42 protein-coding genes, 1 other RNA gene and 2 pseudogenes (2 of these 45 running past the window's edge) are annotated in these 57,671 nt (G+C 65.6%); 12 read left to right on the top strand and 33 right to left on the bottom strand.

All coding sequences use genetic code 11. The annotated features are described in order from the left end of the window. The 7 genes in view from Y887_RS02830 to Y887_RS02800 are tightly spaced (at most 22 nt apart) and all read right to left on the bottom strand, a layout consistent with a single transcriptional unit that may run on beyond the window. Window positions 1-654, bottom strand: partial view of an ATP-binding protein gene (locus tag Y887_RS02830; RefSeq protein WP_046962913.1) — the beginning only. 708 nt of this gene lie to the left of the window's left edge; 654 of the gene's 1,362 nt are visible here — the first part of the coding sequence; it begins with the start codon at window positions 652-654; its stop codon lies off the left edge, out of view. Window positions 655-671: 17 nt separating this feature from the next. After that, entirely contained in the window at window positions 672-1,361 is a 690-nt protein-coding gene (locus Y887_RS02825) for a response regulator transcription factor (RefSeq protein ID WP_046962894.1), read from the bottom strand. A gap of 22 nt (window positions 1,362-1,383) precedes the next feature. Continuing rightward, window positions 1,384-2,046, bottom strand: coding sequence for a hypothetical protein (locus Y887_RS02820; RefSeq protein ID WP_046962893.1), 663 nt, complete (start codon window positions 2,044-2,046; stop codon window positions 1,384-1,386). Then, window positions 2,033-2,866, bottom strand: a complete 834-nt coding sequence (locus Y887_RS02815) for an SDR family oxidoreductase (RefSeq protein ID WP_046962892.1) — start codon at window positions 2,864-2,866, stop codon at window positions 2,033-2,035. The genes Y887_RS02820 and Y887_RS02815 overlap by 14 nt, the downstream gene beginning before the upstream one ends. Then, the gene (locus Y887_RS02810; RefSeq protein WP_046962891.1) at window positions 2,866-3,540 is read right to left on the bottom strand and encodes an iron-containing redox enzyme family protein; all 675 of its coding nucleotides are present in this window, start codon (window positions 3,538-3,540) and stop codon (window positions 2,866-2,868) included. The genes Y887_RS02815 and Y887_RS02810 overlap by 1 nt, the downstream gene beginning before the upstream one ends. Next, window positions 3,537-5,033 (bottom strand): AMP-binding protein, encoded by a 1,497-nt coding sequence (locus Y887_RS02805; protein ID WP_046962890.1) that lies wholly within the window; start codon window positions 5,031-5,033, stop codon window positions 3,537-3,539. The genes Y887_RS02810 and Y887_RS02805 overlap by 4 nt, the downstream gene beginning before the upstream one ends. Beyond that, window positions 5,030-5,713, bottom strand: a complete 684-nt coding sequence (locus tag Y887_RS02800) for a thermostable hemolysin (RefSeq protein WP_104612017.1) — start codon at window positions 5,711-5,713, stop codon at window positions 5,030-5,032. The genes Y887_RS02805 and Y887_RS02800 overlap by 4 nt, the downstream gene beginning before the upstream one ends. Before the next feature lie 142 nt (window positions 5,714-5,855). On the opposite strand from Y887_RS02800, the pseudogene Y887_RS02795 reads away from it, so the two are divergent. The 5 genes and pseudogenes from Y887_RS02795 to Y887_RS02775 all read left to right on the top strand — a co-directional run bounded on the left by Y887_RS02795 (window position 5,856) and on the right by Y887_RS02775 (window position 13,975). After that, window positions 5,856-7,813: pseudogene (locus tag Y887_RS02795) on the top strand (acetyl-CoA hydrolase/transferase C-terminal domain-containing protein). A gap of 134 nt (window positions 7,814-7,947) precedes the next feature. Further along, window positions 7,948-9,123, top strand: coding sequence for a phosphatidylinositol-specific phospholipase C1-like protein (locus Y887_RS02790; protein WP_104612015.1), 1,176 nt, complete (start codon window positions 7,948-7,950; stop codon window positions 9,121-9,123). A 130-nt stretch (window positions 9,124-9,253) separates the two neighbouring features. Continuing rightward, on the top strand, window positions 9,254-11,968 hold the full coding sequence (locus tag Y887_RS02785; RefSeq protein ID WP_046962889.1) for a TonB-dependent receptor: 2,715 nt from the start codon (window positions 9,254-9,256) through the stop codon (window positions 11,966-11,968). A gap of 298 nt (window positions 11,969-12,266) precedes the next feature. Then, complete coding sequence (locus Y887_RS02780) at window positions 12,267-13,253, top strand: L,D-transpeptidase family protein (protein WP_046962888.1); 987 nt, start codon at window positions 12,267-12,269, stop codon at window positions 13,251-13,253. A gap of 2 nt (window positions 13,254-13,255) precedes the next feature. Beyond that, window positions 13,256-13,975, top strand: coding sequence for a M23 family metallopeptidase (locus Y887_RS02775; RefSeq protein WP_046962887.1), 720 nt, complete (start codon window positions 13,256-13,258; stop codon window positions 13,973-13,975). A 114-nt stretch (window positions 13,976-14,089) separates the two neighbouring features. On the opposite strand, the gene Y887_RS02770 is transcribed toward Y887_RS02775, so the two are convergent. Then, window positions 14,090-14,854: an SDR family NAD(P)-dependent oxidoreductase gene (locus Y887_RS02770; protein WP_046962886.1), complete on the bottom strand. Its 765-nt coding sequence runs from the start codon at window positions 14,852-14,854 to the stop codon at window positions 14,090-14,092. Between the two features lie 34 nt (window positions 14,855-14,888). On the opposite strand from Y887_RS02770, the gene Y887_RS02765 reads away from it, so the two are divergent. Then, window positions 14,889-15,866, top strand: coding sequence for a LysR family transcriptional regulator (locus tag Y887_RS02765; protein ID WP_046962885.1), 978 nt, complete (start codon window positions 14,889-14,891; stop codon window positions 15,864-15,866). A gap of 242 nt (window positions 15,867-16,108) precedes the next feature. Here the strand turns inward: Y887_RS02765 and fhuE are convergent, their stop codons facing one another. Next, window positions 16,109-18,292 (bottom strand): ferric-rhodotorulic acid/ferric-coprogen receptor FhuE, encoded by a 2,184-nt coding sequence (gene fhuE / locus Y887_RS02760; RefSeq protein ID WP_046962884.1) that lies wholly within the window; start codon window positions 18,290-18,292, stop codon window positions 16,109-16,111. Between the two features lie 392 nt (window positions 18,293-18,684). Here fhuE and Y887_RS02755 point away from each other — a divergent pair, with 392 nt between their 5' ends. Continuing rightward, the gene (locus tag Y887_RS02755; RefSeq protein WP_046962883.1) at window positions 18,685-19,677 is read left to right on the top strand and encodes an alpha/beta fold hydrolase; all 993 of its coding nucleotides are present in this window, start codon (window positions 18,685-18,687) and stop codon (window positions 19,675-19,677) included. A gap of 106 nt (window positions 19,678-19,783) precedes the next feature. On the opposite strand, the gene tkt is transcribed toward Y887_RS02755, so the two are convergent. The 13 genes and pseudogenes from tkt to Y887_RS02690 all read right to left on the bottom strand — a co-directional run bounded on the left by tkt (window position 19,784) and on the right by Y887_RS02690 (window position 36,915). Further along, entirely contained in the window at window positions 19,784-21,784 is a 2,001-nt protein-coding gene (tkt, locus tag Y887_RS02750) for a transketolase (protein ID WP_046962882.1), read from the bottom strand. Window positions 21,785-22,234: 450 nt separating this feature from the next. Continuing rightward, entirely contained in the window at window positions 22,235-23,515 is a 1,281-nt protein-coding gene (locus Y887_RS02745) for a dicarboxylate/amino acid:cation symporter (protein WP_104612013.1), read from the bottom strand. 1,056 nt (window positions 23,516-24,571) lie between these two features. Next, window positions 24,572-26,332 carry a BatD family protein gene (locus Y887_RS02740; RefSeq protein ID WP_046962880.1) on the bottom strand — a complete coding sequence of 587 codons (1,761 nt, stop codon included), beginning with the start codon at window positions 26,330-26,332 and terminating at the stop codon, window positions 24,572-24,574. Then, complete coding sequence (locus tag Y887_RS02735) at window positions 26,329-28,158, bottom strand: VWA domain-containing protein (RefSeq protein WP_046962910.1); 1,830 nt, start codon at window positions 28,156-28,158, stop codon at window positions 26,329-26,331. The genes Y887_RS02740 and Y887_RS02735 overlap by 4 nt, the downstream gene beginning before the upstream one ends. Then, window positions 28,155-29,162, bottom strand: coding sequence for a vWA domain-containing protein (locus Y887_RS02730; protein ID WP_046962879.1), 1,008 nt, complete (start codon window positions 29,160-29,162; stop codon window positions 28,155-28,157). Before Y887_RS02730 ends, Y887_RS02735 begins: the two co-directional genes overlap by 4 nt. Further along, window positions 29,159-29,620: a DUF4381 domain-containing protein gene (locus tag Y887_RS02725; protein ID WP_046962878.1), complete on the bottom strand. Its 462-nt coding sequence runs from the start codon at window positions 29,618-29,620 to the stop codon at window positions 29,159-29,161. Before Y887_RS02725 ends, Y887_RS02730 begins: the two co-directional genes overlap by 4 nt. Window positions 29,621-29,622: 2 nt before the next feature. Beyond that, a complete protein-coding gene (locus Y887_RS02720; protein WP_046962909.1) occupies window positions 29,623-30,585 on the bottom strand; it encodes a DUF58 domain-containing protein in 963 nt (320 codons plus the stop codon). 22 nt (window positions 30,586-30,607) lie between these two features. After that, a complete protein-coding gene (locus Y887_RS02715) occupies window positions 30,608-31,627 on the bottom strand; it encodes an AAA family ATPase (RefSeq protein WP_005995826.1) in 1,020 nt (339 codons plus the stop codon). Between the two features lie 283 nt (window positions 31,628-31,910). Further along, window positions 31,911-33,860, bottom strand: coding sequence for a type IV pilus secretin PilQ (locus Y887_RS02710; RefSeq protein ID WP_046962877.1), 1,950 nt, complete (start codon window positions 33,858-33,860; stop codon window positions 31,911-31,913). A 19-nt stretch (window positions 33,861-33,879) separates the two neighbouring features. Continuing rightward, on the bottom strand, window positions 33,880-34,413 hold the full coding sequence (locus Y887_RS02705) for a pilus assembly protein PilP (RefSeq protein WP_046962876.1): 534 nt from the start codon (window positions 34,411-34,413) through the stop codon (window positions 33,880-33,882). Then, window positions 34,410-35,075: pseudogene (locus Y887_RS02700) on the bottom strand (type IV pilus inner membrane component PilO). Before Y887_RS02700 ends, Y887_RS02705 begins: the two are co-directional and overlap by 4 nt. After that, window positions 35,072-35,857, bottom strand: a complete 786-nt coding sequence (locus tag Y887_RS02695) for a PilN domain-containing protein (protein ID WP_046962875.1) — start codon at window positions 35,855-35,857, stop codon at window positions 35,072-35,074. Before Y887_RS02695 ends, Y887_RS02700 begins: the two are co-directional and overlap by 4 nt. Then, window positions 35,857-36,915: a pilus assembly protein PilM gene (locus Y887_RS02690; RefSeq protein WP_039423791.1), complete on the bottom strand. Its 1,059-nt coding sequence runs from the start codon at window positions 36,913-36,915 to the stop codon at window positions 35,857-35,859. Before Y887_RS02690 ends, Y887_RS02695 begins: the two co-directional genes overlap by 1 nt. A 215-nt stretch (window positions 36,916-37,130) precedes the next feature. On the opposite strand from Y887_RS02690, the gene Y887_RS02685 reads away from it, so the two are divergent. The 3 genes from Y887_RS02685 (at window position 37,131) to Y887_RS02675 (ending at window position 41,782) form a co-directional block, all read left to right on the top strand. Next, a complete protein-coding gene (locus Y887_RS02685) occupies window positions 37,131-39,560 on the top strand; it encodes a penicillin-binding protein 1A (RefSeq protein ID WP_046962874.1) in 2,430 nt (809 codons plus the stop codon). Window positions 39,561-40,124: 564 nt separating this feature from the next. Beyond that, window positions 40,125-40,784 (top strand): hypothetical protein, encoded by a 660-nt coding sequence (locus Y887_RS02680; RefSeq protein ID WP_046962873.1) that lies wholly within the window; start codon window positions 40,125-40,127, stop codon window positions 40,782-40,784. Window positions 40,785-40,966: 182 nt separating this feature from the next. Then, on the top strand, window positions 40,967-41,782 hold the full coding sequence (locus Y887_RS02675) for a DMP19 family protein (protein ID WP_046962872.1): 816 nt from the start codon (window positions 40,967-40,969) through the stop codon (window positions 41,780-41,782). 222 nt (window positions 41,783-42,004) lie between these two features. On the opposite strand, the gene Y887_RS02670 is transcribed toward Y887_RS02675, so the two are convergent. The 11 genes from Y887_RS02670 to kdgD all read right to left on the bottom strand — a co-directional run bounded on the left by Y887_RS02670 (window position 42,005) and on the right by kdgD (window position 56,313). Then, window positions 42,005-43,294, bottom strand: a complete 1,290-nt coding sequence (locus Y887_RS02670) for a citrate synthase (RefSeq protein ID WP_039409911.1) — start codon at window positions 43,292-43,294, stop codon at window positions 42,005-42,007. Between the two features lie 230 nt (window positions 43,295-43,524). Beyond that, window positions 43,525-43,767, bottom strand: coding sequence for a type B 50S ribosomal protein L31 (locus Y887_RS02665; RefSeq protein ID WP_010364531.1), 243 nt, complete (start codon window positions 43,765-43,767; stop codon window positions 43,525-43,527). 71 nt (window positions 43,768-43,838) lie between these two features. After that, window positions 43,839-44,777, bottom strand: coding sequence for a nucleoside hydrolase (locus Y887_RS02660; RefSeq protein WP_046962871.1), 939 nt, complete (start codon window positions 44,775-44,777; stop codon window positions 43,839-43,841). 145 nt (window positions 44,778-44,922) lie between these two features. Next, window positions 44,923-47,067 carry an ATP-dependent DNA helicase RecG gene (gene recG, locus Y887_RS02655; protein WP_046962870.1) on the bottom strand — a complete coding sequence of 715 codons (2,145 nt, stop codon included), beginning with the start codon at window positions 47,065-47,067 and terminating at the stop codon, window positions 44,923-44,925. Between the two features lie 39 nt (window positions 47,068-47,106). Further along, window positions 47,107-47,487, bottom strand: coding sequence for a RidA family protein (locus Y887_RS02650; protein WP_007967636.1), 381 nt, complete (start codon window positions 47,485-47,487; stop codon window positions 47,107-47,109). A 532-nt stretch (window positions 47,488-48,019) separates the two neighbouring features. Beyond that, window positions 48,020-49,561 carry a galactarate dehydratase gene (garD, locus tag Y887_RS02645; RefSeq protein ID WP_046962869.1) on the bottom strand — a complete coding sequence of 514 codons (1,542 nt, stop codon included), beginning with the start codon at window positions 49,559-49,561 and terminating at the stop codon, window positions 48,020-48,022. Between the two features lie 35 nt (window positions 49,562-49,596). Next, window positions 49,597-50,868 (bottom strand): OprD family porin, encoded by a 1,272-nt coding sequence (locus Y887_RS02640; protein ID WP_046962868.1) that lies wholly within the window; start codon window positions 50,866-50,868, stop codon window positions 49,597-49,599. Window positions 50,869-50,944: 76 nt separating this feature from the next. Further along, window positions 50,945-52,300: a glucarate dehydratase gene (gudD, locus tag Y887_RS02635; protein WP_046962867.1), complete on the bottom strand. Its 1,356-nt coding sequence runs from the start codon at window positions 52,298-52,300 to the stop codon at window positions 50,945-50,947. Window positions 52,301-52,319: 19 nt separating this feature from the next. Further along, on the bottom strand, window positions 52,320-53,699 hold the full coding sequence (locus Y887_RS02630; protein ID WP_046962866.1) for an MFS transporter: 1,380 nt from the start codon (window positions 53,697-53,699) through the stop codon (window positions 52,320-52,322). Between the two features lie 116 nt (window positions 53,700-53,815). Then, the gene (locus tag Y887_RS02625) at window positions 53,816-55,396 is read right to left on the bottom strand and encodes an aldehyde dehydrogenase (NADP(+)) (RefSeq protein WP_046962865.1); all 1,581 of its coding nucleotides are present in this window, start codon (window positions 55,394-55,396) and stop codon (window positions 53,816-53,818) included. After that, complete coding sequence (gene kdgD, locus Y887_RS02620) at window positions 55,396-56,313, bottom strand: 5-dehydro-4-deoxyglucarate dehydratase (protein WP_046962864.1); 918 nt, start codon at window positions 56,311-56,313, stop codon at window positions 55,396-55,398. The genes Y887_RS02625 and kdgD overlap by 1 nt, the downstream gene beginning before the upstream one ends. 296 nt (window positions 56,314-56,609) lie before the next feature. On the opposite strand from kdgD, the gene Y887_RS02615 reads away from it, so the two are divergent. Then, window positions 56,610-57,479 (top strand): LysR family transcriptional regulator, encoded by an 870-nt coding sequence (locus Y887_RS02615; protein ID WP_046962863.1) that lies wholly within the window; start codon window positions 56,610-56,612, stop codon window positions 57,477-57,479. Window positions 57,480-57,610: 131 nt separating this feature from the next. Beyond that, window positions 57,611-57,671: non-coding RNA, sX9 sRNA (locus Y887_RS18535), on the top strand; it runs 16 nt beyond the window's last position.

The raw sequence follows: 57,671 nt of genomic DNA, 5'->3' as shown, positions 1-57,671 counted from the left end.
TACCAGGCCATGCACTTCGCGCGGCATGTGCTGCGGCTGCAGCGGCTGCAGACGCTTCGGGTCGCGTTCGCCGATCTCGTCGGAGACCCGCACCAGCGAGCGCGTGGCCCAGTTCACCACGGCCCAGATCAACAGCGCCATCAACGGCAACGCCATCAGCAACGGCAACAAGGTGCCCAGCGCAATGTCTTCGGCAAGCTCTTCGCGGATGTCGGCGCGTTCGGCCGACTGAAACCAGCGCCCGCCCGGCGAGTGCAAGGTAAACGTACGCCACTGCCCATCGTGCAGTCGCACGTCTGCATAGCCGGCACGCAGCGGCGCCAACGGTTGCGCCGGCGCACTGTCCGAGCGCAACAGCAACGCGCCGCCGGCATTGCGCACCTGAAACGCCAGTTTGGTTTCGTAGGCATGGCCGTCCTTGAACGCCAGCGCTTCGCCCACGCCCTGCGCCTGCCCGTGCCATCCACGGATCACGATCGGCTCGCCCTGCGGCAGATCGCCCAAGGGCTCGTCCACCAACGACACCAGCACGCGCACCGATTGCACCAGGCGCGCATCGAACATTTCGCCAGCTTCCTGCAGCCCGGCGCGATAACTGAAACCGGCTGCAGCCAACATCAGCAACGACAAAACGCCGAGCAAGGCCAGCAACAGAACGCGACGGATGGAATTCATTGCGGCGGTACGGCGGCGGCCTGGGCGGCCTGCTCGTCGAGCGCGTAACCGATGCCGCGCACGGTACGGATCAGCGCCGGTGACAGCTTGCGGCGCAGCTGATGCACATGCACGTCCACTGCATTGCTGGCGACGTCCTCGTCCCATCCGTAGAGATGTTGCTGGATGCGTTCGCGTCCGATCGGCCGACCGTGCTGCTCCATCAACAGCCACAGCAGGGCAAATTCACGCCGGGTCAGATCCAGATCGCGGCCCTGCCAACGCACCGACATGCCGGCCGGATCCAGCCGCAGCGCGCCAGCCTGCAAGGTCGGTTGCGCACGCCCGGCCGCACGTCGCAGCAGCGCCCGCGTGCGCGCCAGCAGCTCGTTGATGTCGAAGGGCTTGCCGAGGTAATCGTCGGCGCCCACATCCAGGCCCAGCGCGCGATCGGCGGCGCGCTCGCGGGCGCTGAGCACCAGGATCGGCGTGTCCAGCGCACGGGCGCGGGCGGTGCGAATGACCTCGATCCCATCCATGCGCGGCAAGCCCAGGTCCAGGATCACCAGATCCAGGGTGTCTTCCTGCAGGGCCATCAACGCACTGACCCCGTCATGTACCCAGTCCACCGCATAGGCAGCGCGCCGCAAGGCGGTGCGGATGCCTTCGCCCAACGAAAGATCGTCTTCGACCAACAAGATGCGCATGTGAGCCAGTCTGTGAGGCGGCTCAGTGCTTGGCAAGCTGCGCGCGCACATCTGCCAGTTTGGCGGCCAGCTCCTTGCGGCGGCCGGTATCGGCCAGTTGTCGGCCTGGCCGTGGCGGTGCGGCAGCGGCTTTCTCGAAGGCCTTTGCGGCACCGGCCCAGTCCTTCTGGTCGCGCAGAAAATCCCCGACGAAATAATTGCTGTCGAGTCCGTCAGGATCGATTGCCAGACCCTGGTACAGCAAGGTGCGCGCCTTGGCGTCGTCGCCGAATCCGATCGGCCAGCCAGGCACCTGGTAATACAGCGCTCCCAGACTGGTGTAGGCCGCGCCATCGAGCGCACGCGGTGCACGCTTGATCGCCTCCTCGAAATCCGTCCGCGCGAGTTTGACCTGCGCCAATGCGCCCAGCCCGCCCTTTTCGCCGGCCAGACTGGAGCGCACGATGCCGTCCCAGATCAGGGCATCGGCATCGTCCGGCAAGGCATGCCGTACCTGCCCGGCCTGCTGCGCGAGCGCTTCCAGCGCCGCAACCCGCTCCGATTTTGGAGTTTGGTAGGCGATCACCGCCCAACGATCCTGCAGCTGCGCCACCTGCGGCGCCGGACCGGCCGCCCAACTGGCGCCAGCGATTCCCCACATCGCCAGTGCAGACAAAACACGCAGCCGACAGTCATTGCGATTCATGCGAAAGCTCCTGTGTGGCAACCACGCTGCCGGGCCGCGCATGGCGGCGGATGAGGGGAAGTTGTTTGCGCAACGCACGATCCACCACTTCGGGCAGCAGACCGTTGAGCCGGGCAAACAGTTTTTCCGGCCAGCCCAACTGCCGACGCGCATCCCCACGCACGATGGACTGCACCAGCGCTGCAGCGACGTCCTCCGCCCGGTCCACCGCCGTACCCAAGGCCACGTTGAGCGCATCGACTGCGGCGGGATTGAAGCCGGTCGCGGTGGCGCGCGGCGCCAGATACTGAAAGCGCACCTGCGCATCTGCGTGTTCGCGGGCCAAGGCTTCGAACAACCCGCGCAAGCCGAATTTGCTCGCGCTATATCCGGCGAAACCGGCAAACCCGATGCTGCCGAACGTGGAGCCGACCGCCACCATCGCCGCCTCCGGCTGGCGCAGGAAGATGGGCAGCACGGCCTGCACCAGCAGCATGGGCACGGTGAGGTTCACATGCACCAGCGCCTCCAGGCTGTGCGGATCCTGCTCCTGCAACAGCCCGAAGTGACCCTGCGCATGTGCAAGGACCAGCACCGACGGTGCCGGTTGCAGCGCGTGTACCCGCGTCAGCAACACCGCACGGCCCGCTGCGCTGGCGAGGTCGGCTGCTACCGGTAGCACGCGCCCGGCCGGCTGCGCGTCGGCAAGCCGCTGCAAGGTCGCTGGCGTGCGCCCTACCGCCACCACGGTCGCGCCTGCCGCCACCAACTGCGCGCACAAGGCGCTGCCGATGCCGCCACTGGCGCCGGTGAGGATCACGCACCTGCCCCGAAGATCCATCACGCCGCCTCCGCCAGACGCACGCCATCGGCGCGCAAGGTGCGAAACAGGTCGCCATACAACACGTAGAAGCGCTTGGCCGCATACACGACCGCTTGCTGATCGAGCGGGTCGTCGAGGCGGTTCATCAGGCCTTCGAAAAAACCGGCGTGCTCGATGTCCAGATCGCCATGCGAGAGCAGGTAGCTGAAGGCGTTGCGCGGCAATTCCAGCGACTGCGCAATCTGATTGGCCGCGCGCGTGGCCAATGCCACGCTGGTGCCTTCCAGCACCAGCACCATGCCGAAGAAACCGACCGGATTGCCGCGCTGGATGGTGTCGTAGGCGTAGCTGACCATCAGTTCGGTTGCCAGCGACGGCCCGGCGAGCACGGCTGCCTCGCGCGGCTGTCCGCACGCCACCAGGTCGTCCAGGATCCACTCCTGATGGCCCATCTCTTCTTCGATGTATTCGCCGATGGCTTCGCGTAGCCATTCCAGCCGCGCCGGCAACCGCGCGCCGCAGGCCATCAGCAGCGGCACGGTATGCCGCACGTGGTGGTAGGCCTGAGCGAGAAACGCGACGTAATCGGCGCGCGCAATCTGCCCGACGAGTGCGGACTGGATGATCGGCACCTGCGTCATGCGTTCGCGCTCGGCCTGGGTCTGCGCCAGCAGGGATGTGTAGAAGGTCATGCTGAAACTCCGAGAGAGACAGTGGCCGGCAATCGATAGCTGCGATCGACGTCGGATTGGTAGCGCGCCAGGATGGCGTCGCGCCGGGGGCGCCCGTTGGCCGTGAGCAGGCCCTCGTGTGCGCTGAAGGGCGCATCGGCACGCACGAAACGCGCGACGCGTGCGTAGTCGGGCAGGCCGGCGTTGACCTCGGCCAGCGCCTGGACGATGGCCGCATCGTCGCTGTCGGGCCGACGCGGCCACAGCACCGCAACGTTGTCGGCCTGCGCTTCGCCCCAGACCACGGCCTGGGCGAGCGAGGGATGCTGCAGCAACTCGCTTTCCACCCACTCGGGCGAGACGTTGCGACCGAACGCGGTGATGAAGACATGTTTGCGCCGCCCGGTGATATGGACGAAGCCATCGCTGTCCACCCGTCCGAGATCGCCCGTGCGCACCGGTCCCGACGGCATCGGCTGTTCGCCCAGATAGCCCAACGCGCGCGCGCCGCTCACTTGAATTTCGCCATCGACGATCTGCACCTGGGTGTGCGCCAGCGGCTGGCCGACGCTGCCGGGACGCAGCGCACCGGGGCGGTTGAGGCAGACCACCGAGCCGCATTCGGTCAGGCCATAGCCTTCGAACACCGGCAGGCCCAACGCTGCGGCGCGCGCCAGCAGACTTGGGCCGATATGGCCGCCGCCCACGGCGATATAGCGCAGCGATGCAGGCAGCGCCACGCCCTGCTCTGCCGCACTGACCAATGCCAACAACAACTGCGGCACCAGGATCACGCTCTCCGGTTGATAACGCTGCAGACAACGCAGCAGCGTCGGTACATCCAGCCCGCTGGCGCCGCTGTAGCCGATTTCCGCCAGCGACGGCAACGCGACCTGCGCCCCGGACAGCAAGGTCGCGTAGAGCCCGGCGACGTTTTCCAGCAAGGTGGACAACGGCATCAGGCACAGGTGCCGACGCGGCGCGATCGCAGCCGATGCATCCACTAGCGCGCCGGCCACCGTCAACAGGCTGTCGGCCGACAGACACACGCCCTTCGGGCGCCCGGTGGTGCCTGAGGTATAGGTGATGCAAGCGGTGTCGGCAGGCAGCACGATGGTCTGGGCGAGCGCTTCCACCCGCCAGGCACGAAGTGCATCGAACTGCAGCGCCGCCATGACGCCATGGGTGCCTGGCGGCGCGGTGGCGGCCGCCTCGGTCACCACGCATTGCGCGCCGCTGGACATCAAGGCATGCAGCACCTGCGCCTCGGAGAAAAACGTCGGCAACGGCACGTGTACCGCATCGATCAGGCGCAGCGCCAGATCCAGGATCAACCAGCCCGGGCCGTTGTCCAGCCGGCTGGCGACACAGGTCAGGCCCGCCGTCTGCAGGCGCGCGGCCAGCCCCACCACGGCATCGGCCAGTTCCTGCGCATCGAGGCTGCCTGCGGCGGTCAGCACGCGCGGCGCATGGCCATGCAGGGCGCCCAGCAGCGCCGCGAACCGCGCGCTCATGCGCCTGCTCCGGCCTGGCAAAGCATCGTCTCGACACCGCAGCGCGCGGCCTGCGGGTGCAATGCCTGCCGCGCAAGCAGGAACGCGTGACCGGCGGCGACATCGCCGCACAGTACCTGTGGATGGGTGGCGTAATAGCTGCCCCACTCGGTGCCGTCGTCCGTTACCCGCGACTGCAGCGCTGGCGCCAGGGCGACCGGCTGCAGCTGCAGCCGGTCGAAGGTATTGCGCAAGGTCCGGGTTGCGGTAAACAACACCCAACGCACGCCGGCGTGATGCAGCGCATGGGTCATTTGCGGGATTAGCGCGCGCGCACTGCCGGAGCTGATCGCGGCGAAGTTGCCGACCTCGGCCAGGCCCGAGCGCGCGACCGGCACCGCCATCCGCCCAGCCAGCGCCGACTCGGCCGGGCTATCCAGATACTGCTCCACGAACAGGCGACCGGCGCTGCCAAGCCGCACCCCTACCGCCGCCAGCAGCACACCATTGGTATCGCGATAGGCCAGCAGGTGCGGCAGGAAACTGCGCAGCTGCGCGCCATAGCGACGCAGATAGACCGCAGCGATGAACTGTTCCACCTCCTGGCGCTGCGCGTGCGTGGCCTCGACCAGGCTGGCACTGGCAAATCCATGGCGGGGGCAAAAACCGGCGGGGGTGGGTGAGGTGATCATGCTGCGCATCCTGCGAGCGCTCGATTACGTCACCATGAGCCAGTTGTTACCCAGTTGTAATTTCTGCAGAAGCGATTCGTTGCGCACTATCGGGAGTCGCCCGACCGCTGTCGGTGTCGCCACCACAGCGCTTTGGGCTACGCTCTCGTGCATGCCTACCTACGTCACTGATCTGGACACTGCGGTCGCGCACATCCTGCAATGCATCGACGGCCCGTTGCGGGTGGTGCACCGCTGGGCATCGGCAAGCCGCACCGGCTGTTGAATGCGCTGTATGCGCAGATCCAGGCCACGCCCGCGCGATCGCTGGCGCTGTACACCGCGTTGTCGCTCAATCCGCCCAGACCGGGCAAGGGGCTCGAGGCGCGCTTTACAGCGGCATTCATCGCACGTCACTTCGGCGAGGACTTTCCGCGCCTTGCGTATGTCGATGCCATGCTGCGCGACGCCTTGCCGGCGCATGTGCAGGTGGAAGAGTTCTACATGCAGTCCGGCGGCCTGCTGCACTCCACCCAGGCGCAGGCCGATTACACCAGCTTGAACTACACGCATGCCGCGGCCGCAGTGGCGCAGCGCGCGCCGAATCTGATCGTGCAGAAGGTCGCGCGCGAATCCGGCGGCACGCGGCTGTCGCTGTCGTGCAACAACGACATCACCCAGGACACGCTGGACGCCGTGCAGGCATTGGGCCTGCCACGCCCGCTGCTGGTGGCCGAAGTGGACCCGCAGCTGCCATGGATGGGCGGCGCTGCCGCGGTGGATGCGACCTTCTTCGATCTGATCATCGACCTGCCCGGCCCATCGCCGCGTCTGTTCGGCCTGCCGCGGCAACCGGTGACGACCGTCGATTACGCCATCGGCCTGTATGCAAGCACGCTGGTACGCGATGGCGGCACCTTGCAGATCGGCATCGGCACGCTGGCCGACGCACTGAGTCATGCCCTGGTGCTGCGGCATACCGACAACGCGACCTATCGCCGCGCGCTGCAGGCGCTGGACCCAACCCTGGAGCGGCACCCCAGCGTGCTTGCCAGCGGCGGCCTGGAGCCGTTTACGATCGGCCTGTACGGCTGCAGCGAAATGCTCAACGAAGGCTTCAAGCAACTGGTGGACAGCGGCGTGATCCGTCGCAAGGTGCACGACGACCTGCCGCTGATGCAGCGCATTGCCGACGGCAGCGCAGATGCCGACGATCATGCACGCCTGGCAAGCGAAGGCGAGTTCCTGCATGGCGCGTTCTATCTCGGCTCGCCGGACTTCTATCAATGGCTGCGCGATCTGGATGCCGACACCCGCACTGCCATCGGCATGCGCCGCATCAGCGAGATCAACCAGTTGTACGGCGGCAATGAAACCCTGGAGCGACTGCAGCGCCGCGACGCGCGCTTCTTCAACTCCTGCATGATGGCCACCGCGCTCGGTGCAGCGGTGTCCGATGGCCTGGAAGATGGGCGCGTGGTCTCCGGCGTCGGCGGGCAATACAACTTTGTCGCGATGGCGCATGCCCTGCCGCAGGCGCGCAGTACCTTGATGCTGCGCGCCACCCGCGATGCCGGCGCAGATGCCGCCAGCAACGTGCGCTGGAATTACGGCCACACCACGATCCCCCGCCATCTGCGCGACATCTATATCACCGAGTACGGCATCGCCGATCTGCGCCACAAGACCGATCAGGACTGCGTGCTGGAAATGGCCGGCATCTGCGATGCGCGCTTCCAGGATGCGCTGCTTGCGCAGGCCGCCCAGTCACGCAAGCTGCGCACTGCCCCCGTGTTGCCCGCCTGCGCACAACGCAACACGCCCGATGCACTCGAACAGGCACTGGCGCCATTTCGGCGCGATGGCAGCCTGCCCGATTATCCGCTTGGCAGCGATTTCACCGCGGTCGAACAACGCTTGCTACGTGCACTGACATGGCTCAAGCGTGCCACCGCCAGCAAGGGCGCCACGCTGGCGATGCTGATGCGTGCGGTGACATCGCGCGCGGCCTACTCGGCCGACGAAGCGGCCTGTCTGCAGCGTATGGCATTGGACACACCGCAGACGATCGGCGAGCGCCTCCAGGCACGCGTGCTGGTCAATGCACTGCGCCAGACAACACAGAAATGAAACCATCCACCTGTTGATTCACTGGATTCGCTTGCGCGTTACAAGCGACTGACGCATGACGGCAACACTGCGGAAAGATGTGCGTCAAGCTGCACCCGGATGATGACGACCTCCTCGTTTCCTGACGTCGCCGCATGGGTTCTGTTGCTGTTTCTCCCTTACTTCATTCAACCGGTCACTGCGAAGCGAAGCAGTCGCACACAAAGCGAAGCAAACTACTGCAAGCTGCACTGTTTGCCGCACTGATCACCAGCAATCTTGCGCTGGCCGCTGCGCCGCGCCTTACCGACCTGCAATACGTCGGCAGCCACAACAGCTACCACACCGGGTTTGCCGCCAGCGAAGCCACGCTGCTGAAACAACTCAATCCGGCCTTGTTCGCGGCACTGGACTACCGCCATCCGCCGCTGACGCAACAACTGGACGATGGCGTCAGGCAACTGGAACTGGACGTGTTCGCCGATGCCCGTGGTGGTCGCTACGCACATCCGGCGATCGACGCGCAGATTGCCAAGGCCGGGCTGCCGCCAGCACCGGCCAGCGCACCTGCCGGTGTGATGGACAAACCCGGTTTCAAGGTCATGCACGTGCAGGATGTGGACCAGCGCAGCAACTGCCAGCCGCTGATCGCCTGCCTGCAGCAGGTGCGGACCTGGTCCAGGCAACACCCCGGGCACGTGCCGATCTTCATCCTGCTGGAAACCAAGCAGGCGCCTGTGCAGTTGGGCTTTCCCAGCGTGCAGCCCGAGCCGTTCGATGCAGACACCATGGATGCACTGGATGCCGAACTGCGCTCGGTCTTTCGACCCGGCGAATACCTCAGCCCCGACCAGGTGCGTGGCAACGCGCGGACGCTCAACGCCGCAGTGCTTGCGCATGGCTGGCCGTCGCTGGCCGACACGCGCAGCAAGGTCGTGTTTTTGCTCGACCAACGCACGGCCGGTGCGAGCTATCTGCCGGGACATCCGTCGCTGCGTGGCCGGGTCTGTTTCACCAATGCCGTTCCTGGCCAAGACGATGCCGCATTCACCGAACTCAACGATGGCCCTGCCGACACGATCACGCAGCTGGTGAAAGCCGGCTACCTGGTGCGCACGCGAACCGACGCAGACCTGAAGGAAGCGCTGCAGCACGACACGGCCCGCCGCGACAGCATGCTCGCCAGTGGTGCGCAGTTGCTCAGCACCGACTTTCCCGCACACGAGCCGGCCAGCACCGGCTACGTGGTGCGCCTGGAGGGCGATGCGGTTGCGCGCTGCAATCCGCAGCGGCCGTCAACGCATTGCAAGGGCATCGATCTGAGTCACTGATCGGCGCCACTTGCGTTGGCGTACACCGCACAGACACACACAGACCCGCCGCAATGGAAGGCATCGGCGCTGCACGCTTAGCGCCCGCGTCATGGCCAGGCGCTCCCTTTCACTTACGCGAGTCCCCCGCATGCACACTCCCCGCACCCTCCATCGTCTGAGCTGCGCCATCGCACTGGTGCTGTCTGCGCCCGTCCTGGCAGAGACGCCGGACCTTGCCACCACCACGTTGGATTCGGTCAACGTGCAGGCCAAGCATGCCGCCACGCCCGGTTCGATCAACGAGCAACGCCTGTCCAGCAGCGTCAACAGCGTGATGAGCAAGCAACAGATCGACGCCATCCCCTCCGGCGGCATCGCCGATGTCGTGGCGCACATGCCTGGCTTGTCGTCGTACAGCGACATGCATCTTGGCCAGGCCACCACCGGCGAAAACGCTTACGTCAGCATCCGCGGCATGGATGCCAGCTATAACGCATACACGCTCAACGGCTTCGGCATGCCGGAAACCGATTCGTCGACGCGCGCGATCTCCTTGAACATGCTGGCGCCGTTCGGCATCCAGTCGGTACAGGTGTCCAAGTCGCCCACACCCGACATGCCCGGTGACGCCATCGGCGGTGCGATCGATATGCGCACGCCCAACGCGTTCGATTTCGACCAGGAGTTTTATGCCAAGAGCACCGCGCAAGGGCAGCTCAACGCGCTGGCCTCGCATCTGGGCGGCAAGGACACCGGCGGCACGTTCCAGCAGGAGATCGCCTGGAAATTCGGCAGCGACCATGCCTTTGGCCTGTACGCATCGGCCTATTACGGCAAGAACAACAACATGGCGCAGGCACCGGCGCCCAACAGCAAATACGTGCCGACCGACCCGGCACTGGCCAACGCAACCGATCTACGCGCTGTCGGCCCGCTGATCAGCACGCGCTACAAATACAGCCTGTACACCAGCCAGATCGAACGCTATGGCGGCAACCTCTCGCTCGATTGGCAAGGCGACAACAGTGCGCTCTATGTACGCGCCATCTACGGCAGCTACGGCGTCACCGGGCAGCAGGATCAATCCAGCGCACGCCTGGAAACCTATCGCAACCAACCCACGGCGGTGCGCGGCGGCTACTTCAATACCCACGACATCGACGAGAAGCTGGCGACCTTGCAGCTTGGCGGCCAGACCACGCTGGACCGTCTGCGCTTCGACTACGGGGCGTCGGTCGGGCGTGGCACGCGCAGCCGGCCGGATTATGTCTCGGCCAGCCTGTATGGCTATACCCCAGGCAGCTTCGCCTTCGACCTCAGCGACCCGACCTACCCCAGCATCGGCCCCAGCTCGACGGCGTTGAAGGACTTCTTCTACAACCTGGATTCGTCGCTGCTGTGGAAAGTGCAAGGCCACGATGCCGGCAGTCACGACAACCGCGTCAATGCGCACACCGATATCACCTACCAGGTCGATGGCGATGTGCTGGATAGCGTCAAGGTCGGCCTGTCTGCCGATCACTCCGACCGCGCTGCGTACGACCACCCGTTCTTCCACAAGGACGGCAACTTCGTGACCAACGGACCATATTTTGGCGGCCCCAATTACGCGTTCCCCACCGCTGGCGGCCCCCCGCTGAGCGCCATCCCCGGCCGCCTCACCTACAACGCCTTCGATGGGCACTACGCAGGTCCGTTCAAACTGCTGGACCGCAACTGGATGCGCGCGCAAGCCCTGCCCTACAAATACGTCGACGACCCCAACGGTGCGGGCATCTACACCGCCAATGACTACAACGCCAACACCACCTCCAGCACCGAAGCGATCTATTCGGGCTACGCGATGGCCGCACTGCACATCGGCCAGGTCAGCATCCTGCCCGGCGTGCGCTACGAGTTGACCCGCTACTCGGCCGATTCCTGGCAATCCAGCGGCGACGGCACCAGCGGCGGGTTCGTCGGCACCGGCAGCACCTATGGGCAAGTCCTGCCCGGTATCAGCATCAACTATCGGCCCGACGATCTCACCGTCTACCGCGCCTCGCTGCGCCGCAGTTTCAGCCGTCCGGCCTTTGGCCTGATTTCCGGCGAGACGGTGTACTCCATCGACGACACCCAGCGCGTGGTGGGCATTTCCAAACCCAATCCCGATCTGCAGCCGAGCAAGGCCGACAATGCCGATCTGTCGGCCGAGTTCTACGACCACAACGGCGGCGTGCTCAGCGCCTCGACCTACTACAAGCGCATTACCGGCTTCATCTACACCTCGCAATCGGCGACCAGCAACGACAACACACTCGGCGGCCTGGTGCCGACCGGCACCACCTTCGAAAACGGCGTGCCGGTGACCATGCCGCAAAACGGCGGCACCGCCACGCTGTACGGGCTGGAGCTGGCCGGCAGCAAACGCCTGCTGGACTTGCCGGGCATCTGGAGCAACCTTGGCGTCACCGCCAACCTCACCTTGCAGCGCAGCGAAGCGGACAGCAAACGGGCCGACCAACCGGAAAAAACCTGGTTGCCGCGTGCGCCGGAGCGTATCTACAACCTGGATCTGTTCTACGACGATGCGCACCTGCGCGCCGACCTGAGCTACAACTACACCGGCCTGCAATTGCTGGGGCTGACCACCGACCGGCTCAATTACTATCTGCAGCCGGTCAAGTCGCTGGATTTCAGCGCCACCTATCACCTGCCGCACCACGTCGATGTGGGCGTATCGGCCAAGAACCTGCTCAACGCCGCCACGTTCTACGAAACCCAGGGCAAATCCGATCGGTACATGGCCTACGACCCCGGCGCCGATGGCGCCTACGTGCAGACCGGGCGGGTGTACCTGCTGTCAGTGGGCTATACCTACTGACCGCCAGGCCAGTGCGACAGGCGACCAGGTGGGCGCATAGGTCATCGGTCGATTGTCTGCACATGACGCAGGCGATCGGCTTCCGATCCATGGTGCGCGGTCTCGCAAGCGAACCCGCATGACACCCCGGGCAACGCGGCGGTGTCGTGCAGACGGCCGCGCAACCCGGAACCGCATCGCCTCATCGACCAAGGACCACAGCGTCATCGCGCCTCAGTCAGTCCGGGTGCAGCCATTTCACGCAGCAAACGCACGCCGCTGCGGCACTGTGCGCGCTTGCCTCTTTGCGGACCTGCACATGCCTCCTCGCTCTTACGCTCGCGTCTGTTTGCTCGCCCTGTCGTTGAGCGCTTCGTTATCTGCGCTGGCACAGGCACAGCAACCTGCGCCTGCTGCCGCATCTGCGCCAAGCGCAACGCCCGCCGCAAAGGCCGTCGCCACCGGCCCACGCTCGGATCTGCATGCGCAGGTGCTGCTGGACCGCGCGCATTTTTCCCCAGGCCAGATCGACGGCGAACGTGGCTCGAATCAGAAGCGCGCGGTCTCCGGATTCCAGGCCGCACACAACATCAGGGTGACCGGCGAACTGGACGATGCCACCTGGCAGGCATTGCAGGCCGACAGCACACCGGCGCTGGTGCAGTACACGCTCACCGATGCCGACGTTGCCGGCCCGTTCCAGGCGATTCCCAAGGGCCCGGCCGAACAGGCCAAGCTGGCTTCGCTCGGTTACGTCTCGGTAGATGAATCCCTGGGCGAGCGCTTCCATGCCGACCCTGCGCTGCTACGCCAACTCAACCCCGGCGTGGATCTGAGCAAGGCCGGCAGTGCGATCCAGGTTCCCAATATCGACGGCGTCGCCCCGTTGGCCAAGCCTGCCAAGTTGGTCGTGGATAAATCCGACTCGACGTTGCGCCTGTTCGATGCCGACGGCAAGGTCTATGCGCAGTTCCCGGTGTCGTCGGGCAGCAAGCACGATCCGTTGCCGATCGGCCGCTGGAAGATCCTGGGCATCTCGCGCGACCCGGTGTTCAAGTACAACCCCAAACTGTTCTGGGACGCGAAAAAGGGTGATCAAAAGGCGACCTTGCCGTCCGGCCCGAACAACCCGGTTGGCCGCGTGTGGATCGACCTGTCCAAACCGCATTACGGCCTGCACGGTACGCCGGAGCCCGGCCATGTCGGCAAGACCGAATCCCATGGTTGCGTGCGTCTGACCAATTGGGACGTCGTCAATCTGGCCAGCGTGGTCGGCCCGTCGGTTCCGGTGGTGATGCAGGAGTAAGCATGAAACTGCTGATGATTCTGGTTGCAGGCGTGGCGATCGGTGCAGGCGGCTATTGGTGGCTGGAACGCACGGCGCCGGAAGCAAAAGTGGAGCAGCCGTCCAGCGCTGCAGCAATGGCGGCAGGCAGCAATGCAGCAGGTGCCGCACCCATGGCAGCGCCTGCTCCGACACCTGCGGCGACGCCATCGGTTGCCGCAGCGCCAGCAACCGATGCGGCGCCAACCGACACGCCGGTGGCGTCGACACCGGCGCCAACTGCCGATGGCGCGGCACCGGGTAGCGCTCTGCTGATTCCGGTGCAGGGTATCGGTGCCAACCAGTTGCAGGACACCTTCACCGATGCGCGCAGCGAAGGCCGCGTGCACGATGCCATCGACATTCTTGCCCCAACCGGCACACCGGTTGTGGCAGTTGCCGACGGTACGGTGGAAAAGCTCTTCACCAGCGACCGAGGCGGCCTGACCGTCTATCAGTTCGAGCCCGGCGGTACGTACTGCTATTACTACGCGCATCTGCAACGCTACGCCGATGGCCTGGCCGAAAAACAATCCATCACACGTGGCCAGGTCATCGGCTACGTCGGCAGCACCGGCAATGCCGATCCCGCCGCACCGCATCTGCACTTCGAGATCCATCGCCTCGGCCAGGAAAAGCAGTGGTGGAAGGGCGAGGCGTTGAACCCCTACCCCATCCTGCATGGCGATCAGCCCCTGCAGTAAGGCAACGCCGCAACCTGCCGCATGCGTAACCACGCACTGTCATCGTGCCCACGATCGTGCGGCGACCTGCAAGCGGCGATACCGTCCAGCCGCACCGCGGTACTGCCTGACCGATCAGATCAACATCCCACCCGATACCTCGATCCGCTGCGCATTGATCCAACCGGTGCCCGGCGCCAGCAGCGCCGCCACGACCGGTCCGATATCGTCCGGCAGCCCGGGGCGACCCAATGCGGTGACCGAGGACACCATCGCGTTGACCTGCGCGTTGTCGCGGACGCTGCCGCCGTTGAAGTCGGTTTCGATGGCGCCCGGCGCCAGCGTATTGGCACGGATGCCGCGTGCGCCCAGTTCCTTGGCCAGATAGCGGGTGAACACTTCCACCCCGCCCTTCATCATCGCGTAGGCCGACGAGCCCGGCAGCGCAAACCGTGCAAGGCCGCTGGACACGTTGAGGATGCGTCCGCCATCGGCGATCAGCGGCAGCAACGCCTGGGTCAGAAAGTACGGCCCCTTGAGATGGATATCGACCAGCGCATCGAACTGCGCGGGCGTGGTGTCGGCAATGGCCGCATGCAATCCGGTACCGGCGTTGTTGACCAGCGCATCGAACTGCGAACGCCCCCAATCGGCCAGCACGTCCTTCAGCTGCGCGACGAATGCGGGGAAGGTATCGGCCTGCGCCACATCCAGCGGCAACGCATGCGCGCGACGGCCCAGCGCCTGGATCTCGGCCACCACGGCGGCGGCATCGCCGGCCTGGCTGCGGTAGGTCAACACGAGATCGTTGCCTTCGGCAGCGAGCGCAAGCGCGGCATTGCGGCCCAGGCCACGACTACCGCCGGTGATCAAGGTGATGGGTGTGGTGGTGGTCGACATCGGCACGCTCCATAAGTGGGTGTGGTCCAGCCTATTGCGCTTGCCGCGCTGCATAAACCGGCTCACGCTGATTGCACCGTTCAAGATAATCGACCAATCGATGGACACCACGGAATCGTTGCGCGCCTTCCTGCGCGTTGCCGAGCTGGGCAGTTTCACCCGCGCCGCCGAGACGCTCGGCTTGCCAAAGGCCAGCGTCTCCACCGCCGTGCAGCGGCTCGAGGCGTCGCTCGGCACCCAGCTCCTGCATCGCACCACGCGGCGCGTACAACTCACCGGCGACGGCGCGGCGTTCTATCAGCGCAGCCGCGACCTGCTCGACGACATGGACGAGTTGCACGCGATGTTTCAGCGCGAGCATGGGCAGCTACGCGGTCGCCTGCGCGTGGACATGTCCGCCGGCATCGCGCGCAACTTCGTGATCCCCGCCTTGCCCGCGTTTCTGGCACGACACCCACAGCTGGAAGTGGAAATCAGCGGCACCGACCGCCGCGTGGATGTGGTGCGTGAGGGATTCGACTGCGTGCTGCGCGTGGGCACGCTGGAAGACACCAGCCTGGTCGCACGCCCGCTGGGCGCGTTCGGCATCGTCAGCTGCGCAAGCGCCGATTATCTCGCCCGCCGCGGCATGCCGACGCGCCTGGACGATCTGGCGCAACACGATCTGGTGCATTACGTGCCGACGCTCGGGCAACGCTCGCCCGGCTTCGAATATCGCAACGGGCAGAGCTATCAGGTGTTGCCGATGCGCGGCCCGGTGACGGTGAACAATGGCGATGCGTACCTGGCTGCCGCGTTGGCCGGGCTGGGCATCATCCAGGCACCGGCCAGCCCGTTGCGCCCGCATCTGGACAGCGGCGCCCTGATCGAAGTGCTGGCCGAGCTGGCACCCGAGCCGATGCCGGTCACGTTGCTCTATGCGCAACGCCGCCATCTGCCGCAGCGCGTGCGCGCCTTCATGGACTGGGTGGCAGAAGTGATGGCGCCGCAGTTGCAGCCGTTGCTGCCTTGAGCGGGCGCGCCGCGTTTCGGTCGAAGGATCGAACGCGCCTCAGTGTTGTAACACGCTCACGGACTTGCTGACAGCGGCCACGACCAGCGGTGTCGCACGCCGTGCGGCATTGCCTGGACGCCGCGGCAAGCAGCTGCGCACTGCATGACAGATCGACAGACACACAAAGACACAGGCACCCTTGCAGGTGCCTGTGTCACTTCGGCAGGATCGAACGTCAAGCCAGCTGACGTCGTCCTCGATCAGAACGCGTAGTTGAAGGTCAACATGCCGTTGCGCGATGCGCCCCATGCGCCGTAGCCACCGTTGAACTGCGCGTAGTAGCGCTTGTCGAGCAGGTTGTCGACATTGAGCTGCACCGAGAACCGCGGCGACAGACGGTAGCGGGCGAATGCACTGACCAAGGCGTAGGCACTCTGCTGGAACCTGCCGTACACCGGGTCAACGTAGTACGAACGGTTCTGCCAGTTGACGCCGCCACCCACGGTCAAGTCGCTCCACGCACCCTGCGGGGTGTAGCTGTTGAACAGCTTGATGGTGGTGCGCGGCAGGTGCGTATTGATCGACGTGCCGCTGTCGTCGCGGGCGGTGTAGTGCGAGGCACCGAAGGTCGCATTCCAGCCAGCGGTCACACGACCGGAAAGCTCGAAATCGAAGCCTTCGCTGACCACGCCGTTGGCGGCCTCGAATGCAGACTCGCTGCTGCCCGGCACGAAGCCGCCGGTGGCCACGCCCAGGTTGTCCTGCTCGATGCGGAACAGCGCCAGCGAGGCATTGAGCTGGTCGTCGAACCACGCTGCCTTGACGCCGGCTTCGTAGCCCTTGCCGCTCAGCGGGTCGAGGTAGCCGCCATTGGCATCTCGCAGGGTCTGCGGATTGAAGATTTCGGTGTAGCTGACGTAGGTCGACCACACCTCGTTGATGTCATAGACCAGACCGGCGTACGGCGTCACTTCGGTCTGGCTATCGGAGAACGGCACAAGCCCCTGCGCCGCATCGAAGTTGCGGCCATCGATCTGCCAATCGGTATAACGCGCGCCTACCAGCAGCGTCAGCGGCTCGGCCAGCGAAAAGCGTGCGGCCACGTAGGCGGCCTTCTGCTTGATGGTGCCGTCGCTCTGCACCGTGCGCGGGCTCCAGTTGGGCTCAGGGTAGGCGCCGTTCCAGCCGAGGTAGCTGTCCAGCGGCGCCGGGAAATCGAAGGTGCCGTTGTTGACGTACTCGCGGCGGTTGTAGCTCGCGCCGGCAACCAGCTGATGCTCGCGACCGAACAACTGGAACGGGCCTTCCGCGTAGATATCGGCGCCATCGGCCTTGCGCTCGGTCTGGTAGTTGCCCGAATACGGCACCACGCCAGCGCCGGTGGTGCGGTCGAAGCCGAAGATCGTATAGAACGGATAGAACAGGTGGTTCGCCGCTTCGGTCTTCTCATGGCTGACGTTGGCCTTGAGCGTCCAACCGTTGTCGAAGCTCTGTTGCAGGCTGGCGAAAGTCCGCTGCAGCCGCGTGTCCCAGAACGTCCAGTCGGCCGCCGGATTGAACGAACGCTCGTAGTTGGTGCGGGTGCCATCGCTGTAGAACAGCGGGAAGCCGCCCCAGGTGACATCGTCCGATTCCTTCTTCTGGTACTCGTAACCCACGCTCAGCAAGGTGCTGTCGGTCAGGTCGGCATCGATGATCGCCGAGCCGATCTTCTTGCGCAGGTTGTAGCGGTCCATGTCCGATTCGCCGTCCTGATACACACCGACCACGCGCGCACGCACGGTGCCTTCAGGGCTCAGCGGCACGGTGACATCGGCCACGCTGCGGGTCTTGTTGAAGTCGCCACCGCCCACCGACACGGTGCCGGTGAAGTCGCGGCTCACCGCATGCTTGCGCACCAGGTTGATCGAGGCCGACGGGTTGCCCGAGCCGGTCAACAGGCCGGTGGCGCCGCGCACCACTTCAACGCGGTCGTACAGCGCGACGTCCAGCGCCGAGTCGCCATAGCTCCAGGCCTGCTCCATGTACGCCGGAATGCCGTCGAACTGGTAGTTGTCGATGTAGAAGCCGCGCGCGTAGAACTCCAGCCGCTCGCTGTCGCTCTGCGCCACCGAGATGCCGGAGACGTTGTTGAGCACATCGGTGATGCTCTGCAGGTTCTGGTCGTCCATGCGCTCGCGCGTGACCACGCTGACCGACTGCGGGATCTCGCGCAGCGACAGGTTCATGCGCGTACCGGCCGTGGTCTTTTCCACCGTATAGCCCTTGACCTGCTCGCCCTGCACGTTCAGCCGGTCCAGCGTGGTGACTTCGGCTTCGCCGGCCGGGGTTTCGGCCATGGCCTGGCCTGCCGACACTGTGCACAACGCGGCGAACACCGCATGCGACAGCGCGCGCGGGCGCAGCCCAATGGGAAGAAGACGCATTACGGTAGGACGATTCATCACAGCTCCGGCGCAGACAGTCGAGGGCAAGCCGCCACCCGGAGGCGGCGGTAAACAGGGGGAAGGACGTGCCACGAGACCGCGGCAACGCAACATTTTAATGGGAATGATTCACATTTTAAATAGCTGGATTGACATCTTTTTAGCATTTGCTTGACACAAGCGAGCGCTACCTGGCTGAAAGGCGCATCGCGCAACTCCCGGTCTGACCGCAGCCATTGCAGCCGAACGCCCATAGCCGCGACACTCGAAGCGCGAGCTGCTGAACAGGTGGCTAACGTCATGACGGAACGCAATGCAACGGGGATCACATGAAGAAATGCTGGATAGCGGTCGCTCTATTGCTGTTGTGCACGCCAGCAGTGAGCGCTGCAGAGTCAGAAAAAACCCCGTTGAGTGACGCTTGCAGTGTCCCCGGCAACGCCCTGCACGAGGCAGGTCTTGTCCAGATCGGAGGCATCCAGCAATGGGTCACGATCGAAGGTCAGGACTGCCGCAATCCGGTGGTGCTGATCGTCCATGGCGGGCCGGGCAACCCCAACACGCCGTTCGCGCAGCGCCTGTTCGGCAGCTGGACGCGCGACTTCACCATCGTGCAGTGGGATCAACGCGGCTCCGGCAAGACCTACGCGGCAAGCAAACCTGCCGACGGCGAGACGCTGACGATGCAGCGGCTGACCCAGGACGGTAGCGCGGTCGCGCGCTATGCCACGCAACGGCTGGGCAAATCCAAGCTCATCCTGATGGGTGGATCGTGGGGCTCGGCACTGTCCGTCAACATCGCCAAGGCAAATCCCAACCTGTTCCACGCCTATGTCGGCACCGCACAACTGGTCAATTATCAGGACGATATGGCGGCCAGTTACGCCAGGACGCTGAGCCTGGCCCGCGCAGCCAGCGATGCGGACGCGATCGGCAAGCTGGAGACGATCGGCCCGCCGCCATGGACCAACCCGCGCAACTTCGGAGTCCTGAGGCGCCTGACGCGCAAGTACGAAGCCTTGAGTACCGACCCGGCACCGGAAGACTGGTTCACCTTCGCAGCGGAATACGACACGCCCGACTACCGTGCAGCCTATGAGGCCGGAGAAGACTATTCCTTCCTGCAGTTCGTCGGACTGGCGGGCGATGGCATGGCCCCGCAGATCGACCTGCGCAACCTCGGGCCGCGGTTCGCCATGCCGGTCTACCTGATTCAGGGCGAACAGGATCTGGTCACCCCAGCCCAGATCAGCAAAGCTTATTTCGATGGTCTGTCCGCCCCGACTAAAGAGTTCCTACTGCTGCCACGGACCGGGCACGATCCCAACCCGCCGATGATGGACGCGCAGTTGAAGGTGCTGACCGGGATCCGCGCCTCGGCGCTGGCCAACGACGCGCACTGAAGCAGGCCACGCTTCCGTTGAACGATGACGCACCGCGCATCGTTCACGAGATCCAACAAAAAAGCCGGCTTTCGCCGGCTTTTTCTTTAACGCAATACGCCAGGTCTTACAGTGCCTTGGCTGCCGCCACTACATGCTCGGCAGTGATCTTGAAGTACGCATACAGCTGATCGGCCGGGGCCGACGCACCGAAGGTATCCATACCGACCACATCGCCATCCAGGCCGACGTACTTGCGCCAGAAGCCGGTCACGCCCGCCTCCACCGCCACGCGCTTGCGCACCGCGTTCGGCAGCACCGATTCGCGATAGGCCGCGTCCTGGCGATCGAACACGTCGGTGGACGGCATCGACACCACGCGTGTCTTCAAACCGGCCGCATCCAGCGTCCTCTTGGCTTCCACCGCCAGACCCACTTCCGAACCGGTGGCGATCAGGATCACGTCCGGCGTACCGCCCTCGGCATCGGCCAGCACATAGCCACCGCGCTCGATCAGCTTGAGCTGCTCGGCGCTGCGCGGCTGGTGCTGCAGGTTCTGGCGGCTGAACACCAGGCAGCTCGGGCCGTCCTTGCGGGTGATGGCGGCCTTCCAGCTCACCGCCGATTCCACCGCATCGCCCGGGCGCCACACATCGTTGTTGGGGATGTAGCGCAGCGAGGCCAGGTGCTCCACCGGCTGATGGGTCGGGCCGTCCTCGCCCAGGCCGATCGAGTCGTGCGTGTACACGTGGATGGCATGGGCCGGATTCAACGCGCTCATGCGCACGCCGTTACGCGCGTAGTCGCTGAACACCAGGAAGGTGGCGTCGAACGGAATGAAGCCGCCATGCAGCGCCAGGCCGTTGGCGATGGCGGTCATGCCGAACTCGCGCACGCCGTAGTAGACGTAGTTGGCATCCGGGTCGTCGGTGGCCACCGACTTGCTGGCCTTCCACAAGGTCAGGTTGGAATGCGCCAGGTCGGCCGAGCCGCCGATCAACTCGGGCAGCAGCGGTGCAAACGCTTCGATCGCCAGCTGCGAGGCCTTGCGCGAGGCGATGGTCTGCCCATCTTCCTGCGCCTTGGCGATGTAGGCATCGGCCTGGGCGATGAAGTCGGCCGGCAGCTCGGCGTGCGAGCGACGGGTCAGTTCGGCAGCTTCGGCCGAATACTGCTTGCCGTACTTGTCGAACAGCTGCTCCCACTCGGCCTGACGCAGCGTGCCGGTGCCACCTGCGCGCCAGCCGGCGTAGATTTCTTCGGGAATTTCGAACGGGCCGTACGGCCACTCCAGCGCCTTGCGGGCGCCCTCGAGTTCTTCCTTGCCCAGCGGCGCGCCGTGCGAGGATTCTTTGCCGGCCTTGGTGGGCGCCCCGAAGCCGATCTTGGTGCGGCAGCAGATCAGGGTCGGCTTGTCGCTGTTTTCCAGCGCCGCTTCAATCGCCGCCTTGATCTTGTCGGCATCATGCCCGTCGACATCGCGGATCACATGCCAGCCATAGGCCTCGAAACGCGCCGGGGTGTTGTCGCTGAACCAGCCGGCGGTGTTGCCGTCGATGGAGATCTGGTTGTTGTCCCAGAACGCCACCAGCTTGCCCAGGCCCCAGGTCCCGGCCAGCGAGGCGGCTTCGTGCGAAATGCCTTCCATCAGGCAGCCGTCGCCCATGAACACCCAGGTACGGTGATCGACGATTTCCAGCTCAGGCCGGTTATAGCGCTGCGCCAGCAACTTCTCGGCCAGTGCGAAGCCCACGGCGTTGGCAAAGCCCTGCCCCAGCGGGCCGGTGGTGGTCTCAACGCCCGGGGTTTCGCTGCGCTCGGGGTGGCCGGCGGTCTTGCTGTGCAACTGACGGAACTGCTTGAGCTGCTCGATCGGCAGGTCGTAGCCGGACAGGTGCAGCAGCGCGTACTGCAGCATCGAGCCGTGGCCGTTGGACAGCACGAACCGGTCGCGGTTGAACCATTGCGGGTTGTTCGGGTTGTGCCGGAAATAATCGTTCCACAGCACTTCGGCGATATCGGCCATGCCCATGGGCATGCCGGGATGGCCGGACTTGGCGGCTTCGACCGCATCTGCGGCAAGAAAACGGATGGCGTTGGCCAGCTGGCGGCGGGTGGGCTGGGTCATGGGCGTCTATGGAAGCGGAGGGGAACACCGCTGGAAGCGGAGACGCTCATTCTCCCACAGAGCGCGTTAGGGAGCCGGGATTGGGGAGTCGGGATTCGGGATTGGTGAAGCCGGAGCCGACCTTGGCAGACTCGTCCGCTGGAAGCGATGCAATCAGTGCCAGACACCGCCGCCACACCGCAAGACTCCACCTGGTGCCTCACGATCCCAGTACGCCGGCTCCAACGAATCCCCAGTCCCGACTCCCTAGTCCGCGTTAGGGAGCCGGGACTGGGGAGTAGGGATTCGGGATTCGGGATTGGCGAAGCCGGAGCCGACCTCGGCAGCCTCGCCCGCTGGACAGCGATGCAACCAGTGCCAGACACCGCCGCAATACCGCAAGACCCCACCTGGTGCCTGACGATCGCAGCAGCCCGCTGTGACGAATCCCCAATCCCCAATCCCGAATCCCTACTCTTCGCCCTTGGCGACCAGGGTCGTCAGCGCCAGATCGCCGGTCACATTCAGCGCCGTCCGGCACATATCCAAAAAGTGGTTCACGCCCAGGATCATGCCGATGCCGACCGGGTTGACCCCGACCATTGCGCAGATCAGCGCCACCACCGGCAGCGATCCCGACGGTACGCCAGCGGTGCCGATGCCGCCCAGGATGCAGACCAGCATCACCATGAACTGCTGGCCGATGCTCAGGTCCACATTGAAGAACTGCGCCAGGAAGATCACCGTCACGCCCTCGAACAGCGCCGTGCCGTTCTGGTTTGCGGTGGCACCGACGGTGAGCACGAAACGCGACACGCGCGGCGGCAGGCCCATGTCGTCGGCCACGCGCAAGGCGGTGGGCAGGGTCGCGTTACTGGAGGCGGTGGAGAACGCCATCATCGTGGCCTCCTGGGTCTGCCTGAAGAAGCCGATCGGCGAGCGCCCGGCAAACTTCACCGCCAGCCCGTAGCTGACCACCATGTGCAGGCCCAGCGCCAGCACCACCACGCCCACGTAAGCGCCCAGGCGGATCAACAGATCGAACCCGAACAGCGCGGCCAGGTTGAACATGAAGCAGGCCACCGCATACGGCGCCAGCCGGATCACCAGCCCGATCAGGGTCATCGAGATTTCGAAGATGCCCTCGATGCCGCGCTTGAGCGTGGCGACCTTTTCGTCGGCGGTGAGCACCATGCCCACGCCGAACATCACCGCGAAGAACATCAGCGACAGGATCGCGCCATTGCTGGATGCGGCGGCAATCACATTGTTGGGCACGATCGACAGCAGCATGTCCATGCCCTGCGGCTGGGTGCCGGAGCTGGAAATGATCTCGCGGGTGCGGTCGGCGTTTTCCTGGATCAGCTGATTGGCCAGCTGCGGGTCCACGCCGGCACCGGGCTTGAGCACATTGACCAGCACCAGACCGAGCAGCACCGCAATGCCGGACAGCACGACCGTATAGCCCAGCGTGCGCCAGCCCACCCGGCCCAGCGCGCGGATGTCGCCCATTTCGGAGATGCCCATCACCAGTGCCGAAAACAGCAGCGGTACGATCAGCATGAAGATCAGATTGAGGAAGATCTGCGAGAACGGCGTGGTCACGTACTTGGTCGCCAACCGCACCCACTCGGCATCGCTGCCGGCCAGGTAGTAGACGGTCAGACCCAACAACAGGCCCACGGCGAAGCCAATGCCCATCTTCCAATGCAGGGGCAGGCCCGGGCGGCGTGCGGTTGGGGATGCAGTCATCTGGTCGGCCTTGATCTGGACACAAAGACTGGAGCTTAACAAACGCCATCGGGGCGGCCACGCCGCGCTGCAGCTGCCCGAGGGGTAGGTGTGCCACTCAAGGGCCGTTGCTGCCAGCGTTGCAACGCCTACACGCGCATCGCGCGCAAGCCAGGCGCACACGGCCGGCGCTGGGCTCGGCGTGAAGCAGGGGCAGATTCACTCGCTGCAGCAACGGCTGGGTGGGTTGCCTTGCTGAGTGCTCGCGGTTGGATGCCCGCATCCATGCGGGCTGCCATTGCGATTGGTGCCTGGCACTGCGACTTGGGGCTTGGGACTTGCCACCAACCACTTTCAATACGGCTGAAGTCTTGAACGTTGAATCAGGTGAATGCTGTAAAGCCGAGCTGGTCGAGGGCGCGATGCCCTCACCACTTCCGGGACACGCCGTTGAATCCGTCCCTGGAGGCTCGGTGGCGGCATCCATGCCGCTACACGGTGCTGCAAGCGGCGAGGACACTGCGCCATGATGTTGGTCGGTAGTTGCATGACACGCTGTTCGCAGCAGGTGTCGGGCTGGCTTGCCGATGCAGGCGGCCGCGTGATCGCATTCAAAACCTTGCCGCAAAAGAGAAGTAGCGCCGACGAGCCCCTGGTTCGCAGAGCGACGTGATGCATTGCTCGCCCATGCACACCAGCTGACGCGGCTGACCCTTGCCCGCTTACCGTCGCGGGACCTTTGGCGGCATGGATGTCGCCAAAGGGCTTACAGCGACGTACTTGCGGCGTATCCGGCGATGGTGAGCGGGCAAGGGCCCTGCCGCCGAATGGCAGCCGCAATGCCTTGCCCTCGGCAACACAGCTGATCACCGCAACCAAGGGCGGCTAACAGGACGTGACGAGCAGTCGCCAGCTGGATGTGGCGAGGCGCCAAGAACAGGAGGGTATGGGTGGAAAGAGAGTTTGGAGCGCCGGCCGCGCTCGCCTTGCGATGGCAGGTCCGTTGTCAGCAGATCCAAGAGCACGACAAGGCGCCGCTTGGTGACCTGCCAGTCGCTGCCGTTGCCGCGCAGGCGATCAAGGCGCTGGCGGATACAACGGCGCCAGCACCTCGGGTTCTGCAGCGCTCGCGTGCCGCCAGCGTGGTCCCTTGGCAAAGGCTTCGCGCAGTGCCGATCGCGCGCCCGCCACATCGCCATCGCCGCCCCAGCGTGCGCGCTGCATGCGCGCCACTGCGGCGCGTTGGGCAGGATCGGCCAGCGCTGCAAGCACGCTGTCGATATCGGCCACGCCCGCCATGCCGCACAGCACGGTGGCCACATCGTCCATGCCACCGCTGTCCAGCGCGCGGCGCAACTCGGCCACGCCATGTGTCGCGCGCTTGCCAGGCACGGGCGTATCGCCGCCGTTGGACTTGGGAGCACCGTGCACGCCACCGCGTCGACGCAACACCACCCACACCAGCGTCATGAGCCATAACACCGCAAAACCCACCGCCGCGGCGATCCAGCCCCATGGCCGTTGCGAGGGTGGCGGCTGCAGGCTCAGCGTGCCAGCGGTCGGAGCAGGCGCTGCGGCAGTGCTCGACGGGCTTGCAGCGGGTGCAGGCGCAGGCGTGGCGAAGGCGCCACTGCCCGCGGCCACATCCAGGGTCAGATCCGGCACCGAGGCCGTCTTGGCCGCACCTGCACCGACGTCCCACCAGGCCACCTGCAGGCCGGGCACCACCAGCGGGCCGGCGCGGTTGGGCACGATCGAATAGCGACGGGTCAGCCGCAACTGCGGCGAGCCGTCCACAAAACGTTCTTCGTATTGCGGTGGCTCGGCAAACACCTGCGCATCGGGCACGCTCGGCGTGGGCAATTCGGGAAACTGCGCCTGGGTGGCGCCACGCGCGCTGGCTTCCACCACGAATTGCGTCGCTTCCCCTGCGGTTGCGCGTTGCGGCGTGGCCGTATAGCGCAACTGCAGGCTGCGCAGCGGCAGCCACGGTTGTGGCGCATTGCCCGGCTGCGCGCGCACCTGCAGCGGAATGCTGGCGCTGCGCGCACTCAGCTCGCCGTTGCCGCGTCCGAAATAATCGTCGAAGAAACCGCCGACCGAGCGCCCATTGAAGCGTGCGGACGGCAACAGCAGGCGCCCGCTGCGCTCGGGCACCAGCAGATAGCGTCGCTCCACCACGTTGTACTGGCGCGCGTTGACCAGCTTGACCGAACTGACGTCATCGCCGATGCGTTGCAGCGATGCGCCATCGGGCGCTTCCAGATCCAGCTCGCCCGAGGCCAGCTGATTGGCGAAGTACAACCGTACCACCACGCCCACACTTTGCTGCACGTAAGGCCGCGGGTCGTCCACCTGCGTCTGGACGAATACCTCTTCATTGCCCTGCGCCTCGCTTGGGCTACTGGCACCGGCGTTGCCGTTGCCGCCACTGCGAGCGCCATTGCTCGCCGGATCGTTCGCAGAGGCCACCACCTGCAGTCGCAGTGGCTCGGTACGCTCGTTGCCGACCCGGATCGCTGGCACGATCAGCTCGCCACTCTTGCGCGGCGTCAACACCACGCCGAATAACGCGCGCATCGTGACCGATCCATTGGTCACCTGCATCTGCTGACTGGCGCTCTTGGCGCCCAGCGCAAACTCGTTGCGCAATGGCGTGTAATCCGGATCGACGCCGCGCTGATCGGTTTCGATATTCAACATGACCACATCGCCGGCACTGGCGCTGTCACGGTCCAGCCAGGCGCGCGTGACCGCAGCGGCCGGTGCGCAGACGAACAGCATCATGCAGGCCAGCATGCCGATCGCGCCGCGGCGCAAGTGGTGTGTGCCGATCATCGTCCGTCCCGTTGTCTGCGTTCGTATTCCAGCCTGAATTTGGTGCGCAGCAGGCTGCCCGGATCGTCCGGCACGCGCCGTAGCCACGCATCCACCGCCTGGCGTTGCTCGCGCTGCTCCGGCGTCTCGCTTGCCATGGCGTCCTCCGGCTTGCCCTTCGCATCGGCGCCCTTGTCGCCAGCCTGCGCCATCGCCTGCTGCATCTTGCGACGCTGCGCTTCGTCGGCCTGCTGCTGCGCCTTGGCATCGGCCGATTGCGGTGGCGTGTCTTGCTTGCCCTGCTCGCCCTTGCCGTCCTTGGACGGTTGCTGCTGCGACTTGCCGTCCTGGGGCGCCTGCGTGTCGGACGGTTGGTCCTTGCCGTCCTGCTTGCCTTGCTCACCTGGCTTGCTCTGTCCGTCCTTGCCGGCGTTTTCGGCGTTCTGCTGGCCTTGCCCGGACGCATCCTGACCAGGCTTGTTCTTGCCCGACTGATCCTGGTCCTTTGACTGGCCTTTACCATCCTTGTCGTTGCGCTGCTGCCGCTTGCGCGCTGCATCCACCGCCGCGCGATTGGCGATCGCATCGGCCTGCCTGGGATGTTGCTTGAGCGCACGATCGTAAGCGGCAATCGCCTCGTCGTACTGGCCTTGTCGCGCCAGCGCATTGCCCAGGTTGTACAGTCCCTCGTCGGTCGGCACCGCTTCGAATGCTTTTTGCGCAGCGGCAAAATCACCTTTGCGGTACGCCTGCACGCCGGCATCCAGACGCTGCTGCTGCACCTGATCGGCACGTTGCCACAATGTGCCGTCGGCCGCCTGTGCAGGCTGGGCCAGCGGCAACACGCAGATCAGCGCCACCATCGCCACGACGGCGCGGCGCCGGAACGCCAGCAACGCCAACAGCATCACGGGCAGCAGCAACCAGTAGCCTTCGTCGAGCCAGGTCTTGCCGCCGTTGGCCTCGGCGGTTTCGTCGGCCAGCGGCTGCTGCGCGGGATCGAGCACACCCAGCGCTTGCAGGTCGGCGTCGTCCGGCGCAATGCGCGCGTAGCGCCCACCGCCCTGCCCGGCCAGGTCGCGCAGGCTTGCCTCGTCCAGTTTTGCCTGCGCGATCTCGCCGCTCCCGGTGCGGTAGGCAGCGCCACGCGGACTGCCCACCCCGAGTGCGGAAACGTGGAATCCACGCGCACGTGCGGTGCGCGCGGAGCTTTCCGCCGAGCCGTCCGCGCTATCGCTGACCAGCAGGATATCGCCCTGTTTGAAGCCGGCCTGCTGCAGCAGCCGGGCCGCCGCATCGATGGCCCTGTCGGCACGTTTGCCGTCCACCGGCATCACCGATGGCGACAACGCATCCAGAAACAGGGCCACATTGGCCGCGTCTTCGGTCAACGGCGCAACCGTGAAGCTTTCGCCGGCATAGGCGAGCAAGGCAACCTCGCCGCCGGCGCGCTTGCGCAGCAGCGCGGCCAGTTTGGCGCGCGCCTGCAGCAGGCGCGATGGCGGCAGATCGGTCGCATTGCTGCTGGACGACAGATCCAGTACCACCACCAACGGCATGCTCGATTGAAATACCGGGCGCTCGGTCTGTCGCCAGCTCGGCCCGCTCATCGCCATCACCGCAAGCGTGTAGGTCAGCGCCGCCGCCACGAAGCCCAACCATCCCCGCCGGCCGCCGGCCACCAGCAAGGCCGGCAGCAGATGCGCATCGACGCTGTGACGCCACACGTTGGCACTGCGTCGACGCAGGTGCCACAGCAGCGCTGCCGGCACGATCAGCAACAGCGCCCACAGCCAATCCGGGCGCAGCAGATGCAAGGCGGTCAGTGCTTCGGGCAGCGCGTTCATCGCCATCTCCGCGGCAGCACGTAGGCGAGCAACGCAACCAGCATGGCAGCGCCCAATGGCCAGGCGTAACGCTCCACACGCGGCTGCACCGACGGGCCGACCGCCTTCACCGGCTCAAGCCGGTCCAGCTCGGCATAGATGCCGGCCAGCTCTTCGGTATCGCGGGCGCGGAAGAACCGCCCGCCGGTCTGCTCGGCAATCTTGCGCAAGCCCGCTTCATCGATATCGTCGTTGCCGCCCGCCGGGATCGGCACGCCGAACAACGAGTAACCGCCGCTGCCGCCGAAGGCGATGGTGTGCACACGCACGCCCTCCGCCTTGGCCAGTTCGGCCGCCTTCAACGGGTTGAGCACGCCGGCGGTATTGACGCCATCGGTGAGCAACACCACCACGCGCTGGCCCTGCTTCTGCTCGCGCAGCCGCTTGACCGACAACGCGATCGCATCGCCAATGGCGGTTTCGCGTCCAGCCAACCCGACAACGCTGTCGGCCAGCTGGTCGCGCACCGAGGTCAGGTCCGCAGTGAGCGGTGTCAGCGCATAGGCGCGCTGACCGAAGACCAGCAGGCCGACACGATCGCCGTCGCGCCGATCCAGAAAGTCCGACAACACCGCCTTGGCGGCGGTAAGGCGGTCGACCACATGGCCGCCCAGCACCATGTCAGGCTCGCTCATGCTGCCGGACAGATCCACCGCCAGCATCATCTGCCGCGCCTCGCGCGGCGGCTGGATCACCTCGCCCAGTTGCTGCGGACGCGCCAGCGCGGCGCACAGCAGAAACCAGCCCAGCCACGCCAGCCAGCGCGGCATGCGCAAGGCGGGCACGCGCCGTGCCTGGGCAACCGCATGCAATTGATCGGCATACGGCACGCGTAGCGCCGCCGTGTCGGCACGGCGCTGCGGCCAGAACCACATCAGCAGCGGCAGCGGCATCAACCACCACGCCCATGGCCACGCGCAATGCGCCAGCGCATCCTGCCATTGCGACCACTGCAGCCAGTTCATCGCTGGCCCCGCATCAACCGCAGGAAACGTCGCCGCGCCAATGCCTGCACGGCATCCAGATCGGCCACCGCAGGTGCGCGTTGAAACCCACCTTCGAGCAACGCCCGTCCCGGCCCCTGAGAAAACGCCTGCGTCTTGCTCTTGCGCCCATCCAGAAACTGCAACCACGCCTCGCCCTGCAAGCGATCGGCCTGCGCATCCACCGTGCGCGCCGCGCGGCGCAACAGCATCGACAAGCTCGCCAGGCGCTGCGCGGGCGCTGTCGCACGCTGCAGCTCGGCATCGAAGGCAGCCAACCAGCGGCGCTGCTGCCGACGACGGCGCCACCACCAGAACCACGCACCCGCCAGCACCAGCACGACCGCGGCGATCACCAGCCACCACCCCGGTGCCAACGGCCACCACGATGGCGACGGCGGCAGATGGACATCGCGCAGCGGAAGCGCTTGCGGCGCCATCGTCATGCGCCCCGCATGAGCGTACTGCCGCTCAGCCACGCATCGCTGGCATCGTCGGTGGACAGGCGATGCAAGCGCACGCCGCGCGATTGCAGTCGCGTTGCCAGCTGTTCCAGCGGCGCGACGAACTCGGCCTGCCAACGCGCGCGCGCCGCCTGGCTTGCCAGGTCCACCGCAATGCGCTCGCCGCGCACATCGAAGCTCAGCGCGCGCGCTGGCGGCGACAGTTCCAGCGGATCGACCAGCACGATCACCACCACCTCATGGTGCAGCGCCAGACCGGACCAACGCGTCGCGGAAATCCTGCTGGCACTGCGCGGATCGGCCAACACCGTCAACCGCGCACCGGGACGCAGCAGGCGTGCAGCATGGTCCAGCGCAACCTCCAGCCCGGTGTCGCCAGGCGGAGGTTGCGCATACCAGCGCGCCAATGCGTCCAGCACCGGCAGTACGCCGCGCTGGCCCGACCGCGGCGCAATCGGCGCCTCGCTGGCGGTACCGCGCAAGGCGGCAATCCGGTCGCCCTGCCGCTGCGCCAGCCATGCCGCCACCGCGCCGGCGCGCGCCGCCTGCACCGACTTGTAGCGCACCCGCGTTCCGAAGAAGAGCGCAGGCGAGGTATCTGCAACGATCAGGCTCAAGCGTTCGCGCTCGGCCTGAAACAGCTTGGTATGGGCGCGTCCGGTACGTGCGGTGACGCGCCAGTCGATATGGCGCGCATCGTCGCCGGCCACGTATTCACGCGACTCGGCGTATTCCATCCCACGCCCGCGGGTGGCGGCCGGCACCGGCCCCACCAGCCCATGCCGGCCACGCCCGGGCTGCCCGCGATGCAGCGCGGTGCCGCGCAATGCGATCAACTCGGCAAGGCTCGGGCGCAGGCCATCGCCGGCAACGGACGAGGCAGGATTCGCGGAGGAGGAAGACGGCATCGAAGACATCGGAGTCGGGCGAGAGGGCGGCAGACCTCGGCAACCCGCTGCCCGATCAGGGCAACGGAATCTTGTCCAGCAACGCGGCCACCAGGCGTTCGCCATCCCAGCCTTCCGCCGTGGCTTCGTAGCTGGGCAGGACGCGGTGGCGCAGCACGTCCGGCGCGATGGCGCGAATGTCGTCCGGGGTCACGTAGTCGCGCCCGGCCAGCCACGCACGCGCACGCGCACAGCGCTCCAGTGCAATCGAGCCGCGCGGGCTCGCACCCCAGGCGATGCGCCGTGCCAATGCCGGGTCGTAGCGTTGCGGGTCGCGCGAGGCCAGCACGATTTCGATCAGATAGCGCTCGAGCTGTGGTGCCAGATGCACGTCCAGCACCACGCGTCGTGCCGCGAAGACATCTTCCAGCGGGATCTTGTCGGGGACGGTCTCGTGCTTTTCAAGCGTGTCGCGTGCCGCCTCGCGTGCCAGGCGCAGGATCTCCGCCTCTGCATCGGCCTGCGGGTAACCGATACGCACATGCATCAGGAAACGATCCAGCTGCGCCTCTGGCAACGGGAACGTGCCTTCCTGCTCGATCGGGTTCTGCGTCGCCATCACCAGGAACAGCTGCGGCAGCGCATAGGTATGACGACCTACCGTCACTTGCCGCTCGCCCATGGCCTCCAGCAATGCGGACTGCACCTTGGCCGGCGCGCGGTTGATTTCGTCGGCCAGCAGGATGGGGTGGAAGATCGGCCCTGGCATGAACTCGAATCGGCTGTCCTGCGGACGCCAGATTTCGGTGCCGGTCAGATCGGCCGGCAGCAGATCCGGGGTGAACTGCACCCGCGCGAAGTCGGCTTCCAGTCGCGAGGCCAGCGCCCGGATCGCGGTGGTCTTGGCCAGCCCGGGCGCACCTTCGACCAGCAGATGCCCATCGGCCAGCAACGCGATCAGCAGCCGCTCGACCAGCGCCGACTGACCGACGATGCGCTGCGCCAGCGACTCGCGCAAGGAGGTGAATTGACGATGCAGCCGGTCCTCGGCGGGCGCGGCAGCGGCTTCGGGGGGCAGTAGCGGCGGTGCATTCATAGACCCAGTGTGACCGATTCGAGCGCGATTGGTTCATTTGCCGATGGCGGGAGGTTCAGTGAGTGACCGGGGTCATGCTCCTACCCAAGCCATCGCGGGCGCGACCATTTACCGGTTAACTGCGCGGGGCAAAACTGAGGGAAGACATCTGGATAGATGCATTCGACCGGGCGTGGACCGCGCCAGGATCCATGCTTGCCAGCGTTCAAGCCGCCTCCAAAACGACGTAGGCCCTGAAAACGAAGAAGGCCGCTTTCGCGACCTTCTTCTTCATGCAGTGCGTTTACCGCGCTGCGCTCGCCACCCGCAACACCTTTGGGGTGACAAAGACCAGCAACTCGGCCTTTTCCTTGCTGCGTCCACGCTTCTTGAACAAATTGCCCAGGAACGGGATGTCGCCCAGGAACGGCACCTTCGACACGCTCTCCCGATCCGTGAACTCGTAGACACCACCGATCACTACCGTCTCGCCGTCACCTACCAATACCGCCGTATTGACTTCCCGACGGTTGATTTCCGGCACGGTGCCGTACTGCGGCAGATCAATAAATCGCGCAACCTCATCCTTCTTGACGTTCATATTAAGAAAGACGCGATTGTCGTTGGTAATCGTCGGCGTGACTTTCAGTTCGAGCAAAACTTCCTTGAACTGCACATTGGCCTGCGACCCACCGCCCGCGACGCCCGCGCCGCTGATCGTCACATAGCCGATTTCGCGACCCTGCTTGATCACGCCCTCACGCTGGTTGGCGGTCACGATACGTGGATTTGAAACGACTTCACCGCGACCTTCTTCCTGCATCGCAGACAACTCGATATCAAGGTTGAAATGCGAACCCAACAGGGTGTACGCGAGACCTGCTGCACCGCTGTTCGTGAAGCCGCCAGCTCCAAGATCAACGTTCAGACCGGACGGGAACAGATGCGCGGGCAGCGTCGTGCTAGTGCCGCCATTAGCAATCTCATTCTGACGCTGCGCGGAGGTATTGAGATAGTTGACATTGCTTTCGAGAGAGCCGCTCAGAATTCCTCGTCCCGTCGCCCCCGTCACGCCGAATCGTGCACCAAGATCGCGTGCAAACGTATCGGTCGCGATGACGATCCGGCTTTCGATCAGCACCTGATCCACCGGGCGATCGATATGCGAGATCAGCTCGCGCATCTGCGCGACCTTCTTCGGGATATCGCTGATCATCAAGGTGTTGGTGCGCTCGTCCGCCACCAGGCGGCCGCGCGGCGACAGGAAGCCATTGTCCTGCTGCCCTGCACCGCCTTGTCCGCCCTGGCCACCACCACCGCCACCACCACCGCCAATGCCCTTGGCCTCGGTCAGCGCCTTAAAGATCACCGCCGCGTTGTGGTAGTTGATCTGCACGTAATCGGTGATCAGGTCTTCGCGGTTTTCGATCGCGATGCGGGCGTCTTCCTTGTCCTGCTCGAACTTGGCCAGCTCCGGCTGCGGGGCGACCCAGACCACGCCACCGTCGCGGCGCTTGTCCAGACCCTTGGCCCGCAACACGATGTCCAGCGCCTGGTCCCACGGCACGTTCATCAGGCGCAGCGTGACGTTGCCCTGCACGGTGTCGGAAGCGACGATGTTGAGGTTCGACTCCTCGGCGATCAGCTGCAGCACAGTGCGCACCGGCACGTCCTGGAAGTTGAACGTCACCGGGCGGCCGCTATAGCCGCGCGCGGCGATCTGGGCGGCAGCCTGGGTCACCGATGCCGCACTCACGCCACCAACGGCCGGCTGGCCCTTGCGCGGGGTGATTTCGACCACGTACTCGTTGCCGGTCTGATAGGCCAGCGAGTCGAACGCACCCTTGGTCGACAGCACCAGCTGCGAACCGGAACCCGACGGCTTCACTTCCACCCGCTGCACCGGCGTCGCAAAGTCGGTGACATTGAGAGGGCGCTGCAGTTCCGGCGGCAACGTGGCGTTGCTGATGTCCACCAGCACGCTGTCGCCCTGGGTACGCAGGTCCGGGCTGGCGCCCTGGCCGTCGAACTTCAGGATCAGACGGCCCGCGCCATCTTCGCCGCGTTTGAAATCGATCTTGGACACCGCCAGGCTCGCCGGAGCGACCTTGGCAGGATCCTGCGCAGGCTGGTTCAGCGCGGCGGCGGCGAACGAGCTGCCACTGGCCAGCGCCAACGCGAACCCCAACGCGCAAGCCTGGAGCATCGCGTGGCGTCGAACCGGACGCAGCCGCTGGGCATTGGAAAACGTCATCGTGCTATCCCCTATCACTTTATTGATCATCCAATGCGAGCGCGGCCGGCCGTTCAAGCCATCCACCCGCACCGTCCGGCACAAGTTCAATCAGCTCGATGCGGTCTTCGTAGACCCCGGTCACCCGGCCATCGCTCTGTCCCAGATACACACCCGGCCGCACCCGATACGTCACCTTGTCAGGCGCCATCACCAGTGCGATCAGGCCCGAGCCGCCTCCAATGGTCCCCACCATGTCGAGGGCGTCGAGCGGAAAGGCTTCCAACGGTTCCTTGCGCCGGTTCGGGTCCGGACGGGTACCGTTGCTGCCTTCCGCGCTGACCCAGGCATCGCTGAACGGGTCGCGCATCACTTGCGCCGAATATTCGAACGTCTCGAACTGCTGCATCACCGGCAGCGGCTCCAGCGGCGGCGCAGGACGCGCACGCACCTCGGCCACCCAGGCTTCCAGATTCGGCGCATCGCCTGGGGTACTGGTCACGCCGCGCGTGCATGCCGGCAATACTGCAATTAGCGCCATGCAGGACAGGATCTTGAGCAATTTCATGGTCATTGGCCGCCCTTCTTCGCAGCATCGGCCGCCGCCTTCTCCTGCTCGGCCATTTCCTCATCGTCCAGATAACGATAGGTCTTGACCGTGCCGGACAGCTCCAGCGCACCGCGCGGCGTGATGCCGGCCTTGGCGTCCTTGGGCTTGAGGTTGATGTCGTGCATGGTCAGGATCACCACACGCGGCAACGAGGCCACACCGCTGACGAAGGCACCGAACTGGTGATAACTGCCCACCATGCGCAGGGCGATCGGCTTCTCGGCGTAGAACTCCTTCGGCGACTCCGGGCCCGGCTGGAACAACTCATTCGACAAGCCGCTGGACAGCGCGGTCTGCGAGATGTCGATGATCAGGTCCGGCATTTCGGTCTTGCTGGGCAGCTGACGCAGCATCTGCTGCAGCACCTGCTCCATCTGCGCGAGCTGCTGCTTGAGCGGCTCCAGGTTCACCGCACGCCCCTGCTGGGTCTCGAACTCGGTGCGCAGCTGGGATTCGGTGCCTTCCAGCCCCTCCAGCTCATCGCGCTTGCCGCTGATCAGCAGGAACCAGGCCAGCACCATGATGAACAGGCCGACCACCACGCAGAACACGATACGTGCCTACTGCGGCCAACCACCGATGTTGTTGAAGTCCAGATCGCTGAGCTTGAATGATTTCTTACTCATGACGCCGCCCCCTCCTGCGGCCGGTTGGCAGGCGCCGGTGCGGCCTGCGGTGCAGCCGCAGGTGCGCTCGGCGGCGTTGCAGGCGCAGGCGCCGCTGCCGGGACAGCAGGCGTCGTACCAGCCGGCGCGGCGGCCGGTGCAGCGGTGCCCGGTGCAGCCGGATCCACCACCGCGGGCGCGGCGCCGTTCTTGTCAGCCTCGTTCGGGTTGGCCAGCTTGACCTTCAGCGTGAACACGTAAGGCAGTGCCTTGGTCTCCATCGAAGAGGCTGCAGGCTGACCGGCCGCCTTGTCCTGGCTCTTGGCTTCGATGATCGACAGGTCCGGATTGGTCATCCAGCCAGAACCTTCGAGGTTGCGCATGTAGGCACTGACGCGCGCATTGGACTGCGAGCGGCCCTCCAGGGTCAGGATGTCGCCGTCCTGCTTGATGTTGGTCAGCACCACGCCATCGGGAATGGTGCGGACCAGCGAATCGAACAGATGCACCATCTGCGAGCGGTTGGCCTGCAGTTCTTCGATCACCTTCTTGCGCGCAAGCAGGCGGTCCTTCTTCTTGTCGAGTTCCTTGATCTCTTCGTTCTGCGCCTTGACCTTGTCGATCTCGGCGGTCAGGAACGCATTGCGCTCGGTCTGGCCGCTGATCTGCGCGTCGTAGTAGAACCAGATCAGCGCCGACAGCAGCACGCCACCGAGCGCGGCGAAGCCGAGCATCGAATAGAACTCACGCTCGCGCGCTTTCCGGCGCTCGGCGCGCCAGGGCAATAGATTGATTCTTGCCATCAGTCAAAGCTCCTCAGGGCCAGGCCGGTGGCGATCATCAGGGCCGGCGCATCCAGCGCCAGCGCATGGGCCTGGACCTTCGGACCCAGCGTCATCTGCGCAAGCGGGTTGGCCACCACGGTGGTCACGCCCAGCTGCTCTTCCACCATCTCCGGCAGGCGCGACAGCGCCGCGCAACCGCCGGCCAGCACGATGCAGTCGACGCGATTGAATTCGCTGCCCGCATAGAAGAACTGCAGCAAACGGCTGATCTGCTGCACCGTCGCTTCCTTGAACGGCTCCAGCACTTCGACCTCGTAGCTCTCCGGCAACCCGCCCTGACGCTTGGCCAGGCCGGCTTCTTCGTAGGTCAGGCCATAGCGGCGCATCACTTCGTCGGTGAGCTGCTTGCCGCCGAATACCTGTTCGCGGCTGTACAGGCTACGACCGGAGCGCAGCACGCTCAGCGTGGTCATGGTGGCACCGATATCAACCAGCGCCACCACCGCATCGGCGGCCACCGGCAGTTCGCTGGCGACCAGGGCAAAGGCGTTCTCGACCGCGAAGGCCTCCACGTCCATCACCTTGGCGGTCAGACCACCGAGTTCCAGCGCCGATTGGCGCAGTTCGACATTCTCCGAGCGCGAGGCAGCCAGCAGCACCTGGACCATGTCCGGGCTGTTGGGCATCGGGCCGAGCACCTCGAAATCGAGATTCACTTCCTCGATCGGGTACGGAATGTAATTGGTGGCTTCCAGTTCGACCTGGGCTTCCAGATCGCTGTCGTCCAGATCGGCCGGCATCGGGATCAGCTTGGTGATCACCGCAGACCCGGCCACGGCCGCAGCCGCGTTCTTGGCCTTGCTGCCGGAGCGGTTGATGGCGCGGCGAATGGCTTCGCCCACCGCCTCGACTTCGACGATGTTCTTTTCCACGACCGCATTCGGCGGCAATGGCTCCACCGCGTAATGTTCCACGCGAAAACGGTTCCCGCTGCGCGATAGCTGCAAGAGCTTCACGGCAGTAGAACTGATGTCGACACCAATCAGTGGCGACTGACTCTTGGGTAAAAGCCCCACGGTAACTCCCCTGCCGACGGGCACTTGGACGCATGTCTGCGCCCTCGTATTAATAATCAAATTTTAACAGTTGACAAGCCCTTCACGCGCAAGGCAATGACCCCGCGAACGTGACCCCAGTGCTGTCTTCTGCGATCCCCAGAGTTCGGCCCCAGCCAAACTCGGCGTCATCTATACTCTGTGACCAAGAAATCTGCAATCGGAATCTCTCTTACATGCCCCGTATTCGCCGTTGGCTGGGCTGGATCCTGGCCACGCTCGTTGTGCTCGCACTGCTCGGCGCTATTGCTGCCGGCGGCCTGTATTACGCCATTTCCTCGAAGTTGCCGGACGTACAGTCGCTTAAGCAGGTCGAGCTGCAGGAGCCGATGTATGTCTATTCCAGCGACGGTCGCCTGATGGCCGTCTATGGCGAGACCCGACGCTACCCGATCCAGATGAAGGACGTGCCGCTGCGCCTGAAGCAGGCCTTCCTGGCGACCGAGGACGCCCGTTTCTACGAGCACGGGGGCGTGGACTACAAGGGCATCGCCCGCGCGGTTTGGCTGCTGGCCAGTACCGACGCCAAGCGCGTACCGGGCGGCTCGACCATCACCCAGCAGGTGGCGCGGCAGTTCTTCCTCAGTTCCGAATACAGCTACACCCGCAAGCTCGCCGAGATCCTGCTGGCGCGCAAGATCGAGAGTGAGCTGAGCAAGGACGAGATCTTCGAGCTGTATCTCAACAAGAGCTTCTTCGGCAACCGCGCCTACGGCGTCGGTGCCGCCGCCGAGTACTACTACGGCAAGAAGATGAGCGAATTGAGCCTGGACGAGATGGCCTCGCTGGCCGGTATCCCCAAGTTCCCGTCCAGCGGCAACCCGATCAGCAACCCCGAACGCGCGCGCGAACGCCGCGACTACTACGTGCTGCAGCGCATGGCCGACCTGGGCTTCGTGACCCAGGCCGAAGCCGATGCCGCCAAGGCGGTGCCGATGCATGCCCAGCCGCACGAGCCGCCGGTCGAGGTGTACGCCCCGTACGTGGCCGAGCTGGTGCGCCAGGAGATGATCGCCAAGTACGGCGGCGATGTGCTCAACAAGGGGTACCACGTCACAACCACCATCGATGCCACGCTGCAGGCCGGCGCCGATGCGGCGGTTGCCGAAGGCCTGCGGCTGTACGACCACCGCCATGGCTGGCATGGCGTGGAGCAGCATTTCGATGTCGCCGCCGATGCGGATGCACCGGCGCTGGCCAAGCATCTGGCCGGCGCGTTTACCCAGGGCGGCCTGCGCGCGGTGATCGTGGCGCGCACCAACGCCGATGGCGGCGTGACCGTCGTGCAAAGCGACAAGACAGAGCTGACCCTGCCGGCCAGCGCCAGTCGCTGGACCAACAGGACCCCGGCCAAGCTACTGACGCGCGGCGACCTGACCCGCATCCGCGCCGGCGAAAAAGACGGCGAATGGATCATCGACCAGTTGCCGCGCGGCCAGGCCGCACTGGTGTCGCTGGATGCCGACAGTGGCGCACTGCGCGCCCTGGTCGGCGGCTTCAGCTTTGCCGGCAACAAGTTCAATCGCGCTACCCAGGCACGCCGCCAGCCGGGCTCCAGCTTCAAGCCGTTCGTGTATGCGGCCGCGTTCGAGAAGGGCTTCAACCCCGCCTCGATCGTGCTGGATGCGCCCGTGGTGTTCCGCGATCGCCGCGGCAAGACCTGGTCGCCGCAGAACGACGGCGGCGGTTTCCGTGGCCCGATGCGCCTGCGCGAGGCGCTGGTGCAATCGCGCAACCTGGTATCGGTGCGCCTGCTGGATGCGATCGGCGTCGATTTTGCGCGCAAATACATCAGCCAGTTCGGTTTCCAGGAAGCCGAGTTGCCGCCCAACCTGTCGATGTCGCTGGGCACCGCGTCGCTGACGCCACTGTCGGTGGCACGCGGCTACGCGGTGTTCGCCAATGGTGGATCGCGCGTGGACACCTGGATCGTGGATGAAGTGAAAGACCGCGACGGCAACGTGGTGTTCAAGGAAGTGCCTGCGGTGGCCTGCCGCACCTGTGCGTTGCAGGGCGGCACGGCCGCGCCGGTGAGCCAGGTGGTGGACGGGTTCAACTTCGGCGCCCAGGCGCCGGCCACGCCGCCTGCGGCTCCGGCAACCGAGGCGGCGACGACGCCAGCACAAACCGCACCGGCGGCAATCGCCGAAACCAAGATCGCGCCACGCGCCATCGATGCGCGCACCGCTTACCAACTGGTGTCGATGATGCGCGACGTGGTTCAGCGCGGCACCGGCACGGCGGCCAAGGTGCTGGGACGCGAAGACGTGGGCGGCAAGACCGGTTCCAGCAACGACTTCCGCGATGCCTGGTTCTCGGGCTTCGGTGGCCCCTACGTAACAACCGCGTGGGTGGGTCGCGACGACTTCCGCTCGCTTGGCTATCGCGAGTACGGCGGCACGGCAGCACTACCGATCTGGATCAATTACATGCGCGTCGCACTGAAGGACAAGCCGATCGCCGCGAACGATCCGCCCGAGGGCATGACCCAGGCCACCATCAATGGCGCGGTCGAGTGGGTCAAGAACGAGGACCTGGATCGCCTGCAGGATTACGACTACGGCCTGCAGGAACAGCAGGACGAGAAGGCGTTCGATATCTTTTAAGGGCGGGGAGTCGGAAATCGGGAATCGGGATTGGGGAATCGTGACAGCGGAGCTGGTCCGGTTCCCTTTTTCCCTGGGCGGGTGAGGCAAGGTGCGGCGGCGCGAACCAGGCGCCTCGGGCACCTGAAGTGGATTGACGCGGCGCGTGCGGGTTCGATGTTGCCCCGCCTGGGCGCCTACGTCTTGACTAGCGTTGGTGGCGATTTCCTTCTACGCCCCCCCTCCCGATCGTCTTCGTATCGCTCTGAGCGACCTCGACGTGAGGCGCGAAAGCCCGAGCACTGGTCGACCGACCTGCGACGACTCGCTGCCGACCGCGCCGCCGGTGGACATGGACTGCGCCGCACGCGCGGATACGCCACAGCTGGATAGAGGCAGCAGTGCAAGCCGGCACCTCGGCACCGGGTGGACAACGCGGCCCGGCAGGTGCCCTTGCGACTCATTGCCTGATGGAGCGAGATCGGCATGAAGACGCAGTTCGCCCACGACATGGCGTGACGCATTCGCGACGTTTTCATGCGGCTGTTGTAGAGTCGAGCTCAGGTTCATCTGGGGAGCCCGGTCATGCATCACGCACGCCAACACGCCGACACGCGCACCCGGGAACGCCGTCATCGGTTGGCCCACGAGGCCGCCAGATTGATGGCCGAGGGCGGCATCCGCGATTTTCATCAGGCCAAGCTCAAGGCGGCCAGTCGGCTCGGCATCCACGACGACGCATCGCTGCCGCGCAATCGCGAGATCGAAGACGCGCTACGCGAATATCAGCGCCTGTTCGTCGGGCCCGACCACGCAACGCGGTTGCGCCAACGTCGCGAAGCGGCCTTGCGCGCGCTGGAATTCCTGAGCCCGTTCCAGCCGCGACTGGCCGGCCCGGTGCTGGACGGCACGGCCGATGCCAACGCACCGGTGCAGTTGCAGCTGCATAGCGACGATCCGGACGCGGTACAGCGGTTTCTGGAAGAACACCACATCCCTGCCGAGGCGCGCACCCGTCGTCTGCGGCTGGACCGCGAGCGCAACGGCGACTTCCCGGTGTGGCTGTTCAGTGCCGAGGAGCTGACCTTCGACCTGACCGTGCTGCCCTACGACGCGCTGCGCCAGGCGCCGCTGTCGCAGCTGGACGAGAAGCCGATGCCACGCGCCTCGGCCGCACAACTGCGGCAGTTGCTCGCAGAGCTGCCACCCGCCCACGAATCCACATCACCTCTTGCAACGCGGTAACTGCACAGTTGCAGGCACAGCGCGACCGCCCATGCGCCGGCAACCATGCCGGCAGACAGTGGCCCTTGCCTGCCGGCATGAGCGGACAAGCACGCGCAGGGCAGACAAGCACGCCTTGACGCCACTCCCCCGTGCGGTGGAATCATGTCGGCTCGGCCCATCCAGAGACTCAAGGCGCCCGCATGAAATCCGATACCGTCATCGTTTTGCAGGAAAGTCTTGATAGCGCAAGCCCGTACGCACTGGTCCAGTCAAACATTGACGTGGTCAATGCCCTGGTGGGCAACTACATGCGGGAAGATGAAATCTCCGAAAATGCCTTGTACAGCTACTACGTCGATTTTTATCTGGCACAGGTCAACAATGGCGGCTTTGCGCAGTTCCTGTTGAATTCCAACCCTAGCTCCAAGGTCATGCAATTTGTCGCGCGCGGCCTGGAGGCGATGCACGCCCCAAGGCATGCAGCTTTGTACGCCGAAAACCACGCCGACTTCATGCGCCTTGGAGAGCAGGACCTGGAACTCTTCATGCAGGACCCGTATGGCGAGGGCAGCTCCGTGCGCAGCGCTTTAAGTCAGCGCGACAACGCTTTCTACGATCTGGAGCGCGAGGAAAACCTGATCGAGTTGAATTCGGCATGGCTGCGCCATCACCCACGGTTACTTGCATTGCCACCGGACCGGTTGAAGCAGGAAATAGAACGTCTTGCCAGCACTGTTCCCCCCGCAGAACGCCAGGCGCGGATCGATCTGGCGCGCACGCACCAACCGCGCTATATAAAGTTGATCGATCGCCTGTGCGAGGAAAGCGGACACACACTGGACCGCATTACCGCCGGCGACCCTAGCCACAGGCACAACGGCAACCAAGTGCTCGCCTGGCATTTCCTCACCAATGGCGGGCACTTCTACATGCTCGACCTGGATGGGGCTGCATCCATGTACGATGCCGCCGACCAGGCGTTGGTTGCCAAGATCCAGGCACCGGCCGAGCTCTAGGACAGCCAGACGATCGCGCTCACTTGAAGGTGGGGTGGGCCAGTCCCCCAAGGTTCGCAGGTCGCATTGGCTTGATGCAGCCTTCCACACCCAGCTGACGGCCGCCTGGCATGGGTTGTCAGCCGCCGCCGACAAGCACACCTCTTCCGGCAAGCGCCCCAGGCAACAACGAAAACGCCCCGCAGTGCGGGGCGTTCGTTTACGCAGACGATCTTGAGCCGATCAACGCTTGGCGCTGTCGGTGTAGTCGCGCTTGTCGTAACCGGTGTAGATCTGGCGCGGACGGCCGATCTTCATTTCCGGGTCGACCTGCTGCTCCAGCCAATGCGACACCCAACCGGCGGTGCGCGCGATGGCGAACATCACGGTGAACATTTCCACCGGAATATTCAGCGCCTTGTAGATCAGGCCCGAGTAGAAGTCCACGTTCGGGTACAGCTTGCGCTGCACGAAGTAGTCGTCCTTCAACGCGGCTTCTTCCAGCTTCAGCGCAACTTCCAGCAGCGGGTCGTTGACGCCCAGCTCGCCCAGCACCTTGTGGGTCATCTCGCGGATGATCTTGGCGCGCGGGTCGAAGTTCTTGTAGACGCGGTGACCGAAGCCCATCAGACGGAACGAGGAGTTCTTGTCCTTGGCCTTGGCCACGGCCGACTCGACGTTATCGGCAGTGCCGATCTCTTCGAGCATCTTCAGCACCGCTTCGTTGGCGCCGCCATGTGCCGGGCCCCACAGCGCGGTGATGCCGGCAGCGACCGAGGCATACGGGTTGGCACCGGTCGAACCGACCAGACGCACGGTCGAGGTCGAGGCGTTCTGCTCGTGATCGGCGTGCAGGATGAACAGCAGATCCAGTGCCTTGGCGACAACAGGGTTGATCTCCAGCGGCTCGCTCGGCACTTCGAACATCATGTGCAGGAAGCGGTCGACGTAGTTCAGGTTGTTGCGCGGATAGCGGATCGGCCAGCCGATCGAATAGCGGTACGCGGCAGCGGCCAGGGTCGGCACCTTGGCGATCAGACGGATGGCGGCCTGACGGCGCTGCTCCGGATCGTTGAGGTCCAGGGTGTCGTGGTAGAACGCCGACAGCGAGGCGACCGAACCGGCCAGCATGGCCATCGGGTGCGCATCGTGGCGGAAACCGCCCAGAAAGTTCTTCAGCGACTCATGCATCATCGTGTGATGCGTCACTTCGTGGTCGAACTTCTTGAATTCGTCCGCCGTCGGCAGTTCGCCGTTCATCAGCAGATACGAAACTTCCAGGAAGCTGGACTTCTCGGCGAGCTGTTCGATCGGATAGCCGCGGTACAACAACACGCCGTTGTCGCCATCGATGTAGGTGATGGCCGACTTGCAGCTGGCGGTGGCGGTGAAGCCCGAGTCGTAGGTGAACAGACCGGTTTCTTTGGTCAGCTTGGAAATATCGACGCAGTCATTGCCCAAGGTGGGCTTGAGAACCGGCAGAACGACCGACTTGTCGCCGGCGTTGAGCGTGACCTGATCAAGATCGGACACTGTGTACGCTCCTTCAGTGGAAGGCGCCTGATCCCACATGGGCAGGCACGTGATGGAAGTCCAAGGCATCGCCTCGGATCACGTCATTATCGCACAGCAGCATTTTGGCCGTCGCTTGGACAGAAGTCGTAGACGCACCGGTCGGGAGCGCGCAAACGAAGTGCGGACACCCTAAAAAAACAACGGCCGCGCAATGCGCGGCCGTTGTCGGTACAGCCCGTCCTGCAAGTTCAGCGCGCGTAGCGCTTCTGGAACTTGTCGATACGGCCGCCGGTGTCGATCACCTTGTGCTTGCCGGTATAGAACGGGTGCGACGCCGAGGAAATTTCCACCTTGATCAGCGGATATTCCTGGCCGTCTTCCCACTTCACGGTCTCTTTCGAGCCCATGGTGGAACGGGTCAGAATCTTGAAGTCGGACGTCACGTCGTGAAAGACGACGTCTTTGTAGTTGGGATGCACGTTATCTTTCATGGACTTGGCGCCGGGCTGCCTGGATAAGCCGGGTATTATAGCGGCCTCCGCGCGCCCGGCGCAAGGTCGCCCTAGCCGGCCGCCAATGCCGCCCCGACCAGGCCGTAGAACCGCTGGCGGTCGTACTCCAGCAGCAGATTGGCGTTATCGGGCGCACTGCCCTGCCGGTTCCAGTCCACCAGGGTCATGCCACGGGTGTGCGTGCCGGACAGTTCGATATGGACCGGACGCTGTTCCAGGCGCTGGGCGCCGTCCGGGTGCAGCGCGAACGCCATCGCCAGGGCGTCGGCGGCGTACCAGTACTCGCCGCGGCTGTCTTCGGACCACAGGCGGGTCTTGCGCGAGATTTCTTCGTAGAAGCGGGCGCGGGCGCTATCGGCGGCTAGCCATTGCTCGACATCGCGGTGCAGCAGGCCGTGCGCGATGGTGGCTTCCCAATCGGCCACATCGAACTGCGGGAAGCCGCGGAACACGATATGCGCCGCCTCCGGGTCGAAGCCGATGTTGAATTCGGCGGCAGGCGTGATGTTGCCGTGCCCGGTCAGCGCCCCGCCCATCACCACCAGCCGGCCGACGCGCTGCGGCAGGGTCGGGTCCAGGGTGAGCGCCAGGGCCAGGTTGGTCAGTGGACCCAGAGCCACCAGCAACAGCTCGCCGGCGTAGTCGTGCGACAGACGCAGGATGGCGAGCGCCGCATGCTCGGCCTCGGCGCTGCGCTTGGCCGCCGGCAGGCCGACATCGCCAAAGCCATCGATGCCGTGCACGTGCGCGGCATCGACCGAGGGGTGCAACAGCGGCTGCGGGCAACCGGCGTACACCGGCACATCCGCGCGGCCGGCGATCTCGCAGACCTTCAAGGCGTTGCGCACGGTGTGCTCCAGCCCCACGTTGCCTGCCGCGATGGTCAGTCCTACGACATCGTGCCGGGTGTCGTTGAAGGCCATCAGCAAGGCCAGCGCGTCATCCACGCCCGGGTCGGTATCGATCAGCAGCGGTATCTTTTTGGTCATGGGATTGGAGAGTGAGCATTCGGGATTCGATCCGGCATCTTCGCAAGGATCGGCCAGCCAAGCGAATCACCAGGACGCCCAGGACGCAGCAGCCTCGCTTTTACGATTCCCGATTCCCGATTCCCCAATCCCCAATCCCCGCCGCTCACGCGGCGGCATAGCGCACCGCGCTGCCGATCCAGCGCGCGACCACGCGGTCGGCGATCTCCGGCGCGTCGGCCAGCAGGCGCTCGGCCAGCACCTGCACGCGCGGCAGCAGGCCGGCATCGCGGGCCAGATCGGCGATGCGGAAACTGGCCAGACCGGTCTGGCGCGTACCCAGCAGTTCGCCCGGACCGCGCAGCTCCAGATCCTTTTCCGCGATCACGAAACCATCGTTGGTCTGGCGCATGGTTTCCAGGCGTTGTCGCGCCATCATCGACAGCGGGGCCTGATACAGCAGCACGCAACTGGACGCCGCCGCGCCGCGGCCGACCCGGCCACGCAACTGGTGCAACTGCGCCAGACCCAGGCGCTCGGCGTTTTCGATGATCATCAACGAGGCGTTGGGCACGTCCACGCCGACTTCGATCACGGTGGTGGCGACCAGCAGATCGCTGCGGCCCTGCTTGAAATCGAGCATGGCCTTTTGTTTTTCGGCCGGTTTCATGCGGCCGTGCACGAGCGCGACGCGTACGCCGGGCAGCTGCGACGACAAGGCCTCGAAGGTGACTTCGGCGGCCTGCGCCTCGATGCGCGGCGGGCCGGCTGGCGCTGCCTTGCCCGGGTCTTCGCTTTCTTCGATGAGCGTGCACACCCAATACGCCTGGCGCCCTTCGGCGCAGGCGGCGCGGATGCGCTCGACAAGATCGGGGCGCCGTTCGGCGCTCAGGACAATGGTCTGCACCGGCGTGCGGCCGGGCGGCAGCTCGTCGATGGCCGAGACATCCAGATCCGCGTAGGTCGACATCGCCAGGGTGCGCGGGATCGGCGTGGCGGTCATCACCAACTGATGCGGCACGCTGCCGGCAGCTGCGCCCTTGTCACGCAGCGCCAGGCGCTGATGCACGCCGAAGCGGTGCTGCTCGTCGATGATGGCCAGCGCCAGGTCGTGGAACACCACCGCCTCCTGCATCAAGGCATGCGTGCCGACCACCACCTGGGCCTGGCCGGAGGCGACCTCGGCCATCGCCGCCGCACGTGCCTTGCCGGTAACCTTGCCGGCCAGCCAGACGATGCGCACGCCCAGCGGCTCCAGCCAGCCGCGCAGGTTGGTGAGGTGTTGCTCGGCCAGCAGCTCGGTGGGCGCGGCCAGGGCGACCTGCTTGCCCTGCTCCACTGCCAGCATCGCCGCCAGGGCCGCGACCACGGTCTTGCCGCTGCCGACATCGCCCTGCACCAGCCGCAGCATCGGCGAAGGCTGCGCCAGGTCGTGCGCGATCTGTTCGAACACGCGCTGCTGCGCGCCGGTGAGCCGGAACGGCAAGGCGGCGCGCAACCGCTGCACCAGGGTGCCGTTGCCGGGCAACACGGGCGCATGGAAGCGCTGCAGGGCGATGCGCTGGCGGCGCAGGCTGAGCTGGTGCGCAAGCAGTTCTTCCAGCGCCAGCCGCTGTTGAGCCGGGTGCCCGCCAGCGAGCAGTTGTTGCGGATCGGTGTTCACCGGCGGGCGGTGCATGGTCAGCAAGGCGCTGCGCAGCGAGGGCAAGCGTTCGTCCTGCAGCCAGTGCGGCGGCAGCAATTCCAGCGCGGCCTCCGGCGGCAACCGCTCGAGCGCCTGGCCGATCAGCTTGCGCAGCGTGGCCGGGCCGACGCCTTCGAGCACCGGATACACCGGATCCAGGCTGTCGCCCAGTTGTGCGTCTTCGTCCACCGCGAGCACGCGGTAACTGGGATGGACGATTTCCCAACCGTTCTGGCCGGGCTTGGGCGTGCCGAACACACGCACGCGCGTGCCGACCGCAAACTGCGCGACCTGCGCGGCGCGAAAATGGAAGAACCGCAGCACCACGCTGCCGTGCGAATCGTCCGAGATGGCCACGCGCAGCACCGGGCGAAAGCGAAAACCACGCTCCACCGCCTCCACCTGCCCTTCAATCTGCGCCGGCACGCCGCTTCGCAGCTGCGCAATGGTGGTCAGCCGGGTGCGGTCTTCATACCGCAGCGGCAGATGCAGCCACAGGTCCTGCACGCTCAGGATGCCGCGCGCGGCGAACTTGTCGGCCACTTTCGGGCCGACGCCGGGCAGGCTGGACAGCGGGGCCTGACCGGCGACGGCCAGGCTCGGCGTGGCGACGCGCGCGCGTGGCACGGCGGGTCGGATCAGTCGCGCCGGATCAACCGAGCACCATCACTCGAGCACCATCACCGCATCGACTTCGAAACCGGCGCCCTTCGGCAGGCCGGAGACTTCGATGGTGGAACGGGCCGGGAACGGGGCCTGGAAATACTCCTGCATCACCGCATTGACGGCGGCGAACTGCCCCAGGTCGGTCAGGTACAGGCCCAGACGCACGATCTTGTCGAGCGAGCCACCGGCGGCTTCGGCCACGGCCTTGAGGTTGTCGAAGGCGCGCCGCGCCTGCGCACCGATATCGCCCGGCACGATCTCGCCGGTGGCCGGATCCAGCGGGATCTGGCCGGAGAAATACACCGTGTTGCCGGCGCGCACTGCCTGTGAGTAAGGGCCGATGGCGGCAGGCGCCTGGTCGGTATGGATGATCTGGGACATGGCGACTCCGTCAACACTGAAAACGAACGCGCATTGTATCGGCGCCTGCCATTGACGGGCGAATGGGGTGTAGGCGGTGACGGCGCGCAGGTGTTGGCCGCTGGCGTAGCGGCGTGTTGCCCGGCGGGCTGGGCATCTTGCAGTGGGTTGGTGTCTGCCTGCTTTCGCCTGCGCGCGATGGCGCTGGTGAGGCTGTGCGTGTGCGCTGCTGGAGGCTGCGCGACGGAGCATGAGGCTGCGCTCGTACCCTCATCCGGCGCTACGCGCCACCTTCTCCCGATGGGAGAAGGGAAGAACACCGCGGCTACCGCTTTAGCCCCTCTCCTGTGGGAGAGGGGTTGGGGTGAGGGTCCGGGCGAAGCCACGCCAGGTGCGTTGCGCTGTGGTGCGTTGCGCTGTGGCGCGGCAGCGCTGCGGCGCCGCGATGCTCCGGGGTTGCGACCTGTGGCACAGGATCGCTACGACGCGGGGGCGATCACGACACCGAGAGACGTCCACCTAGCGGCCGGCAACTGCGCAAAAACCGGCAGGACTAGGTAATCGGCGCCGGATTGAACAAGGCCAGATCGTTGTGCAGGCGGTGTTGCTCGGTCCAGGTGCGCTGGCCGCTGGCCACGTCCAGATAGCGCCGGAACAACTCCCAGCCCAATTGCTCCAGCGTCTTGGCGCCGGTCGCCACGCCGCCGGCATCGATGTCCATCAGGTCCGACCAGCGCTGCGCCAAGTCGCTGCGGGTGGCCACCTTGATCACCGGCACCATGCCCAGGCCGTAGGGCGTTCCGCGCCCGGTGGTGAACACGTGCAGGTTCATGCCCGCCGCAACCTGCAAGGTGCCGCAGACGAAATCGCTGGCCGGGGTGGCGCAATACTGCAGCCCGCGCCCCTTGACCCGCTCGCCGGGCGGCACCACGCCGTTGATCGCCGAGGAGCCGGACTTGGCGATCGAACCCATCGCCTTCTCCACGATGTTGGCCAGCCCGCCTTTCTTGTTGCCCGGGGTGGTGTTGGCGCTGCGGTCGGCCTGGCCGCGCGCCAGGTAGGCGTCGTACCAGGCCATTTCGCGTACCAGCGCCCTGGCGACATCGGCATTGGCCGCGCGCGGCACCAGCAGGTGGATGCCATCGCGCACTTCGGTGTTTTCCGAAAACATCACCGTGGCACCGGCGCGCACCAGCAGGTCGGCGGCCACGCCCAGGCCCGGGTTGGCGGTGACGCCGGAAAACGCATCGCTGCCGCCGCATTGCATGCCCACCACCAGCTCGCTGGCCGGCACGGTTTCGCGGCGACGCAGGTCCAGATGGCGCAGGCGTTCTTCGGCCATGGCCATGATCGAACCGACCATGTCGGCAAAGCCCAGGCTGGCTTCCTGCAGGCGGTAGACGCCGCTGTCGTCGGCGCTGGCATCGTCCGGCAGCAGGCGCTCGGGCGCGAGTTTCTCGCAGCCCAGGCCCACGATCAGCGCCTGCCCGCCGAAGTTGGGGCTGCGCGCGATATTGCGCAGCGTGCGGATGGGGATGATGGCCTCCGGCGCGGTGATCGCCACGCCGCAACCGTAGACGTGATTGACCGCCACCACATCGTCGACATTGGGATACTTGGGCAGCAGCTCGGTGCGGATGCGCTCCACCGCATGGCCGAGCACGCCCACCACGCACTGCACGCTGGTCATGATGCCCAGGATGTTGCGCGTGCCGACACTGCCGTCGCGGTTGCGATAGCCCTGGAAGGTATAGCCATCCAGGGGCTCGGGTGCGGGCGCCGGCTGCAGCGACAGATCCAGAGCGGCCAGATCGGGCGCTTCGGGCATCGCCAGCAATTGCTCGCTCACCCAGGCGCCGCGTGCGATGTCGGCATTGGCAGTGCCGATCACCGCGCCCAGGCGGATCACCGGCGCGCCGGCGGCCAGGTCGCGCAGCGCCATCTTGTGGCCCTGCGGAATGTGCTCGATGGCGGTGAGCCCATCCGGAAAGGTGGCACCGGCCGGCGCGCCGTCATCGTTGACGACGATGGCGACGTTGTCGCGCGCATGGGCGCGGATGCTGAGCCAACGGGTGGGTTGCTGGGTTGCGGACATCGTGGGGCTACCTTGCAGACGTGGGGTGGAGTGCATTACCGGTCGGGGCTGTCGAACTGACGGCGGTACTGCAGGATCAGGCGGTTTTCATCGACATTGCGCTGGTAATTGGAGCGGAAGGTGCCGTTGAACCAGATGACGCTCAAATGCTTGAAGCGCTCGCTCTGGAATTGATAGGTGGTCAAGATATCGCGGGCCCATTCGCGGCCTTCGCCGGCATAGGTGGCCGGCTGCGCATGGTCGCCGCTGATGTAGCGCGCCATGACGCTGAGGCCGGGGATGCCGATGCTCTTGCCATCGATGCTGTAACGCAGCTGCCAGCTGCGCTCGCCGCGTTCGAGAAAGTCGTTGATGAAGGTCCAGTTGAAGACATTGCCGTCGGTGCCGCCCGGCCAGGGCATGGCGCTGGGGCCGGACAGGCGTTGATAGCCGGCACCGAATTCGTGCCCGCCCGTGCGCCAGGACAGCATGCTGCTGAACATGCGGTTGTCGATCGGTCCGGCACGCGACTGGCCGATGTCGTCGGTACGGAAATACCGCAGATCCACACGCAACTGGTCCTTGCCGAAGGTGTGCGTCTGGATCAGGTTATAGAGCTGCTGCCGGTAGATGTCTTCCATCACCGCGCCCTGATAGCGCAGTTGCGTGCCGGGCACGACGCTGTAGGTTGCCGAGAGCAGATTCAACGCATCCGAATCCGGCGTGCCTAGAAAACGGCGATTCTTGTTGGTCAAGGTGATGGGGACGCGCGAATCGCCATCGCGATACCAGGCGCTGGTGAAGCGCGCGAGCAGCAGATCGAGCTTGGGCACGTCCTTGGATTCCAGCGTCACGCCCTGGAATGTTTCCGGCATGATTCGGGTGATGCTGGCGCGCACCAGCGGCTCGTTGGGAATGAAGCTGCCCCACTTCACTTCGGTTTGCGAGGCGCGCAGTTTGAGCGTGGGTGCCACCCGCATCAGCGCATGTTGCGCAGTGCCGTCGTCGTTGTTGGGCAACAGGCCGGTGCCGCCTTCGGCGCGCACGCCATCGAGCTTGAAATCACCGATACCCAGCAGATCCAGGCCCGCGCCGACCGGCCCGCGGGTATAGCCGCTACGGGCATCGACCACGAACCCCTGCGCCCACTCGGCACGCTTGCCCTGCCCGTCGCCGCTGCGGAAATCACGGTTGTAATAGAAGTTGAGTGCGGTGACTTCGGCCGTTGCGCCATTCCAGAACCCCTCATCGGGTTGTTGCGCACGCGCACGCCCGGCCGCGCCGACCGCCAGCAGCGCAGCGCCGCTGATTGCCATCATGCTTTTCATTGCTCGGTTCTCCACCTGCGGTGAACTGGCGGTCATGCGCTGCTGCCGGCGCTCCGGCGGCAGGCATGAGGGCGCTTCAGCGCACCAGACAGGGCCGCTTGTTGTCGAAGGTCCAGTTGGGGATCAGCGCCTGCATGGCGGCGGCATCGTCGCGCGCGCCCAGGCTCAGGCTTTGATAGGTGCGATGCGCGGCCTCCAGCGCGTCCATGTCCAGCTCCACACCCAGGCCCGGCTTTGCCGGCACCTGGATCTGGCCGCCGACGATCTGCAATGGGTCGTGGGTCAGGCGTTGGCCGTCCTGCCAGATCCAGTGTGTGTCGATCGCGGTCACCTGCCCAGGCGCCGCGGCTGCGACATGGGTGAACATCGCCAGCGAAATATCGAAATGGTTGTTGGAATGCGAGCCCCAGGTCAGGCCCCAGTCGCGGCACAGTTGCGCCACGCGTACCGAGCCCTGCAACGTCCAGAAATGCGGGTCGGCCAGCGGGATATCCACCGACTGCAACTGGATGGCGTGGCCCATCTGCCGCCAGTCGGTGGCGATCATGTTGGTGGCGGTCGGCAAGCCGGTGGCGCGACGGAATTCGGCCATGATCTCGCGCCCGGAATACCCATCCTGCGCACCGCACGGGTCTTCGGCATAGGCCATCACCCCGTGCATGTCGCGGCACAGGGCGATGGCCTGATCCAGCGACCACGCGCCATTGGGGTCGAGGGTGATGCGCGCCTGCGGAAAGCGCGCGTGCAACGCGACAATGGCTTCGATTTCGTCTTCGCCGCGCAGCACGCCGCCCTTGAGCTTGAAATCGCGGAAGCCGTATCTTTCGTAGGCCGCTTCGGCCAGGCGCACCACCGCTGCCGGCGTCAAGGCTTCCTGGTCGCGCACCGCCTCCCAGTCATCGCGGGCACCGCTGCCGTCGCGATAGTCGAACGCCGTCTTGCGCCGGTCGCCGATGAAAAACAGATAGCCCAGCACATCCACGGCGCTGCGTTGCTGGCCTTCGCCGAGCAAGGCGGCGACAGGCTGATCGAGGAATTGCCCGAGCAGATCCAGCAACGCTGATTCGATGGCCGTCACCGCATGGATGGTGATACGCAGATCGAAGGTCTGCAGGCCACGGCCGGCGCTGTCGCGGTCGGCAAAGGCAGTGCGCACCTGATTGAGGATGCGCTGATACTCGGCGATGGAGCGGTCGCGAATGAGCGGCGCAGCCTCCTGCAGCAAGCCGGCGATGGCCGCACCGCCAGGCACTTCGCCCACGCCGGTGCGCCCGGACGAATCGCGCAGCACCAGCACGTTGCGGGTGAAGTACGGCGCATGCGCGCCACTGAGATTCAGCAGCATGCTGTCCTGCCCGGCGACGGGCACCACGCGGATGTCGGTGATGCGCGGCGTGGTGCCGATGCCTGCAGGTGATGGTTGGATATTCATGAGGATTCTCCGAAGACGGTCAACGCAGTGCGGGCAGCGGCAGCGACGGGCCGCCGGGCGGCGCCTTGAGTTGCACGCGCTTGATTTCGCCCACGATCACCAGGTAGGACACCACCGCCAGTAATGCGTTGAACCCGACGAAGACCAAGGCCCACTCGAAGGTGCCGGTGGTGGACACGATGTAGCCGATGACGATCGGCGTGGTGATGCCGGCGATATTGCCGAAGGTATTGAACAGGCCACCGGACAGGCCGGCGATTTCCTTGGGCGAGGTGTCGGCCACCACCGCCCAGCCGAGTGCGCCGATGCCCTTGCCGAAGAAGGCCAGCGCCATCAGCCCGACCACCATCCATTCGGCCTGCACGTAGTTGCAGCCGATCATCGTCACCGACATCAGCATGCCGATCACAATGGGCGTCTTGCGCGAGACGGTGAGCGAGTAGCCCCGCCGCACCATGCGGTCGGACACATAGCCACCCAGCACGCCGCCGATGAACCCGCACACCGCCGGCAACGACGCCACAAAGCCCGCTTCCAGGATCGACATGCCGCGCTCCTTGACCAGGTACACCGGAAACCAGGTCAGGAAGAAATACGTCAGCGTGGTGATGCAGTACTGGCCGATGTACACGCCCAGCAACATGCGGTTGCACAACAACTGCTTGGCGTAATGCCATTGCGTGCCCTTGGGCTGGCGACCGGGCGTGTTGCCCTGCTCCATGTCCACCAGCGCGCCGTTGCGCTGGATGTAGTCCAGCTCCTGCGCGCTCAGGCGCGGATGTTCGCGCGGGGCATAGATGGTCTTGCGCCACACCAGCGCCAGCAACACGCCCGCCGCGCCCATCACCAAAAACACATGCTCCCAGCCCCAGGCGTGCACCAGCCAGCCCATCAACGGCGCGAACGCCACCGTGGCGAAGTACTGCGCGGAATTGAAGATCGACGCAGCCAGGCCGCGCTCTGCAGTGGGAAACCAGGCCGCCACGATGCGGCTATTGCCCGGGAACGACGGCGCTTCGGCAATGCCGACCAGAAAGCGCAGCACGAACAACGTGGTGACCGCCCAGGTCACCGGCACCCAGTCGATAAAGCCCTGCAGCGCGGTGAACAACGACCAGATCAGCAACGACAGGCCGTATACGCGCCGCGAGCCAAAGCGGTCGAGCAACCAGCCGCCGGGAATCTGCCCGGCCACATACGCCCAACCGAACGCAGAAAAAATGAAGCCCATCTGCAGCGCATCGATGCCCAGCGCATCCTGGACCGCGGAGCCGGCGATGGACAAGGTGGCGCGATCGGCATAGTTGATCGTGGTCACCACGAACAGCATCAGCAAGATCAGGTAGCGCCTGCGCGGAACCGTCGTTGAACCGACTGTTTTTGAATCGATAGCCATCATCGTTCCTCACCTATGACGATGGAAGCGCACTGCGCTTCGGTACTCCACGTTGCGCCTGCAGATGGCGTACCGGACCCTCCTCCGGCACGCCTCAGGCATCGTTGCTGCGGCAGCTGTCAGTCGTGTCCCAGCGCGCCATCGACACGTCGCCATAGTCCGAGCGGGTTGTCGTGCGCCACCGCAGCAGGTAGCAGCGCCGCCGGCAGATCCTGGTAACAGACCGGGCGCAGGAAGCGATCGATCGCCAGCGTGCCGACCGAAGTGCTGCGGCTGTCGGAGGTGGCCGGGAACGGGCCGCCGTGCACCATCGCGTGGCAGACCTCCACGCCGGTGGGCCAGTCGTTGACCAGGATGCGCCCGGCCTTGCGCTCCAGCACCGGCAGCAATGCGGCGGCCAGTTCGGTATCGCCCGCCTCCATGTGCAAGGTGGCGGTGAGCTGGCCTTCCAGGTGCTCGCTCAGCGCACGCAGCTGCTCGATGTCCCTGCAACGCACCAGCAGCGACGACGCGCCGAAGACTTCGGCCTGCAGCGCCTCATCGGCCAGGAAGGCATCGGCGTCGGTACCGAACAACGCCGCCGGGCAGCGCCCGGCGTCCGCCGCAGCGCCGCGTGCCAGCGTGCTGACCTGCGGGTGCGCGGCCAGACGCTGCACGCCTTGCGCGTAGGCCTGACCAATGCCTGCGGTGAGCATCGCTGCCGGCGACACGGCCTGCAGCGTTTGCGTTGCGGAGGCGACAAATGCATCCAGCGCCGGCGAATCGATCGCCAGCAGCAAGCCGGGATTGGTGCAGAACTGCCCGCTGCCCAGGGTCAGCGAGCCGACGAACGCTTTGCCCAGATCCGACGCGCGTGCCTGCAGCGCCTGCGGCAACAGATACACCGGATTGATCGCGCTCATCTCCGCATACACCGGAATCGGCTCGCGGCGTGCGGCGGCAATCTTGACCAGCGCCATGCCGCCGGCCCGCGAGCCGGTGAAACCCACCGCCTTGATGCGTGCATCGGCCACCAGTCGTGCACCGATCTCGATGCCGGCGTCGAACAGCAGCGAGAACACGCCTTCGGGCAGGCCGCATTGCGCCACCGCCGCCTGGATCGCACGGCCCACCAATTCCGAAGTGCCCGGATGCGCGCTGTGCGCCTTGACCACCACCGGGCAGCCGGCCGCCAGTGCCGAGGCGGTATCGCCACCGGCCACCGAGAATGCCAGCGGGAAATTGCTGGCACCGAACACCGCCACCGGCCCCAGCGCGATATGCCGTTGACGCAGGTCCGCACGCGGCAATGGGGTGCGCTGCGGCAGCGCCGGGTCGATCCGCGCCTGCAGCCAGCTTCCTTCGCGCACCACGTTGGCGAACAGGCGCAGCTGCCCCACCGTGCGCCCCCGCTCGCCTTCCAGGCGTGGACGCGGCAAGCCGCTTTCGTGCATGGCGCGTTCGATCAAGGCATCGCCCAGCGCCAGGATCTGCTCGGCGATGGTTTCCAGGAAGACCGCGCGCGCGTCCAGCGTCGTTTCGCGATAACGATCGAACGCCGCCTGCGCCAACGCACAGGCCTGCTCCAGATCCTGTGCGCTCACCGAGCCGAACGCCGGCTGCAATGCCACGCCGCTGGCCGCGTCCACCGCATGAAATTCCGCCCCCGCGCCGTGCACGTCGCGCTGCCCGATCAGCGATTGGCCCTTGATGGCGTGCATCAGCGGCGTCCTCCGATCAGTTGCTTGAGCTGGGCGAATTCGTCCTCGTTGAGGTCGGCCAGCGGCGTGCGGACCGGACCGGCCGGGCGGCCGACCGCGCGCATGCCGGCCTTGACGATCGACACCGCATAACCGGCGCGGCGATTGCGCAGCACGGTGTACGGCAACACGAAGTCATTGAGCTCGCGGTAGATGGTGACGTGGTCGCGCGCACGCACCGCTGCATAGAACGCCAGCGCCCACTCGGGCAGGAAATTGAAGATGACCGACGAATACGTGGTCACGCCCATTTCCAGATACGGCAGCGCGAAGGTTTCGGCGGTGGGCAGTCCGCCCACGTACAGCAATCGGTCGCCCAGGCGTGCGTAGATGCGGGTCATGCGATCCACATCGCCGATGCCGTCCTTGTAGCCCACCAGGTTGGGGCAACGCTCGGCCACCCGCGCCAGCGTCACATCGTCGAGCTTGGCGTTGGCGCGGCCGTAGACGATCACGCCCAGGCTGGTCGCCTTGCAGACGCGCTCGACATGGTCGGCCACGCCATCGGCATCGCACTCGGTGAGGTATGGCGGAAACAGCAGGATGCCGTCGGCATCGTTGCGCTCGGCGGCCTGCGCCATCTCCATCGCGATCGCGGTGCCGTAACCGGCCGGTGCGATGACCGGCATGCGGCCGGCGGTCTGGGTCACCGCTGCTCGCACGGCGCGATTCACTTCATCCAGCGTCAGCGAAAACAGCTCGCCGGTGCCGCCGGCGGCAAACAGCCCGGCGGCCGGGTGCGAGGACAGCCAGTCCAGATTGCGGCGGTAGGCGGGTTCGTCGAAGGCCAGGTCGGCATCGAAATGGGTCACCGGAAACGACAACAGCCCGGCGCCAAGCGCTTGGGCCATTTCGGAAGGGGTGTATCTGCTGCTCATCGGACAAACGCTCCTGGGCGGGGGATGCGGTTGATCCTAGAAACGCAGATCGTTGCCGGTCCAAACCAAAGGACGTATTGTTTGATATATAAGTTGAATCAATCGCATCATAAATCGATGTAGTGCGCCGCAAATGGCTGCTTTGCAACGCTTTTTCGACGCTGCGTAATTATGGCCGGTTGCGCCCGCCAACGTGGTTGTCGGCACGCCAGCGCCTATTCATTGGCGCTGGCGGCGCAGGGATGTTGCGGGTGCAGCATCCAATTCACCTGTTCTGCCACGCGAGGCCCGTCCACATGTTCGATCTGCAGCAACTGCGTTGCTTTGTCGCCGTCGCCGACGAACTGCACTTCCGTCGCGCGGCCGAGCGCCTGAACATGACCCAGCCGCCGCTCAGCCGGCAGATCCAGTTGCTGGAGCACAGCGTCGGCACCGCGCTGCTGGAGCGCAACAGCCGGCATGTTCGGCTGACCCAGGCCGGGCGCAGTTTGCTTGCCGAAGCGCGCGCGATCCTGCGCATGGCCGAAAACGCCGGCCTGCGCGCACGCCGGATCGGCACCGGCGATGCCGGCAACGTGTCGGTGGGGTTCACCGCCGGTGCCAGTTACCGCTTCCTGCCCGAGGCGATCGCGCGGTGGCGCAGGCAAGCGCCGGATGTGGATCTGCAACTCAAGGAGATGGTCAGCCTGGCGCAACTGGACGCACTGGATGCAGGCCGGCTGGATATCGGCCTGCTGCGCCCGCCGATCCAACGCCAGGGCCTGCACAGCCGCTGCGTGGCACGCGAACCGCTGATCGCCGCGTTGCCGGAAGACTCGCCGCTGGCGCACCGCGACAGCCTGCGTCTGCAGGATTTCCACGGCCAGCCGCTGGTCAATTACGCACCGGACGAGGCGCGTTATTTCTACGATCTGCTGGCGCAATTGTTCGGTGCGCGCGGCATCGCGCCGCGCTCGGTGCAGTACGTCAGCCAGATCCACTCGGTGCTGGCGCTGGTACGCGGCGGCATGGGCATGGCGCTGGTGCCCGAAGGCGCCAGCGGCCTGCGCTACGCCGGCATCGTGTACCTGCCGCTGCGCGAGGACACCCCTGCCACGCCGGTGGAGCTGCACCTGGTGTGGAAGCAGGACAACGACAACCCTGCGCTGGGTCGTTTGATCGCCTGAGCCGGGCAAGGCGCGTGCGCTGTCACAGACGCACGGCAGCGCAGCCAACCCCAACGCAAGGACCGGATCTCGAGCAGCTGGCAGCACGACTGTGCGCACCGCGGGGCGGGTGCAGCCGGGCCCGGTGCGGCATGGACCACGCGTACACGCCGGCTTCGAGCGCGCCGTCCACAGCCACCCGACGACTGCTCG

The organism is Xanthomonas pisi DSM 18956 (assembly GCF_001010415.1).
GTDB lineage: Bacteria > Pseudomonadota > Gammaproteobacteria > Xanthomonadales > Xanthomonadaceae > Xanthomonas > Xanthomonas pisi.
The sequence above is the reverse complement of the archived record's forward strand: the minus strand, read 5'-3'. Positions and strand labels throughout refer to the sequence as shown.

What these genes read in the sequence shown, in the direction of transcription:
- Y887_RS02825 (WP_046962894.1), bottom strand. Translation starts at nt 1,361, where the DNA reads ATGCGCATCTTGTTGGTCGAAGACGATCTTTCGTTGGGCGAAGGCATC.
- Y887_RS02820 (WP_046962893.1), bottom strand. Translation starts at nt 2,046, where the DNA reads ATGAATCGCAATGACTGTCGGCTGCGTGTTTTGTCTGCACTGGCGATG.
- Y887_RS02815 (WP_046962892.1), bottom strand. Translation starts at nt 2,866, where the DNA reads ATGGATCTTCGGGGCAGGTGCGTGATCCTCACCGGCGCCAGTGGCGGC.
- Y887_RS02810 (WP_046962891.1), bottom strand. Translation starts at nt 3,540, where the DNA reads ATGACCTTCTACACATCCCTGCTGGCGCAGACCCAGGCCGAGCGCGAA.
- Y887_RS02805 (WP_046962890.1), bottom strand. Translation starts at nt 5,033, where the DNA reads ATGAGCGCGCGGTTCGCGGCGCTGCTGGGCGCCCTGCATGGCCATGCG.
- Y887_RS02800 (WP_104612017.1), bottom strand. Translation starts at nt 5,713, where the DNA reads ATGCGCAGCATGATCACCTCACCCACCCCCGCCGGTTTTTGCCCCCGC.
- Y887_RS02790 (WP_104612015.1), top strand. Translation starts at nt 7,948, where the DNA reads ATGGGTTCTGTTGCTGTTTCTCCCTTACTTCATTCAACCGGTCACTGC.
- Y887_RS02785 (WP_046962889.1), top strand. Translation starts at nt 9,254, where the DNA reads ATGCACACTCCCCGCACCCTCCATCGTCTGAGCTGCGCCATCGCACTG.
- Y887_RS02780 (WP_046962888.1), top strand. Translation starts at nt 12,267, where the DNA reads ATGCCTCCTCGCTCTTACGCTCGCGTCTGTTTGCTCGCCCTGTCGTTG.
- Y887_RS02775 (WP_046962887.1), top strand. Translation starts at nt 13,256, where the DNA reads ATGAAACTGCTGATGATTCTGGTTGCAGGCGTGGCGATCGGTGCAGGC.
- Y887_RS02770 (WP_046962886.1), bottom strand. Translation starts at nt 14,854, where the DNA reads ATGTCGACCACCACCACACCCATCACCTTGATCACCGGCGGTAGTCGT.
- fhuE (WP_046962884.1), bottom strand. Translation starts at nt 18,292, where the DNA reads ATGAATCGTCCTACCGTAATGCGTCTTCTTCCCATTGGGCTGCGCCCG.
- tkt (WP_046962882.1), bottom strand. Translation starts at nt 21,784, where the DNA reads ATGACCCAGCCCACCCGCCGCCAGCTGGCCAACGCCATCCGTTTTCTT.
- Y887_RS02745 (WP_104612013.1), bottom strand. Translation starts at nt 23,515, where the DNA reads ATGACTGCATCCCCAACCGCACGCCGCCCGGGCCTGCCCCTGCATTGG.
- Y887_RS02740 (WP_046962880.1), bottom strand. Translation starts at nt 26,332, where the DNA reads ATGATCGGCACACACCACTTGCGCCGCGGCGCGATCGGCATGCTGGCC.
- Y887_RS02735 (WP_046962910.1), bottom strand. Translation starts at nt 28,158, where the DNA reads ATGAACGCGCTGCCCGAAGCACTGACCGCCTTGCATCTGCTGCGCCCG.
- Y887_RS02730 (WP_046962879.1), bottom strand. Translation starts at nt 29,162, where the DNA reads ATGAACTGGCTGCAGTGGTCGCAATGGCAGGATGCGCTGGCGCATTGC.
- Y887_RS02725 (WP_046962878.1), bottom strand. Translation starts at nt 29,620, where the DNA reads ATGGCGCCGCAAGCGCTTCCGCTGCGCGATGTCCATCTGCCGCCGTCG.
- Y887_RS02715 (WP_005995826.1), bottom strand. Translation starts at nt 31,627, where the DNA reads ATGAATGCACCGCCGCTACTGCCCCCCGAAGCCGCTGCCGCGCCCGCC.
- Y887_RS02710 (WP_046962877.1), bottom strand. Translation starts at nt 33,860, where the DNA reads ATGACGTTTTCCAATGCCCAGCGGCTGCGTCCGGTTCGACGCCACGCG.
- Y887_RS02705 (WP_046962876.1), bottom strand. Translation starts at nt 34,413, where the DNA reads ATGACCATGAAATTGCTCAAGATCCTGTCCTGCATGGCGCTAATTGCA.
- Y887_RS02695 (WP_046962875.1), bottom strand. Translation starts at nt 35,857, where the DNA reads ATGGCAAGAATCAATCTATTGCCCTGGCGCGCCGAGCGCCGGAAAGCG.
- Y887_RS02685 (WP_046962874.1), top strand. Translation starts at nt 37,131, where the DNA reads ATGCCCCGTATTCGCCGTTGGCTGGGCTGGATCCTGGCCACGCTCGTT.
- Y887_RS02680 (WP_046962873.1), top strand. Translation starts at nt 40,125, where the DNA reads ATGCATCACGCACGCCAACACGCCGACACGCGCACCCGGGAACGCCGT.
- Y887_RS02675 (WP_046962872.1), top strand. Translation starts at nt 40,967, where the DNA reads ATGAAATCCGATACCGTCATCGTTTTGCAGGAAAGTCTTGATAGCGCA.
- Y887_RS02665 (WP_010364531.1), bottom strand. Translation starts at nt 43,767, where the DNA reads ATGAAAGATAACGTGCATCCCAACTACAAAGACGTCGTCTTTCACGAC.
- Y887_RS02660 (WP_046962871.1), bottom strand. Translation starts at nt 44,777, where the DNA reads ATGACCAAAAAGATACCGCTGCTGATCGATACCGACCCGGGCGTGGAT.
- Y887_RS02650 (WP_007967636.1), bottom strand. Translation starts at nt 47,487, where the DNA reads ATGTCCCAGATCATCCATACCGACCAGGCGCCTGCCGCCATCGGCCCT.
- garD (WP_046962869.1), bottom strand. Translation starts at nt 49,561, where the DNA reads ATGTCCGCAACCCAGCAACCCACCCGTTGGCTCAGCATCCGCGCCCAT.
- Y887_RS02640 (WP_046962868.1), bottom strand. Translation starts at nt 50,868, where the DNA reads ATGAAAAGCATGATGGCAATCAGCGGCGCTGCGCTGCTGGCGGTCGGC.
- gudD (WP_046962867.1), bottom strand. Translation starts at nt 52,300, where the DNA reads ATGAATATCCAACCATCACCTGCAGGCATCGGCACCACGCCGCGCATC.
- Y887_RS02630 (WP_046962866.1), bottom strand. Translation starts at nt 53,699, where the DNA reads ATGATGGCTATCGATTCAAAAACAGTCGGTTCAACGACGGTTCCGCGC.
- Y887_RS02625 (WP_046962865.1), bottom strand. Translation starts at nt 55,396, where the DNA reads ATGCACGCCATCAAGGGCCAATCGCTGATCGGGCAGCGCGACGTGCAC.
- kdgD (WP_046962864.1), bottom strand. Translation starts at nt 56,313, where the DNA reads ATGAGCAGCAGATACACCCCTTCCGAAATGGCCCAAGCGCTTGGCGCC.
- Y887_RS02615 (WP_046962863.1), top strand. Translation starts at nt 56,610, where the DNA reads ATGTTCGATCTGCAGCAACTGCGTTGCTTTGTCGCCGTCGCCGACGAA.